Raw genomic sequence first — 57,671 nt, 5'->3', positions numbered from 1 at the left:
GGCCTAATGCATCCTTATCTTTTTCAGTTTTCGTGATGTTGGCAAAGAAACAACATCCTTATGTCGACTTTTCTGGTGCTTCTGATTGGGTCGCCGTCAACAAGGGCATCCCAGAAACATCTCGCTTCCCTACCTTGTAGGGACGAGGCTAATCTTACTATGATTCAGATTAAGCGGCAAGAGCGTAGTTATTTTCGCCAATTAAAAAGTGTGGAAAATGAGATTTACGAGCTGTAGCCCAGCGCTCGGCATGCTTACATTCCAATTGATCTCGCTGTCAAAACCAGTCGGCCCCTTCAATAAGTTAGGAAATCCAGGATTTCACTACTCAGTGATTTTTTTCAAAGATCTAATACCATTATACGTGGTAAAGGCGTTTGTTGTAAAGGTAGTAAGGTTTTTTTTAATCCCTTCCTTTCCCATTGCGATCGAGCAACGAATACGCCGCACTATCCTCAAACGCGACAGCAAAGGTAATGCAAAAAGTATTCCAAAAAAAGTTTTGCGTGTCTTCTTGCCAAATGTTACATTTACAACGATACCACTAAACAAAGTTATAAAAATACATTAAATATGAAGTTCGGAATCATCAGAGAACGAAAAAATCCACCAGACAGACGGGTAGTGTTGCGTCCGGAAGCATGTAAACAACTGTTGGAAACCTATGCAAGGGCACAAGTAATTGTAGAACCTTCGCCAATAAGGGTTTATAAGGATGCCGAATATGAAGAAAAAGGGATAAAGGTTGCCTCGGAAATGGATAGCTGCGATGTGCTTATCGGGGTCAAGGAAGTACCTATAACCGATTTGATTCCAAATAAACAATATTTCTTTTTCTCCCATACCATTAAAAAGCAGTCTTATAACCGCGAATTGTTAAAGGCTGTCTTGGACAAGAACATAGAGCTGTACGATCATGAAGTGATCACCAATACCAAGGGACAACGATTGGTCGCTTTTGGCAGGTATGCCGGTATTGTGGGGGCTTATAACGGATTTAGAGCCTACGGGCTGAAATTTAACCTATTTCAACTACCCAAGGCAGAAACCCTAAAAGATCAGTATGCCCTGATAAACGAACTTAACAATATAGCACTTCCTACCATAAAAATCTTGTTGACCGGTACTGGCAGGGTAGGGAACGGCGCCAAGGAAATGTTGGATGCCATGGATATCCGCGAAGTAAGCGTGGATGAATATTTGACAGCTCATTTTGATTACCCGGTATACTGTCAGATTGATCCCTTGGATTACAATAAACGCAAGGACAAGAAGCAAGGAGATATGGCCCATTTTTTAAATCAGCCCGAAGCCTACGAATCGGATTTTCTTCGTTTTGCCAAGGTGACCGATTTTTATATAGCGGGCCATTTTTATGGCGATGGGGCGCCTTATTTATTTACTAGGGACGATGCCAAGGCGGCAGATTTTAACATAAAGGTTGTTGCCGATGTCAGTTGCGATATTGACGGACCTGTAGCTACGACCATCAGGCCTAGTACCATTGCCGATCCTATTTATGGCTATGATCCGTTGTCGGAATCGGAGACAGATTTTATGGACCCCAAAGCCATAGCGGTGATGGCGGTAGACAACTTACCCTGTGAATTGCCACGGGATGCTAGTACCGGTTTCGGGGAGGCTTTCTTAAAACATGTGATCCCGGCCTTTTTTGATGGCGATAAAAACGGTGTGTTACAAAGGGCAAGGATGACTAAAAACGGAAAACTGACCCCTCGATTTGCCTATTTACAGGACTATGTAGACGGAAAAGAAAAATATTTGCCACATCTGGAAAGCTAGGAAAGGACGACGGATATAGAACAATTGTAGTGTGTCGCTAACCGCAAATACTAGGTAGAAATGAAAGTTTTTTTGCGTTAGGGATCGCAGCGGCATCCCCGCAGCATAGCAAGGGATATAGCGGAGAGCCCGACCGACGAAGGAGGGAACGCCCCAATTAGAGCGCTACAATTTATCTTACTAAAAATCTTAAGGGGTTATAAAAAAGAAGGCTGTCTAAAATGACAGCCTTCTTGCTTATGGTGCTATGTGGTTGGATCGGTTTTATTCCTTGATCCACCCTTTTTCCTTATACAGGTTGATATACCCGTTGCTCAAGGAATCTGAATCTTTATATTTTATCCGTACCGCCTTCATTTTTTCCTGCATTTCTGAAAGTACGTCTGCGTATGCCGGGTCGTTGATGACATTGTTCAATTCTTGCGGATCTTTTAGTCGATCGTACAATTCCCATTTGTCCACATCGTAATAAAAATGGATCAATTTATATTCTTTGGTTGCAATACCGTAATGACGTTTTACCGCGTGTTCTGCCGGATATTCATAGTAATGGTAGTACACGGCATCGCGATCCCATTGCTCTTTTTCTCCCTTTAAAAGAGGGACCAAACTTTCTCCTTGCATATCTTCGGGAGCTGTAGCCCCGGCAATTTCTAGAAATGTTTGGGCAAAATCCAAGTTTTGAACCATTTCTTCTTCGGTAGTTCCGGGGGTGATAACATTAGGCCATTTGATCAATAAAGGGGTTTTAAAAGATTCCTCGTACATAAAACGCTTGTCGAACCAGCCGTGTTCCCCTAAGTAGAACCCTTGGTCAGAGGTGTATATTACCATGGTATTTTCGGCCAGGCCTTCCTGGTCCAAATAATCTAAAACGCGCCCCACATTTTCGTCAACGGCAGCAATGGTACCCAAGTAATCTTGCATATAGCGTTGGTATTTCCACAACATTAAGGTAGAATCGTTCATTTGTGGGTACCGTTGTTTAAAATCGTCGTTGATAGGTTGGTATACCTTGTCCCAGCTTGCCCTTTGTTCTGGGGTCATACGTGCTAAAGGATTGTAGTAGTTAAGGTCTTTGATTCCCAATTCGGCAAGTACCTCCGGATACACCTTGGTGTCGTATTGAAGTCCCATATGTTTTAGGATATTCATTTCTGCACTCCCAGCGATATCTTCCCTGCCCTTGTAATCTTCGAATAAGGTAGCCGGAACCGGGAAGGTCTTATCCGTAAATTCGGTGTAATGGCGTTTTGCCGGTAGCCAAGACCTATGTGGGGCCTTGTGTAAATACATCAGCATAAAAGGTTTTTCGGTATCCCTTCTGTTTTTAAACCAGTCTAGGGTAAGGTCCGTAATAATATCGGTTACGTAGCCTGTAATGGTGGTATCTCCTTTTTGGGTGATGAATTTAGGGTTGTAGTAATCTCCTTGTCCCGGTAAGATTTTAAACTCGTCAAATCCTTTTGGGTTGTTCCCAAAATGTAATTTCCCGAACATGGCCGTTTGGTAGCCCGCTTTTTGAAGGATTTGTGGGAAGGTAATATTGGTAGTATCAAAGGGTGAGAGGTTGTCTATCTTTCCGTTAATATGACTGTGCTTCCCGGTAAGGATCACAGCACGTGAAGGGGCACAAATAGAATTGGTGACACTGGCATTGGTAAATAGCATTCCTTCCTTGGCAATCCTATCTATATTAGGGGTCTGAATTAGCTTATCATCATACGCACTGATGGCCTGATAGGCATGATCGTCTGACATGATAAAAATAATATTGGGCTTTTTCTTCCCAATTTCCTTTTTGTGGTTTGATTTACAGGCGGTAAATAGTAGGGAGATACACCCTAATAGGACCATAGAATTTCGGATAGTTTTCATACTACTTTTCTTTAATTTTATCTTACCAAATATAGACAATAAGAAAAATGAATTACAAGGAAACTAGCAGGGGGTATTAAAAAAAACAAATCCTAATTGCTTTGTTGTGAAAGGCAATTAGGATTTTGAATTTTTTCAGGGCTATACCTAAGGTTAACTTTTTAAGACCTCCACTAGCAGTTCTAGTTCTTGCAGCAGTTTGGCATTATTGCCATTGTACCCCACGGATTTGTACCTTATTTTTCCATTGGGACCAATAATAATTTTGGTAGGGATACCGCTGATATCGTAGTTTTTTGAGGTGATAAAGGTTCTACTTCCCTCGGCATCGGGCTGGTCGATAAGTACGTTAAAAGTGTAGTTGTTGTCTTTTATAAACTTGTCTGCCTTGTCCTTTCTTTGGTCAAAGGAGCCATTTTCCATGGTATTCACAAACAAAAAGACGACGTCCGAATTGTCTTTAAAGGTATCTACTGCTTGTTGCATTCCCGGGAAGGAAGCCTTACAGGGACCGCACCAAATGGCCCAAAAATCTAAGATGACTGTTTTTCCTTTCAGAGACGCCAAGGATACTTCTTTGCCGTCCAAATTTTGTAAACTAAAATTATACGCCTCTTCGCTGACCAAGTTGGCTTTTATTTCGGATAGGGTAGTGGCTCTTGCAGCAGCTTTCAAGTTAGTAAGAAGCGTTGCAAAGTTGGCCTTAGCGGCCTGGTCTTCCTTGTTGATGTGCATATAGGATTTCTGTAGAGCTTCTTTTGTTTTTTCCGTGGCCGCGTTATTTTTTATAAATTCGCTGGCCTTCTGCACCACAGTGCTGTACTGTTCGTCAGCCATAAGGAAATCGATATACCGCTCGTTTACATCGGCACTTTTGCCTTTGTCTATAGCTTTTGTTTGGTAGGCTATGGCCTCTTTTACCTTGCCCTGTTTAAATAGGATTAGGGCATAGGTGTCGGCATACATCTTATAATTGGCCTCTAAAGATTTTTTATACTGGTTTTTGCTGAAGTAAAAAGGTTTCTTTTCCAAATGGTGTAAATTTTCGGAAACCATATCCAGCGATCTTTTGGAGAGTTTTTCAGCAAAATCGAGCTTTTCCCCTTTTTCGGCCAATTTCCAGGCAACATTATTGAGGGTGCCCACAGCCTTGGAAGGATCGTTTAAATCGTTGAAATAGGCCAAAGCGGTCTTGTAGTCCTGTGCTTTTAAGGCTTCTTGCGCCATACCGATCATCATATAATCGCGTTCACTGGTTTCTTTGCCAAAAGAAGCTTCATAGGCCTTTAATATATCCTTTTTCTCGTCTAACTCCTTGGTTTTATAAAATGCCGCATAGGCTTCTTGTTTTGCCAAAGTACCCTTGGGAAATTTAGAAGCCACTACAGATGTTAGTGAGTCTTGGGTTGGCTTGTCCTTATTTAAGCGGTGTAAACCTACTAAGGAATTGTATTCTTTTTCGGAAGGGGTGGGTATACTGTTGTAATGGGCAATTCGGGCCTCCATATATTTTTCTGCCTTCTCCTTGTTGTGCGGCTCCAAGTACCTGATATAGGTTAGCTCCCATTCCTTGTTTAGCTCGGGATATAGCTCAAGATCTTTTTGTATTAAAGTCAAGGCCGAATCTTTTGTTACGGTGGCAATGCCGTGAGCTTTTGCTCTCTGTAAATAGAACAGTCCCATACTAGCCCCACTGCCGACCACCCTTTGTTGGTCTTCCGTATATAATGGCAAAACATAGCCCGCTTCCTTATTATCATCTATTTTTTGATCGTTCTTAAAGAGAAAAGTCAAGGCCGTGGCCGAATCTGGAATATGGATGGTGGCTTCCAAATTGCTTGTGTTGTCTTTAAAGTGAATGTCTTTTGGGTACGATTTATCCTGTACCATATAGTAAAATAACGCTTCTATATCGGCTATTTTGGTGTCGGAATTATACTTTATTCGCAGGGAATCTCCGGGTTTGGGATTGCCATTGGAAAGTTGCAGTAGCCCCATCGTTTTAAAGGTGTCAGCCTTGGAAGTATTGTTTTTGCAGGCGATAAGGCACATGGCTAAACCTACTGCTAAAACGGAAGCTGTTTTTTTCATAATAGTATAGAATATTGATTATTAGTCTTCTAAATATATGAAAAAATATGTAAGTTAAATACTACTGATATGCATTTATGATAAGCAGTCTTGTTTTTGGGGCCAAAAAGGGAAGCAGGAATTAATATTTTACTGCAAAGGAGTGTGCTATTTATGAAAAAATGCCATACAAAGAGTGCATGGCATTTTTTAATGTATTAAAGAAAACGCTTTAACGATTAATTGTAAATTATAAACTATTTACAGTTTTACGTATGGCTACTAGGTTGGTCAATAATTTTTCCAAATAATCTAAGTGAAGCATATTAGCACCGTCACTTTTGGCATTTGCCGGATCAAAATGGGTTTCTATAAAAATTCCGTCTGCTCCTGTTGCTATTCCTGCACGGGCAATAGTTTCTATCATCTCTGGTCTTCCTCCCGTAACTCCAGAAGACTGGTTAGGTTGCTGAAGGGAATGAGTAACATCTAGGACAACAGGGGCATATTGTTTCATGGTAGGGATACCTCTAAAGTCGACGATCATATCCTGATAGCCGAACATAGTACCTCTATCGGTAACCATGACTTGTTGGTTATTGGAATCGATTACTTTTTGTACCGCATGTTTCATGCTTTCGGGACTCATAAACTGTCCTTTTTTTAGGTTGACCACCTTTCCGGTCGAAGCGGCTGCAACGACCAGGTCCGTTTGTCTCACCAAAAATGCGGGAATCTGCAAAACGTCTACATATTCTGCTGCCTTATAAGCGTCGGCTATCTCATGGATATCGGTGACGGTAGGAACTTTAAACGTTTCTGAAACTTTTCTTAGGATCTTTAAGGCTTTTTCATCGCCAATCCCGGTAAAAGAATCTACACGGCTACGGTTAGCCTTCTTAAAACTTCCTTTAAATACATAAGGGATACCTAATTTATCGGTGATGCTAACGACTTTTTCGGCAATGCGCATGGCCATATCTTCGCCTTCGATGGCACAGGGGCCACAAAGTAAAAAAAAGTTATTGCTATCAGCGTGTTTTATTTGGGGTATAAGGTCTAGCTTCATTACTTGATATTTATCGTGCAAAGATAATGGTTTTACAAGAAGAATATAGTCTCCCTATAAATTATTAAGCCTGGGTAGGAAGACTGTTGGTTTTTATGACTTTACAACAAGATGTGAGTGCTGTAAATCAGTGTTTTATACGTTAAAATTTCGTACATTAAGGGGTAAATTTTTTAAAACAAAAAGTCATGGATATTCAAGCAATGTTAATACCCGAATTGGAGCATGAAGTAGCGCTCACCGAAAAGTTTTTAAAACGTATCCCCAAAGATAAATTAGATTGGCGTCCCCATCCTAGATCTATGTCCATAAAGCAGCTGGGAAGCCATTTGGCCGAAATACCAAGTTGGGTCACAGGCACCATGGTTCAGGACGAAATGAGCATGGACGAGTATAAGCCGCCCATTAACGAAAGTGTCCAAGAAATGGTCGACACCCTGAAAAAAAGTGCTGAAGAGGCCAAAAAATCGCTTCATGTAGCCAATACCGAATTCGACAAAAACTGGAAGATGCTCCAAGGAGGAAAAACTATTATGGAAATGCCTAAATATAGGGTTTTACGAGGGATGGTCCTGAATCAATTTCCACACCATAGAGCACAATTGGGGGTATATCTGCGCTTGTTGGGCGAATCGGTTCCTGCCACGTACGGACCTTCTGCAGATGAACAATAGTATTTTTGTTAAATAAACCTTAAGCTTTTAAATACCTGTTATACAGTATTTTATCTTTGTTGGTGAACAGTGGTTTTAGAGAGATACTGGCCGCTAAACCAGAATAAAGTGCCTTAAACATATTCAGTATCAAATAGATAAGAAAAATAAAGCTTTTCTAGTTGGCGTAAAAAAAATGAGTATCTTTGCGCCCGCGTTTAAGTTACTTAAGTGCAAATAAAAATCATTTATGGCAGCAACAAAAAATATAGCTATTATCGCCCACGTTGACCACGGTAAAACCACTTTGGTCGACAAAATTATGTACCATTGTCAGTTATTTAGAGAGAATCAAAACACAGGAGATTTAATCTTGGACAATAACGACCTAGAACGTGAAAGAGGTATTACCATTACTTCTAAAAACGTTTCCGTAATCTACAAGGACACAAAAATTAACATTATCGATACTCCTGGTCACGCCGATTTCGGTGGTGAAGTAGAGCGAGTATTGAACATGGCAGACGGCGTATTGTTATTGGTCGATGCTTTTGAAGGACCAATGCCGCAAACACGTTTTGTTTTGCAAAAAGCAATCGACCTTGGCCTAAAGCCTTGTGTGGTTGTGAATAAGGTTGATAAAGAAAACTGTACTCCAGAAGAAGTACACGAAAAAGTATTCGACCTAATGTTCGAATTGGGAGCCGAAGAATGGCAGTTAGATTTCCCAACCGTATACGGTTCCGCAAAGAACAATTGGATGAGTGATGATTGGAAAGTGCAAACCGAAAGCCTAGAGCCTTTATTGGATATGGTGATTGAGCATATTCCAACTTTTGAGGCTAAAGAAGGGAATACACAAATGTTGATTACTTCTTTGGATTATTCTTCTTTTACAGGAAGGATTGCTATTGGTAGACTTCAAAGAGGTGGCTTAAAAGAAGGACAACAGGTTTCTTTGGTAAAAAGAGATGGTTCTATCGTAAAATCTAAGATCAAGGAATTATATGTTTTTGAAGGTCTGGGACGATTAAAAGTTACGGAAGTCGCTGTTGGTGATATCTGTGCTATCGTTGGATTGGAAGGATTTGAAATTGGTGATACCGTTGCCGATATCGAAAATCCAGAGCAATTGAAAACGATTGCTATCGATGAGCCTACTATGAGTATGTTGTTTACCATTAACGATAGTCCTTTCTTTGGTAAGGATGGTAAATTTGTAACTTCTAGACATATCAATGACCGTTTAAAGCGTGAACTAGAGAAGAACTTGGCCCTTAGGGTTAACGAAACTGATAGTGCCGATAAGTTTTTAGTTTTTGGTCGTGGGGTATTGCACCTTTCGGTTTTAATAGAAACGATGCGTCGTGAAGGATATGAATTGCAAATTGGACAGCCACAGGTAATTATCAAGGAAATTGATGGTGTTAAATGTGAGCCAATTGAACATTTAACAATTGACCTTCCTGAAGAAGTTTCTGGTAGAGCTGTTGAAATGGTATCTATGAGAAAAGGAGAAATGACCACTATGGAAGCTAAAGGTGACCGTATGTTGTGTGAATTCTTGATTCCTTCTCGTGGGATTATCGGACTTAGAAACCAATTGTTGACCGCAACTGCAGGTGAAGCTATTATGGCTCACAGATTCTTGGAGTACCAACCGATGAAAGGTGATATTCCTCAAAGACAAAATGGTTCTTTGGTATCTATGGAAACAGGAAAAGCTATTCCTTACTCTATTGATAAATTACAGGATAGAGGTAAATTCTTTGTTGATCCGGGTGAGGATATTTACGAAGGACAGGTGATCGGTGAAAACTCTAGAGGAGACGATATGACCGTGAACATTACTAAAACGAAGAAACTTTCTAACGTACGTTCTTCAGGTGCTGATGATAAAGCGAAAATAGTTCCGGCTATTAAATTCTCTTTGGAAGAAGCTCTTGAATACATTCAGAAAGATGAATATGTAGAGGTTACGCCTAAGCATTTACGTCTAAGAAAGATTTACTTGACAGAAAATGAGCGTAAGCGTAATAAAATCGCTTAAGCATACTTATAAAAGTAAAAATCCCCAAACAGCAGTTTGGGGATTTTTTTTTTGGAGTAATTTATAGTTTGCATGCCGCGGCAGCACCAATGATACCGGCATTGTTTTGTAAGGTGGCCGGAATAACAGGGGTTTCGATAGTAATATATTCTTTAAACAAATCCCAGTCTTTAGAAGTGCCTCCTCCTAGGATAATTAAATCGGGAGACACAATTAGTTCTATGTATTCCAAAAACACATTAAAACGTTTGCCCCACTTTTTGTAGCTGAGGTTCTCCCTTTCTTTGGCAGAAGCGGCTGCCCACAATTCTATTTTATCGTATTTTTTGTACGGAATCTGTCCTAGTTCCATATTGGGAATTAGTTTGCCGTCCAAAAAGGCACCACTCCCCAAACCGGTTCCAATGGTAATCATGACTACAAAGCCATCTTTATCTTTTCCAACGCCAAATTTCATACTGGCATGGGTGGCAGCATCGGCATCGTTTACTACGGTTACCGGTAATCCGGTAGCTTCACTAAAGAGTTCGTCCACTTTTATGCCCTTCCATTTTTTGTGAAGATTTCCGGGAGTTTTGCAAACCCCGTTTTTTATGACCGTAGGAAAGCCACAACCGATAGGGCCTTTGTAGTTAAAGTGCGCTGCAATTTCCGCAACCACTTTTGCCATGGCCTTTGGTTTTCGCGATTTCGGAGTAGGTATTCTAAACCTTTCCGTAGTCATTTCACCTGTTTCCATATTAACCAAGGCTCCTTTAATACCCGATCCTCCAATATCAATTCCTAAAATTTCCATGTATAAGATTATAGTATTTGTAGACAAAGTAACAAAAAAAGATGTATTCTAAAATTAAACTCGGTTTTTAGCCCGGGAATTTATAAAGGTAATGGTCATTGTTTTGGGGAAGTTGTATTTTTTTACAGGTTTCCATAGTTTTTCTGCAAGCTGTTAGGTGTAATACTTTGGGCGTTCCCTCCTTTGTCGGGCGGGCCCTTGGCTGTATCCCTTGCGCTGCTGCGGGGATGCCGCCGCGGTCCCTAACGCAACCTATGTCATACGATACGCAAGAAAGCTGCTTTGGAAAGTTATATCGAATCTTTGGCAGATACCGGTGTAAAACAAAAATCCTTGACGGCAAAGGGAACAATAGTGCCCTCGTCAGCGCAAAAAGGAAATGTTATGGTAATCACAGCCTCCTATACCGATCAGGGAGAGAACAATGTAAAGCCATTAACGAGAACAGCCTGGGTAGTGTTAAACGGAAAAAAATCTGATTCTTCTAAATAAAATGTCAAGATAGAAGTCTTAGAAAAGAAGGAAGTAGTTGAGGTGAGTTTTGTTGAAGAAAAAAACGACCGATCCAAGATCTGTGATAGTTCATTGGGTCGGTCGTTTATATTAGGGATATGAAGCCTTTGGAAGTGGTACCAAGAATCTATTGGTTCATCCAATTTTTAAATTCAGGCGATTTTGCCCTGCTCACTACAATTTTTTCTGGGGACGGTGGAATAACGTTGACGATAAGCTTGCCGTTAAAATATTGCTTTATCCCGCTAATGACATCCCTTCTTACGATAAACTGACGGTTTAGCCTAAAGAATTCCGATGGGTCCAGATCGCTTTCCAAATCCTCCAGATTTTGTTCCATGATATAGGTCTGATTGTCATTGGTAACCGCTTTAACAATACCGGTATCAATGTACAGATAGGCCATGTTTTCTGTTTTTAACGGAATTAACTCATCCCTATGTGGTACCAAATACATGGATTTATAGGCCGTTTTTTTGGTATTCATCAAGTTTAAAAGTCCGGTTACCTGATCGCCGTATAGTCCCTTTCCTTTAAATTGGCCCTTGTATTGTTCCAAGCTGGATGCCAGTTCGTCCTCGTCTATAGGTTTTAATAGATAGTCGATACTATTAACCTTAAAGGCCTGTAAGGAGTATTGATCATAAGCAGTTGTAAAGATTATCGGCGCTTCTATTTTGATGGAATCGAAAATTTCAAATGAAAGACCATCGGCCAAATGAATATCCATAAAAACTAGTTCTGCCTCATTGTTTTTAGAAAAATAGGCAATCGAAGCTTTTACCGAATCCAAAACGGCCAATATCTCAATAGAACCTTCTAAGTTTTTTAGTAAAAAGGCAAGGTTTTCACTTGCCGCTAGTTCGTCTTCTACAATTACAACCTTCATAGCATTTTGTTCAATGGGAGTTTTACACGGAAAAATTCATTCTTTCTGTCTATTACTATTTGCTGCTTTCTAATCATGTAATAGCGTTTGTATAAATTTAAAAGACCGTTTCCAGTACCTTCGGCCAGAGTGGTCCTAATCCTGAGCTTGTTTTCTACATAGATAGATTCGTTCTCAGAGTAAATAATGACCTTTAAGGGATTGGTCTCCGAAATCTCGTTGTGTTTTACGGCGTTCTCTACCAATAACTGTAGTGCCAAGGGTGGAATTTTTCGCTCTAAATATTTTTCATCGATGTTTATCTCTGTTTGAAAACGGTCCCTATACCTTGTTTTTATTAAATAAATATAGCTTTCCAAAAACTTGAGCTCGTCTTTTAGTTGGACTAGGTCCCGATCTCCACTCTGTAATATATATCGGTACATGAAGGACAATTTTTTTACGAACATAGTCGCCTCCTTGTTGTCACGGATAAGGTAATTCAGAGAATTTAGAGAATTGAAAAGAAAGTGTGGATTTATCTGATTCTTTAAGGCCGTTAATTCGTTCTCTAGGTTTTGTTGTTTTAAATATTCGTTTTCTAGAATATTTTCCCGCTGTATGATTTGGAGGCGTAGGATTCTAGAAATAAACAAAATGATGATGTGGACCACGATAAAAATAAAAATGACAAATCCCGCTTCCCTATCAGAGATTGTCTTTTCTACAAAATAGGGATATATATAGCTAAAAATGGAGGTTGAGGTGAAGAGTATAATCAAATTGGCCAAAAACCGTATTCCCAAATCAATCCACTTCTTTTTACTGCGGATGTTATATATCCAATTAGTGTTAAATTGTAAGGTGGTCCATGAGAAAATAAAGAAAAACAACAGTTTTAAAACTAGATCGTTAAAGAGGTCTTTGGAGAAAAGTTCATCGGACAACCAAACAGACTTAAATAGGGTGAGGGTCAAGGGTAGGGTTATCAACACGGATATGAGAACCGCAATCTTGGAAATTTCCTGTAAATTAACCTGTTTTAATCGCTGCATATTGATGTTATAATTTTTAAAGATACCGTTTTAATGTAAAATTTGGGCGATTTGTGTCTTCCTTTACATTCTTACTAAATGGAATTATAAATTGGTAGGTTTTCTAGTTGTGCTAATCCAGAAATAGGCTTGTCCGCACCCAATGGTAATAGTAATGGAATTTGTCAATAGGGAATTTTAGTTCAATGATTTCTTAAGGTTTTGGGCTATTATAAACCTTCTATAGAGGGCTGAAAAAGAAAAGCCCCTGGCATATTGCCAAAGGCCTAACTACATTAACTAACCTATTAACTAATCGTTACTTGGTGTAAGGGTCAAATCCTACGGGAAGGTAGTGAAGGACGTCAAAACCAAGGTCAATTTCTTCTTCCAGCTCTTCAACTTTAATATCCTTAAGGTTAAGTTTCGGCTTCGCATGGGGATTAAAACCTATTGGAAGGTATTTTGTGGTATCAAAGTCCAGAACAATGTCCTCTTCCATTTCCACTAGCACTATATCGTTAAGATCAAGTTGCGGTTTTGCATGGGGATTAAAACCTATTGGAAGGTATTTTGTGGTATCAAAGTCCAGAACAATGTCCTCTTCCATTTCCACCAGCACTAAATCGTTAAGGTTAAGTTTCGGTTTCGCATAGGGATTAAAACCTATTGGAAGGTATTTCGTGGTATCAAAGTCCAGAACAATGTCCTCTTCCTCAATTACATTAATCTCATCAAGGGAAAGGTTTCTGATAGCCTCATCTTGTAATAAGGCATCTTCAAAAAGACTGTAGGTTTCTGTTGGAGTCAAAAAAGTAGGGCAAGGATTATCGGTATGTGCACAGTTATTTTTCACGTTAAAGGATAGTAATAGAAAAGAAACTATCCCAGCTCCGAGTGTTAGGTTTATTTTTTTCATGATCGTTATATTTTAATCTGATTCTTAGTATTTATTTCAGGTACAAAGATACTGTGGGATTCGGGTGTTTTGGGGAGTATTTGGGTGAACCGTGTATATACGCAAGTGAAACGTACTAGGAAAAAGTTGAACTGTAATTGGGGATAATTGGGAAAGGGAAAAAAGCGAGTTTTCGGTATAAAAAGGCTCAATACCTAAGAGGTTGTAGTCTTTTAGTTGTCTGATATGTAGTGTTAAGGGAGGGGCTTGGGTTTGCTGTGGAAAAATGTTCCGGGGAATGAAGTTGATGGTTTGGATTGCGGGCACAGACGAACCCGTTGGTTAGTTTTCCTGTTAATAACAGGGATCGCCCGCCAGGGTTATTGTATATAAACTTATAAATTGTTAAATGGCTCTTTGGACTACTTCAAAAACCTTATTGCCGTCGCATTTCAGTGTTTTGGACGGGTATTTTAAAATCAATGCATAGTCATGGGTGGCCATAAGAATGGTTCTTCCGTTTTGATTGATGTCTTGGAGTACCTTCATGATTTCTACACTGGTTTGTGGATCTAGGTTGCCGGTAGGTTCGTCGGCTAAAATTAAATCTGGATCGTTTAAAAGGGCCCGTGCTATAGCAATACGTTGTTGTTCGCCGCCAGAAAGTTCATGAGGGAATTTAAAGCCCTTGGTTTTCATGCCTACTTTGTCCAATACCTCTTCTATTTTAGAGGTCATCAGGCTAGTGTCTTTCCACCCGGTCGCTTTTAGTACAAAAAGCAGGTTGTTGTTCACATTACGGTCTGGAAGTAATTTGAAATCTTGGAAGACGACGCCTAGTTTTCTGCGTAAATATGGGATGTCTTTTTCCCTTAGGGTTTTAAGGTCAAAGTCTACAATATTTCCACTGCCTTCCCGTAATGGAAGGTCGCCATATAAGGTTTTCATTAAGCTGCTCTTTCCGCTACCAGTTTTCCCGATAAGATATACAAATTCACCCTTTTTTATCTCTAGGCTTATGTCGTTAAGTACTAAATTTTCTCCCTGAAATACGGCTACATCCGTGAGTTGCAAAATGTTTTCGCTCATAATTTTAAATGTTGATATAAATGTAATAAGTTCCTGCTGAAATAAAAGAATTCTACTGAATAATTCTTTTACTTTACACATACTTGAGAACCATTTTAATCGTTCTTGGGTTTATTAGGGGAATTCTTAACTATTAGAGAACATTATGCTAAGAAAAAAAACCGCTGTAATGCTGTGTGTTGTTGGGTCTATATTTTACGGTAGGGCTCAAGAATCGAAAATTTACACCCACGACCAAAAGGATTATCAAAAGGCAGTGGCGTTGTACAATAATCACCAGTATCAAGCAGCTCAGACTATTTTTGAAAAAGTAAAAAGCAACTCCAGGGATATGGAGATTCAAGCCAACAGTGCTTATTATGCTGCCAATGCCGCCATTAGGCTCAATCAGCTGGGGGCCGATAGGCTCATGGAAGATTTTGTGGAAGGGCATCCTACCTCTACCAAACGCAATACAGCCTTTATGGATGTGGCCGATTATTATTTTGAGACCGGGAAATATCCCAATGCCTTAAAATGGTATTCTAAGGTTGAAAAGGGCGCCTTATCAAGAAAGGAAACCGAGCGTTTTAATTTTAATATGGGATACTGCTTGTTTTCTACCAAGAAGCCAAAAAAAGCAGAGCAATATTTTAATCTAGTTACTACTTCGGTGGCCTATGGGGCACAAGCCAAATATTATTTGGGCTATATCGCATATGAACAAGACGATTTTGCCGGGGCTACACAACGGTTCGATCAAATAATCGATCAGGATATTTTAGAAGAAAAACTTTCTTACTATCAGGCCGATATGAATTTTAAACTGGGCAATTTCTATGAAGCTATTGCCTTGGCTAAAAAACAACTGGCCAAAGCAGACCGAACGGAACTTTCTGAACTCAATAAAATTATTGGAGAAAGCTATTTCAACCTAAAACAATATGGCAATGCCATCCCTTATTTGGAAGAGTACAAAGGGAAAAAGGGGAAATGGAACAATACCGATTATTATTTATTGGGATATAGCCATTACCAACAGGGCAATTATGCCAAGGCGGTACAGCATTTCAATAAAATAATTGATGGTAACAGTAGCGTTTCTCAAAATGCCTACTACCATTTGGCAGAATGCTATCTTAAATTGGATAAAAAGCAAGAAGCCTTAAATGCCTTTAGGAATGCTTCCCAAATGGATTTTAGTGCTGACATCCAAAAAGATGCCAACCTTAATTATGCCCGCCTTAGTTATGAAATCGGAAATGCTTACGAAAGTGTTCCAAAGGTGTTGACAGATTATTTGGATAAGTATCCCAACGATAAAAATAAGGAAGAAATGCAGGCGCTTTTGGTAGACTCCTATATTACGTCCAAAAATTTTGAGGGAGCCTTACAGCTTTTGGAAAGAAATAGAAATTATGCCAGCAAAGCTACCTATCAAAAGGTTGCTTATTACAGAGGGGTAGAACTTTATATAGACAACAATTTTGAAGCGGCTTCCGAGGTTTTTAAAAAATCGTTGGACAATGCCGAAAATGCTTCCTTTAAAGCAAGGGCCAGTTACTGGAAGGCCGAAGCGGACTATGCCAATAACCGCTATGAAGATGCCTTGGCGGCATATTTACAGTTTAAACAAAATGCTGCGGCCAAAACAACCCCGGAATATAAGGACCTCGATTATAATTTGGCCTATACCTATTTTAAATTGAGGGATTATAACAATGCCATTACTTATTTTAACCGGTATGGTGAGTCAACGACTGCCGATGCCGCAAAACTACAGGATTCTTATTTGCGTTTAGGGGATAGTTATTTTGTGAGCAGTAAATATTGGCCGGCCTTGGAAACCTATAACAAGGTCATTGCTGGGAACGGTCCGGAAAAAGATTACGCTGCCTTTCAGAAGGCTCTTTGTTATGGATTTATAGATAGGGGAGCAACAAAAATTGAAGAACTCGAAAAGTTTATTTCCAGATACCCCAATTCTAAGCTAAATGACGATGCCTTGTTTGAACTAGGTAATTCTTATGTGCGTGAAAACAATATAGAAAAGGGATTGCAAAGCTATGACAAACTAATCCAGAATTATAAGGGAAGCTCTTTGGTGCCCCAAGCGATGTTGCGTCAAGGCTTAGTACATTATAATGCCAATAGGAATGAACAGGCCTTGGCAAAATTTAAGACAGTAGTTCGCGATTATGCCAATACCCAAGAAGCACTACAGGCGGTGACTACTGCCAAACTTATTTATGTAGATCTTGGTAGGGTGAACGAATATGCCCAATGGGTACAAGGTTTAGATTTTGTCGCTGTAACGGATGTAGAATTGGATAACGCCACCTTTGAATCTGCAGAAAAGCAATTCATGGAAGGTAAAAACGACGCTGCTATTAAAGGTTATCAAAGTTATCTTAAGGAATTCCCCAATGGGTTGAATGCCTTGAAAGCGAATTTTAATTTAGCGCAATTGTATTTTGGTAAAAACGATAAAGACAGCGCTTTGCCTTACTTTAAGAATGTTGCCGATAATGCCGCCAATGAATATACAGAACAGGCACTGACAAGGATTTGCGAAATATATGTGGGCAAAGACGATTATTTAACGGCTATCCCATATTTAAAGCTTTTAGAAGCAAAAGCAGAAATACAACAGAACGTTACCTTTGCCCATTCAAACTTAATGAAAGGGTATTACGAGCAGTCGAATTACGATAAGACTCTTGAATATGCCGGAAAGGTTTTAGCGTCTTCCAAAATTGATGACCGAATTAAAAGCGACGCGCAAATTATGATTGCCAGATCGGCTATTAAAACCAACAACGAGCCAAAAGCCCAAAAGGCATATGGCGAGGTGTTAAAAATAGCAAAAGGGGCCTTGGCGGCAGAAGCATTGTATTACGATGGCTATTTTAAGAATAAAGCAGGGGATTACGAGGGGTCTAACCTCGCCGTACAGAAATTGGCCAAAGATTATGCTGGCTATAAGGAGTGGAGTGCCAAGGGATTAATACTGATGGCCAAAAACTTTTATGCCCTTGGTGACGCTTTTCAGGCAACCTATATTTTGGATAGTGTGATCTCTAATTTTTCAGAATTTCCTAAAATTGTAGAAGAGGCCAAACGAGAGTCGTCTGTTATGAAGGCCAAAGAAGCAAAACGCAATTCTTCCGTAAATCCTCAAGGAAATTAAAAACACCCAGTAAAAAGAACAGTATATGCACAAGCACATAAAAATAACCCTATTTTCTATTGTTGGTTTTCTGCAGGTCGGTTTGGCCCAAGAAGACGAAAAAAAAGGTATCGGTACAGAAACTGTAACCGTAGTAAAGGCCTATGCGCCTACTATTTCCGATGCTTTTAAGATAAAATCTGTTCCAAGTTTAAACGATTCCTTGGCACTACAGAAGAAACCGATTACCTATAGTATTTTTTCCTTACCCGTCGCGTCAACCTTTACACCTAGTAAAGGGAAGGCAACCGCAGTAAAAAGGACCCCAGCCCCAAAATTGTTTAACTCCTCGGCAACTATAGCCCTTGGGAATTATAACAATGCCTTGGCAGAGTTCTTTACTAGTAATGCCTTCAATAGGGACGAACGATTGGATGTAGGTCTGAACCACTTTTCGTCTCGCGGTAATATAAAAGGTACCGCCTTGGACAATGATTTTTACAACACCAAGTTAAACGCCGATTATTCTAAAGTTGGAAGGGATTTTAAATGGGGAGCCAATCTGGGGGCACAACATGAGTTGTACCATTGGTATGGCATTAAGAATGGCTATTATACCGAAGAGACGGTCAATAGTATGGATGTGAAACAAAACTACTTCAATGTGCAAGCAGGCGGATACCTGGCCATGGAAGATTCTTTCTTTAAACGCGCCGATGTATTGGTAAGACGTTTTTGGGATGCTACCAATTCTGGCGAAAACAGCGCCGTTTTGAAACCTGTTTTCGAAATACCGGTGTCCGAGGAATTGTTGACCTTTAAAGTAAAGGCCGATTATGTAGGGGGTAGCTTTAAAAATGAAGCCGTGAGTTCTGAAACCAATGATGGCCAAATCGATTATTCCTTTTTACAAGCTGGAATTAATCCGAGCCTTAAAATTTCGGACGATCAATTTAGTTTGAATTTAGGATTAAATGTGGTCTATGGCTTGGATATGGAGCTTAGTGAGAATAACTTTTATATTTATCCTACGGTGACGGCTTCCTATAAATTGATGGAAGAAATGGCCATTGCTTATGGAGGCATAGAGGGCGATCTGAAACAGAATTCTTTTCATGGCTTTGTAGCCGAAAACCCTTATGTTTCCCCAACCTTGTCAATTCAGCCTACCGATCAACAATACGATGCTTATATAGGTCTTAAAGGGCAGTTGTCGCCTAATTTTAGCTATAATATCAAGGGGTCTTATATGGCAGAGAATAGAAAACCATTGTTTATTCACAATGCAGAAAACACGGCTAGGAACGATGACAAGAGCTATTACTATGGGAATACCTTCCAGTTGTTCTATGACGATGTAAAGACCCTAGGTCTTTTTGGGGAAATGCATTTGGCGGTTAATAATAACTTTACCATGGGTGTCAATGCCGAGGTGTACGATTACGATACCGAAACCGATAACCCAGCATGGAACTTGCCTAGCCTTACCGCTTCCTTGTTTATGGATTACCAAATAGGTGAGCAATGGTTTATGGGAGCCAATATCTTTTATGTAGGCGAACGAGACGACTTGTATACGGTGGCTGCTGCTGGTGCAACCGTAGAAGAATTTGCCACTACGGCAGTAGCCTTGGACGGGTATGTTGATGTAAATGCCCATTTGGGATACCGTATCAACAAGCAACTGTCGGTTTTTGCAAAAGCCAATAATATTACCAATAACACTTATATGCGTTGGGATAATTACCAGGTGCAAGGATTTCAAGTGTTAGCTGGTGCTACTTTTAAATTCGATCTTTAACCCGATTATACTGCTTGCATCCCCGAAACCATGCTGAAGAAGCGGTTTCGGGGATTTTTTTTTGCCCACTGGAAGGCTTCCTTTTTTATGGCGCTAAAATTACTTGTACAATTGTATGATGCCCGGTTTTCTTAAGTGTCCTTTCTCCCTAGTGCGCCCCTTGATCGAAGCTTTAATGTGTTGAATTTTAGGAACATTAAAATAAAAGTTCGATGTGGATAATACGAATTATCAGAGGAAAACAGGCGCTAAGGCCTTATTTTATTATGATTTCATTATGATAAAAAGTGTTAAAAATTTGTAGGGTAATATGGTATTGTATTTCAAACTTTTGAGCTATCTTTGAGTAATAACGAGTAATTAATTTTAAATTTTAGTAATGGGTAAAGGAACAGTAAAATTTTTCAACGATGCCAAAGGGTTTGGTTTTATCGTAGAAGAAGGATCAAGTAAAGAGCATTTTGTGCACATCTCTGGTTTAATAGACGAAATTCGTGAAGGCGATATCGTTGAATTTGAACTACAGGACGGTAAAAAAGGATTAAATGCAGTTAACGTAAGAGTTATCTAAATATATGCCTTTTAAAAACTTAAGAATTAAGACCGTCTGCAAAGGCGGTCTTGTTTTTTAAATCTATTCTTAAAATCTACCAATATTTTACAAGCTTAGTGACTATCTCTTTTAAATACTGTTTTGAAGTATTTATAAACAATCCCGCCGATTCAAAACTAGGGAGGTCCCACGATGTCAAATTAAATGTCTATAGAAGTTTACCGTATTCATAATAACTAAACCCTTATTAAATGAAGGATCCCATAGTGTCTTCCCATTGGCTCAAAGAACAGTTAAACAATCCAGATCTGGTTATTTTAGACGCGAGTCAACCAACGAATATAGCAGGCATAACATCCGATTTCGATTCCTTACAAATTAAAGGAGCTCGGTATTTCGATTTAAAGAATAGTTTTAGCGATAAGAATAGTCCATATCCCAATATGTTGCCAAGCGAGGAACAGTTCCAGGCAGAAAGTAGAAAGTTAGGCATCAATTCGGATAGTCTTATAGTGGTATACGATAACCTTGGGGTGTATACCAGCCCTAGAGTTTGGTGGATGTTTAAAACTATGGGGCACGAGGCCGTTTTTGTGCTCGATGGAGGGCTTCCCCAATGGAGCAAGGATGGCTATGAGACGGAAGAAAAAGTAGATCACCCTTCTCTAGAAGGGAATTTTAAGGCCAGGCTGCGACCAGAAATGGTGAAGGACTTCCAGTATGTTAAAACCAATATAGTCGATAAAAATGCCCTAGTGATCGATGCGCGGTCCAGTGGTCGGTTTAATGGAACGGCACCTGAACCTAGAAAGGACTTAAGAAGTGGCAGTATTCCAAATTCCTTGAATATACCCTATGAGGAAGTTTTGGAAGAGGGGAAGTTTAAATCTAAAATAGCATTGAAGAAGTTGTTTCAGGAAAAAAACATCAACGATCAACCCTTGGTTTTTAGTTGTGGATCTGGAATAACAGCCTGTATAGTGCTTTTGGCAAGTGAACTGATTCAGGAAAATGAGAAATCGGTCTATGATGGTTCTTGGACAGAATGGGCCCAGTTAGAAAACTAAAAAGGGTTTATAAATATTGGTTGTAAGAGTGATATGATAGCTAAAATACGCCCTAAACCTGAAAAAATATTGAGATTCGAAAATATTTTATAACTTATAGAACATCTCTTTTTTACCCCACCTCCAGCGATAAAAAGTAGATTGTTAAAAAGTTAATGACATTTAGTATCATAAACTGAACTTAAATTCACAATTATGAAGAATGTTTTAAAAGTTATCGGGGTGTTTATATTGTTATCTCTCTTGGTGGTAGCCATCGTATTACTTTATCTTTATTCGGATATGGTTTTGATTTCTAACTAAGAACCCGGAGTGTTATAAGTAGTCTATATTTCCCTTTAAAGACAACTTTTTATATAACGCCATTGCTATTGATAAACAAGATGATAGATCAGGGCCAACCGGTACTAGTTGAAGAAATATACGAAGCTTTTATAGACAAGGTGTGGCAGGCTATAACAGCATTGAACAAAATGTCCTTATGGTTTTTTGAGAATATTCCCGCCTTTACACCGGAAGTTGGCTTTAAAACCCAGTTTGAGGTAGTATCAGATCAAAAGGTGCTTTTGCACCTGTGGGAAATACTCGAAGTAGTCCCTATGAAAAAGCCGGTCTGTAACTGGCAGTACGGGGGCTATCCGGGAGATTCCGTGGTTATATTCGAATTATTTTAAGAACAAGACAAAACCAAATTAAAACTTACTCATTACAGGATTGAAAGTTTTCCATCGGCGATTCCCCAATTTACCAGGGAGAGTGGGGTTGCTGGATGGGAATATTTTATAAAAGGCAGGCTCAAGGAATTCTTGGAAACAACGAATAGTGACTAGGTTTAACTTTTACACTTTCTCATCTTTTGATGTTTATCGATACTAAAAACAAATAGTTGGTAAGTTGTTGCTGTTCAGGAACTTTATTTTTCTATAAAGAGTAAAAAGACTTCCTTTTAAGATTAATAAATCCCTATTATTTCTTACCTTAGAGTACTTCCCTCTTCACTTTTTATGAATAACAGTCTGTTCGCCTATATTCCCTCATGGAATGGGAATGCGGGTTACATACTCTTTAAAAACTACGATATGAAAACAGTACATGCCTATGCGGCCAGAGAAGCTGGCGGAAAACTTAGTCCATTTACCTATGAGCTTCCCACAATAGGGGCTGACCAAGTAGATATAAAGGTTCATTATTGCGGAATCTGTCATTCAGATTTAAGTATGATCAATAATGATTGGGGCATGTCTCAGTACCCATTGGTTCCTGGCCACGAAGTTATCGGGGAGGTCGTGGCCATTGGTGGGGCCGTAAATAATTTAGCTGTCGGAGATTTAGTAGGGGTGGGCTGGAATGCTAATTCCTGCATGCATTGTAATCAATGTATGGGAGGTGACCACCATCTATGTACTACCGTCGAAGGGACCATAGTAGGGCGGCATGGCGGTTTTTCCGATTGTATTAGGACACATTGGTCCTGGGCGATACAATTGCCTAAGGACATTGATTTAAAAAAAGCGGGACCGCTTTTATGTGGGGGGATTACCGTTTTTAACCCTATTCTTTTGGCCGGAGTGAAGGCTACGGATCGGGTAGGGGTCATTGGGATAGGAGGCTTGGGACATATGGCCTTAAAATTCCTTAATAAATGGGGGTGCGAGGTGATCGCTTTCAGTTCTAATCCTAAAAAAAAGAAAGAGATACTAGCCATGGGGGCTACCCAAGTAATCGACTCTACAAATCCTAAGGAATTGGAGGGGATTGCAGGAAGTCTAGATTTTATATTAAATACCACCAATGTAAGTTTAGATTGGAATTCGTATTTGACAAGCTTGGCCCCCAAAGGGACCTTATATACGGTAGGGGCAGTATTGGAGCCCATGGCCATACCCGCTTTTTCCCTGATCATGGGCGAAAAATCGGTTACTGGGAGTCCCACAGGAAGTCCGGCAGCCATTCGGAAAATGTTAGAATTCTGTTCCCGACATGATATATACCCCATTGTAGAAGAATTTCCCTTGTCGCAGGTAAATGAAGCTATGGAACATTTGGAAAAGGGAAAGGCTAGGTTTCGGATTGTCTTAAAAGTAATATAAAATGATCATGGCCGAAACTGGTCGCAAATTTGAATGAAAATATGTGATTTACATGCTTGTACTGTGCGCAGCCGAAGTATGTCGGCTATAAAACAATAAAGGGCTACACTTTCAAATTGACTTTTTTAGATTGGTCAGTGGCTGGTAGTGTTCTTTTTAAATTTTTAAAAGAAGGCCTATAAGGTTGCTGTTGCAACCCTATCTCGTCATTTTTCATTCTGTTAAGTTTCTATCGCTTTGGGCAATACTTGATAAAAGTCCTTAAAACTTCATAAAAAATCGATAGTTATACGTATATTTTACCCTTGTTATTGAAGTATCTGTAACTATTGGTAAAAAAAAACTATTAGGCCTGACCCATTGTTTTTGTAAGTACCTTAAAATTTTTAACGATCGATGAAAAAAATCTTTACAATTTTGCTGCTTTCCACCCTTTTCTACGGGTGTAAATCCAGTTCTAAAACCGCAACGGACGACTGGACCTATTTGTTTGATGGACGTACTACCGAAGGTTGGCGTGCCTACAATGGAGATACCTTGCCTCCAGGATGGGTAGCCAAGGATGGGGTCTTAACCTTTGATACGGAATTAGGACTAGAGCAAAATTACAAGGGAGGAAAAGACATTATTTACGGCCTTGAAGAATTTGATAATTTTGAATTTTACGTAGAATGGAAACTGCCAAAGGGTGGAAATAGTGGGATTTTTTACCATTTAAAGGAGGGGATACCCAATACCCCACCGTCGAGGATTTCGCCAGAATACCAGCTTATTGATGACGCCAACTACGCCAAAATACACGATCTTACCGACTACAATCTAAGTCTTGGGAATACCGAAAATCCAGAAGAATTACAGCCTTTACAGCAAACGGCCTCCGATTATGCCATGCATGCGGCAGATCCTAAGGAAAAAGTTCTACATCCGGTAGGGGAGTGGAATACCACTAAAATTGTATTTACTCCAGAGCGGGTAGAGCATTGGTTAAACGGTAGAAAAGTATTGGAGTTCGTGCCATGGTCCAAGGATTGGTATGAGAAAAAGAATTTTGGGAAATGGAAAAATGCCCCCGACTATGGTCGCTTTAAAACAGGGTATATTGGCTTCCAAGACCACTCTAGCCCTATATGGTTTAGAAATATTAAAATAAGAAGAATAAAAAAATAAGCGAAGGCTAGATGTTAAGGGGTTCCGAATCTATTTAAAAAACACCTAGGTTTCTAAAACATACGAATATTAAATACCTAATAACCAGATGAAAAAAAGAGATTTTCTTAAAAGTACGGCCGCTTTGGCTACGGTGGCCTTATTACCAGGGTCCGTTTGGTCAATGACCAATAATAAACGCCTTAGGGTCGTACAAATAGGGGTCGCCAATATGGGGGCTGCCGATTTAGAGGCTATTTCCTCCCATGAGCTTGTAGATATTGTGGCACTTTGCGATGTAGATTCCAATGCATTGGCAGCCGCCAAAAAGTTGCATCCAAATGCAAAAACATATGCCGATTATAGGCTTCTTTTTAGTGAAATGGGCAGTGATATCGATGCTGTAGTGGTTTCTACCCCAGATCACACCCATGCCCCGGCCTCTATGATGGCTATGGATATGGGAAAAGCTGTTTACTGTCAAAAACCGCTGACCCATCATGTTTCCGAAGCTAGGGCCATGAGAAAATTGGCGGCAGAGAAAAACTTAGTGACCCAAATGGGGATTCAGGTACATTCTTTTTACGATTATAAATTGGCCACCTTACTGATACAATCGGGTATTATCGGCAAAGTAAAAACAGTAAGGGCATGGTCGCCAAAGAACTGGGGCTATGACGGGCCAGCACCTCAAGGATCGGACCCGGTTCCGGAACATCTAGACTGGAACCTGTGGTTGGGAACATCGGCAGAAAGACCTTATAAAGAAGGGGCGTACCATCCTGGAAATTGGCGAAAAGTACTCGACTATGGTTGTGGAACTTTGGGGGATATGGGAGTGCATATTTTTGATACCCCCTATAATGCACTAGCCTTGGATGTGCCTAGAACCATAAAAAATAGCTGTAGACAACCAACAGGCTTTGGATTTCCGGAAGAGAACGTAGTAACCTATGAGTTCCCTGGAACCAAGTATACCGCAGAAACTTTAAAATGGGTTTGGTACGACGGAAAGAATGCGCCTTTAAAGCATAAAGATTTAAAACTGCCCAACAATGAAAAGCTTCCAGAACAAGGAGCCATGTTCATAGGTGAAAAGGGACGGTTGTTACTGCCTCACTTTATGGAATTGCCAAGGCATATTGTTGATGGGAAATATCAAGAGCTCGATGTGTCCGAATTAGAACGAAGCGGAAAAATTGGGGCTCCTTTAAGGGATTACGATAAGGAAGGAAAAATGCACTACCATCAGTTTGTAGATAGCTGTTTGGGCAAGGATGAGTGCAGCGCGCCATTTTCTTATTCGGCCAGGCTGACAGAAACAATACTCTTAGGGGTAATTGCTGGTCGTTTCCCAAATAAAACATTGCACTGGGATAATAAAACCGCTCAGTTTTTAGAGCCGGAAGCCAATAAGTTTTTAGACGCCCCGTATAGGGATTTCTAAATAGCCATTGCTCGTTTCAGCAAATAACGATCAAGATAAATAGAAGCCCTTGCCTTCCACGGATAAAAACAGTGGAAGGCAAGGGCTTTTTTATGGAATCGGGGCCAGAGATGGTCTTTGATGGATCCATGCCCAGTGGCTCAACCACTGCCCCTGTGTTCCTTGTGTGTTTATTTTGCGTTAGGGACCGAGGCGGCATCCCCGCAGCATCGCAAGGGATATAGCAAAGGGCCCGACCGACGCAGGAGGGAACGCCCAAATTATTTTTTCCATAGCTATGAAAACCAAGAATAGACTTCACTGAATGCCTACTATGCAAACTTCATTTATGAAAGCAAGTGAGCTTAAAAATTCAGAAAAATCTCGTTTTATTTTTTTATATTGTAGTAGTCGAAGTAATGGTGAAAAAAGATATGTGGAGACGGTAGAATGAGAGGTTGTGCCGCCTTAATTGTTTTAAAATAAAAAGGTGTAAAATGGAAAAAGTAGCGTTGCGATCAAAAATAATAAGGACGGAAAATGTTCTTTCCGATTTAAATAATGAGTTGTCCAGAGAACAATGGGAAGAGGTTAGACTGCTGAAGAAAATGGATGAATTTAAGTGGAACACTGCTAAAGCGATCTCCACGAGCGCTGTCCATACGCAGGACAGACAAAAACAGTCCTGTGCTATCCAACTTCATAGGGTAGCGCGAAGTATTCGAGCGCTGTCCCATAAGATAATGGTGAAGGAAAAGGAACTTAGGAATTTTATACGCCACTTGGAAACGGCACAGAATCGGACAGTCATTCTCTAAAGACCGACTGCCATAAAAAGAACATGGGTTGTGCCGATCGAACCTTCGAGGCAAGCAGTCTTTACAGCTAAATTTGTTGTAAGTCTTTTGATAGCAATTTCTTGTAAGAATAAAAGAAGGAAACAAGAAAAACGTGATGTTCCCATAATTTGTTAAAATTAATTAAAAAAGCATATTTTTTTTTGACGTACCTTCGTAAAAAAATTAATGTCTATAGAACGTAAGGTTAAAGAAATAGAACGTTTATTTGGTCGCTTAGAGGAAGATATTGCGACCTTTCAATCAGAATCCTCCCTGTCTTGTAAAGCAGGTTGTGGCAAATGTTGCAACCATCCGGAAATAAATGCGTCCCCATTAGAATTTTTGCCTTGGGCATTTCATCTTTTTTTACACGGAGACCCCCTGGCGGTGTTGGAAGAACTAAAGGCAGGGAAATCTGCGGTCTGCCATCTTTATAAGCCTGTTTCTGTATTGGAAAAGGAAAATGGCAGTTGCAGTGAATATAAGTATCGTGGATTAATTTGTCGCCTTTTCGGGTATGGTGCCAGTAGGGATAAATTGGGAGAACTGCGATTGGTGACCTGTAAGATCATCAAAGAAAATCAAAAAGAGAACTTTGAAAAAACGGTTGAAGCGATGAAAAAAGGTCTTTATGTGCCTATTTTTACCGATTATTACATGCATCTCAATCAAATAGACTTTAGACTAGGGAATAGCATTGTGCCTATTAACAAAGCTATGAAAATAGCGATCGAAGAAGTATTGCATTATTATGCGTATCGACCTTTGCCAGAAGGCCATAAAACTACAGCTTAAGAAAAGTGAATTTTTTATAGGGGCATTTTGCCCCTATAAAAGTCTATAACCCCTTAGGATTTTAAATCGATTTCTTTTAAATTTTCGATTCTATTGCGCTTTAAGAAGGCGTCAATAGTTTCAAAATGCTCAATGACGCGTTTGTCCTTAAACTCAAAAACCTTTTCCGATAGTCCTTGTAAAAAGTCACGGTCGTGAGATACAAGGATCAGTGTGCCGTCAAAAGCTAACAAGGCTTCTTTAAGTACGTCTTTGGATTTAAGATCCAAATGGTTGGTAGGCTCATCGAGAATTAAAAGGTTTACAGGCTCTAACAACAATTTAACCATCGCAAGCCGGGTCTTTTCTCCTCCAGAAAGGACACTGACCTTTTTGTCCAACATATCGCCACTAAACATAAATCTGCCCAAAATATTTTTTATCTGGGTGCGTATATCGCCTTGTGCTACCTCGTCTACAGTTTGGAATATTGTGAGTTCCGGATCTAATAGGGAAGCTTGGTTCTGAGCAAAATAGCCCACCTTTACATTGTGCCCTAGTTCGCATTTACCCTCAAAATCCAATTCGCCCATAATCGCTTTGATCATAGTAGATTTTCCTTCTCCGTTCCGTCCTACGAAAGAAACCTTCTCGCCCCTAGAAATAGAAAGGTTGGCATCCTTAAAGACAATATGATCGCCGTAAGATTTGGACAAAGATTCTGCGGTTACCGGATAATCTCCAGAACGCACCGCTGGTGGAAAGCGCAGTTTTAAGGCGCTAGTATCTATTTCGTCGATCTCTATAATCTGTAACTTTTCCAACATTCGTTCCCGTGAGGTTACTTGGTTGGTTTTAGAATAGGTACCCTTAAAGCGATCGATAAAGGCTTGGTTGTCCGCAATAAATTTCTGTTGCTCTTGGAAGGCCTTTATCTGGTGGCTTCTTCTATCTTCACGCAATTGTAGGTAATGAGTATAATTGGCCTTGTAATCATAGATCTTGCCCATGGTTACTTCGATGGTACGGTTGGTGATATTGTCAATAAAAGTCTTGTCGTGTGAGATAACGACCACCGCTTTTGCTTTGTTCAATAAAAAGTCTTCCAACCATATTACAGACTCTATATCCACGTGGTTGGTAGGCTCATCTAAAAGAATAAGGTCTGGTTTTTGTAAAAGAATTTTAGCCAGTTCGATTCGCATTCTCCAACCTCCACTAAATTCGCTGGTAGGTCTATTAAAATCTTCTCGTTTAAAGCCAAGACCGCCAAGTGCCTTTTCTACCTCGGCCTCATAGTTGATATCGTCCAAGGCATAAAATTTCTCCCCTAAGTCAGATACTTTTTCTATGATTTTCATGTAGGCATCGGACTCGTAATCTGTCCGGGTTTCCAATTCCTTGTTTAAACGCGCTATTTCATCGCGCATCGTAAAAATTTCCTGAAAAGCCTTGGAGGCTTCCTCAAAGACAGTACAATTGTCATCGGTCAATAAATGTTGGGGTAAATAGGCGATGACCGCATCTTTAGGGAAACGGATGTGCCCTCGAGTAGGCTTTTGCTCTCCAGCGATGATCTTCATCATCGTAGATTTTCCTGCTCCATTTTTGCCCATGAGGGCAATTTTATCATTTTCATTGATGACAAAGGAAACATCGCTAAACAATGTATCGCCACTAAACTCTACTGCAATTGCATCTACTGAAATCATACCGCTTATATTTTAAAAATGCAAAACTAAATAAAAGGAACGTACCAAGCAGAAATAATATGGTTTAACCAAGACTTCCTCGTATTGTTATCAATGCCGGGGACAAGCAAACGAGCTATGCTTTTGTCCGTGTGCGCTTTCTTAATTTGGCAAGTCGATCTGTATAGTAAGCTTTTAATTCTTCCTTAAAGGTCATGGGATTGTCATAAGTGGTTAGGACCCTATAGGTATAACTATCTTTGACTTGGGCTAATTTCGATTTTAGTGCTTGTAATTCCATTTCTAAATAGGTATTGCCGTCTATGGCAGTAGGCTTCAAAAAAGGCTTGGAAGCAATAAGGGCATGACCGCTGAATATATGGGCGTGATAGGCCTGCAAGGTGGCCAAATCACCAGATTGGTAAATGTCGATAAGTTTAGCGGTAACCTCTGTAGCCAAGGCTGATTTTTCTTCTTCCATAGAAAATTTGTCCGGATGCACATACAGCATCGCTTCTCGATACAATCGTTTTTTTTCTTTTTGGTCTTCAGGGTTCTTATCGATAGGTTTCGTGAGGTTGGCTGGTTTCAGCCCCGTGGGTGCCGCAAAGTTTTTACCGCGTTTTTTTTGAGATAAACGTTTTTCTTTCTTCGCTTTCTTTTGTTGCTTATAAAGTAAGCTCAGCTCTTGTTCGGCTATGATCTCATCTGCTACATAGGCACGGAGGGTATTCTCAAAGGCAGAAAGCTTTTGTAACACCTCCTGCAGTTCTGCTGTAAGCTTATCAATCTTCGCTTGTAAAAGAGATTGATCGGAATCTGGAATACTGGGGAGCTCTTCTTTGTTCATGAGTTAAAAAACACTATGGGAAACAACAGTCTAAGGAGCGAAATTAGGGAGAGCTCTCTTAGGCTTTGTCAGTTGTTAAAAATGGTACGAACGGATCTGTTTAGATCCTTTAATATAAAATGATTGTATAAGATAAAAAAAAATACAGCTTTTAGAGCTGTATTTTTTGAAAGGGGGCGCGGTGTTGTATACAGCCCTAACTAGTATTGTAATAGGATACAGCCTTTTTTCTTGACTTTGGCCATCGGCAATCGATATGGTGAAACTTGGGACTTAAAAATCTAAATCTTCTTCCAATTCGTTTTCGATATCATCAAGTTCCTTAATTGCATCCTCTTTGGACGTCTCTATTCGGTTTTCAAAGTTGGCATCGTTTTCTACCTTATCCTTTATAACAAACAGCTTTGTAATTCCGGCAAGACATATTAAAGCCGTAACCATCAAAATAAATTTTGGAAATTTCTTTTTGGGTTCATCAGAGATTCTGTAGGCTAAGTAGCCAAATAATAAGGCTGCTATGGCTGGAATCATCAGGAGACTTCCCAAAGGGAGAATTAAAAAAACAATGGCTAAAATAGTAGCAAGACAAGCTACAGTAATAAAAATGCTTCTCATAATAAGTAATGGTTTTTAGATTCCTTTCGAAGAAATCAAGGTTAATTGTCCACTCCCCACGGGAATGCTGAATTTTATAAGGGCTGGCAGCTTTTTAGCATCGGCAGTTAGATAAATAATGTTCTCTCCTTTGCCTTGTAGTTTTGCTTCCTGGGTCAAGAGCTGAATTTTATAACACGTCGTTTTACCCAAATCCTTTAGTACAATATCTTCTTTGCCCACATATTTTACGGCCACGTTTTTTTCGGTATTATCGAATATTACTTTTAAAGATAATTTGTCTCCTGGTTTGGCCTTTGAAATGTCCATGTTTCGCAATTGGTACAGCGTAGAAATAACATCGTTGGTATTGTAATCTATAGGTACTATAGTTTCTTTTACAATGCCGTTTTTCTTAGAGACACTACTTTTTACGGTGCGTTTAGTGTAGTTGAAAATATATTTTTCTTTTTTAATATAGCCCCCTTCATAAACATCGCGCTTATACAATACGGGTTTTAAAGTTTTTGGGTTTACATAGGCCTCGTATAAATCGCGAATCTTAAAGAAACTATCCCATTTTTCAAAGGTCGCAGCAGTGCATTTTAAATGCAACATGGTACTTTTGGAAGTTTTTACTTCCTGAACCTCCATAGTTACTTGGGCCAGTTGGGTTAGTAAGCCGCTGATATTATAGGAAGCAGCATAGACTAGTTTTTCTCCGCTTTTAACAGTGGTGTTCTCTTGTGAAAACCCATAACTATAACAGAAGAATAAAAGTGTTGACAGTATTAATTTCATAGGTAGCTATTTATTGTTTTTTTAACGCTCCTATGTAATTCACATGGCTGAATACATATTTACGTCGAGTTATCGGTCATGCTCATTTCATATAACGGTATTAAGTATGAGCTGATTTTCGGCGACAAATGTATTATTAAAAAGGATTGGTTGTGAAATATTATTTTTCGATTTTAAAAGGAGTAGGAGTAAGGTGTAAAAAGGACAGTGATGGTGCTTTTGAATTTCTTGGGATACTAAGTATCAGTCCTAAAGCTAGGGGTGGATTTAATTTTAAATACACATAAAACTACTTGCCCTAAAATGAAAAACAACTAGTTAACCAATCTGCTATTCGGGAACATGGGAGCTATATTTATGGGTGGTGGATTTTAAGTTCTCTACCAAATTTTTTAACCATATTAGTTGATTGTAAATTAAATGTGCTTCCTGAAGATTTAGCAGCATTTCCTCCTTAATTGGGCTATGTCCTAAATTTAATTCTTTCTCGCGTTCTTCGACCAACAGTTCATAGGAGTTCTTTAATTTTTCTTGGGCAAGAATAAGTGCTTCTTGTTCGGTCGGACATAATTCCTTTTTTTGATCCAATAGTTTCAATGTTTCCAAAAGGGTGTTTTCAATGTGGTCAACCACCGTAATAAAATTATCGGAGGCTTCGGTGGTTTTATGGTGTTGAATAAAGGAACCAAGGGAGGCCAAGGTAGATAGGATGGTATTGTTCAGGGTTACCATCTCGTAGACCGGTTCCCAAGCCTTTCGTTTCGATGCAGGGTCTTGGGTCATACGTTGAAAAGCAGCATTTAAATTGCTGATGGCTAAAAATGCGTGTTTCCGGCTTACCTTATAGGAAACGTCCATCACCTCTTTGGTTCGGTAAAACTTCTTTATAGACAATAAATAGTCCGTGTTGCAACGGATGGCAGCCACCAAGAATCGATCTAAATTCATAAACTCCCAACTGGGCCACAACAAGTAATTGGCCACTACGGCCAGTAAGGCTCCAATGGCAGTATCTAATACTCTATATTGTATAATTTCAAAAGCATTTGGGGTAAGTAGGGAATATGAAAAAATGATGGTGGTAGTAAAAAATACAGCCGCCCAACGATAGTTCTGTTGTGTTAATGAAAGGGCAAAGGTTAAGGAAACGGCTGCCAATATGGAATAAACAGCCGTGCTTTGGGTCATAAATATAATGGCGGCAGCAATAACGGCACCAATTAAAGTTCCCGCTATTCTGTTGATAGAGCGCCCCTTGGTAAGCCCGTAATTTGGTCGCATTATCACCAATAAGGTCAGGATAATCCAGTAGGTGTTTTTAATTTCTAATAGGGTGCCAAAGAAATAGGTAATGGTTGCCGTTACCGCAAAGCGTAGGGAATGCCTGAAAATAGGTGAGTTAAAACTTAGGTTTTCCATAAAAATGCGAGAACTGTAATCTTGCGTGGTAATGAACTGCTGGGCCTCACTACTTTTTAAAGTTGTTCTCGAAGTGAGTTCAGAATTGGACAATACCTGCCGTATGGCCCTAATCTTTTGGAGCTGAAGCTCTAAATAGTCATAGAGGTTTTTTAAAATGATGGCACCTTCCCTTGCTTTGGGTAGGGTAACTACTGCTACATATTCTGCGATGGCACTATTGGCCTGATCCAAAGCCAGGAGTAAGCTGCCCTTGCTGGGGATTTTGTCATTCTTTAAAATGGTTTCTGCAAGTTCTTTTAAGTGGTTTCCAAAAACGAAATTGACATCGATGAATTTTTGTAGGTGTTGAGAGTGATCCTTAAACAGGGCATCAATTTTATGGTACTCCAAATTGTTTGCCAAGGACAATTCTAAAATATCTACTAAGGATATAAATATCAACAGGCGTTTTTCATCAAAATGTGTTCTTCCCGATTTTGTTCGCGCCATTAACAAAAGCTCTCGAAGGAGCTCGTGTTTTTCACTGATCTGGGTCTGTAGCTGAAATACATTTTTAAAGTTCTCTTCCCTAGTATTTTTTTGGGTGATCAGCTTCCCGCGGGCAATAAGGTAGTCGCCGGTTAAATCAAGGGTGTCGGCCAATAATTGATCCTCGTCCTTTTTAGGCAATATCCAATGAGAGAGAAGGGAAATGCAGAGATAGAATAATCCACCAATAGCAATACATAGAATATGTATCCATACAGGGGTGTCCGAAATTTTAGTGGTCAAACCTAACACCATGGCCATTAGTCCAGAAAAGGAAACTAAAGAGCCACGAAAGCCATAGACAGATAATAGCGATATGCTAAAGGAAAGCAAGGCTATTACAGCTAGTAATAACCAAAAATAGGGATGGCTTATTGCAACAATAAAGGTCACCACCATGGTGAGGGCAATGCTTATTAAAATACTATTGATCTTTCGTTTTAAACTCCCGGGAATATCGCTTGGTGCATTTAATAGGATTCCTATGGCAATAGAGATGGCGTAGTCCGAATGGCCCATCGGGATGAGTGTAGTCAAAGGAATTAAAATAGCTATGGTAACGATTAATCCTCGAAAAAAGTTGGAGCTTTTAAAAAACAGATAGAGTGAGTTGATTCGTTCCTTTAGCATGCTGCAAAAATACATTCATTATTGGTCCCTAAAATAATTATTAGACTAGAATTTATTACCGATCTGCCTTTAAAAGATAATTCATAGGTATTTAAGAATCTAGATAGATACCGAGCGAGATGTGACGGTGAAAAGAAAAGTTGAATAGACCTAATGACGGCTCTTGGAAGTTATGAAAGACGGCCGTGGGAAGTAGTAAAGGAGTAAAAAAAAGCCGAAATCTATGATTTCGGCTTTTTTAAAATTACGGAATTTTTTAAAAGGTAATTGGCAAGGACACTCTAGTGTTTCCCCAACCTATCACCATATGTGCTCCTTTTTCAATTTCCTTATACGCTATAGAAAAAGCGTCTAATGATTCCGGTGCTTGGCTTACCTTGGCAGGTACTCGCAATACATCGGCAGTATCATCATAGGAGTAAGCTCCCCACTGGTTTAAGTTTTTATTAAAAATAATAGTCCATTCTTTTTCTCCTGGGATACTAAAAAGAGCATAAGAACCCGCAGGGATTACTTTTCCTCCTATAGTAGCATCTTTGTAAAATACAATTTCAGGGGCTTCATTAGCTCCTGTTCTCCAAACCTTACCGGCAGGGGCAAGCTCAGAAATAGATCTTCCTTTTAATTGTGGTCTGCTGTATGTAACACGCATGGATTTTTGTGATACCTTATAGTCAGAAGGGTAGGAAGCAATGTCGGCCGGACTCTTATCTAGACCGCTGAATTTTTGGGCGTGTACCGTGCTTGTGAATGCCAAAGCAAAAATCATTAGAGTAATGGTAAATAAATTTTTCATGTTTTGTTTGTTTTTCTATAGGTCAAATTTAGATAGTATTTCTAGATTTCCTTATATAAAGCCACTATAAATTATTGTTACTTACATAATGACGGATTTGAAGGAGGATATTTAGTGTAAAAGTGTCAGTATATAGCAATATGTCTATATTAGGTTTTATATTGTAAGCAATAAACGTAAATGTGTTTTGTGATTGAAACATTAATCGCATCTTTGCTTTGTAATTGATATAAAAACGATGGTATGTGTGGAATAGTTTGTGCCTTTGACGTTAAGGAAAGTACGGAGGTTTTAAGGCCTCAGTTATTAGAAATGTCCAAAAAAATTAGACATAGAGGTCCGGATTGGAGTGGTATATTCGCTAATGATAAGGCCATAATGGCCCATGAGCGTTTGGCTATTGTAGATCCTGCATCTGGAAAGCAACCTTTATTTAGTGAAGATAACAAATTGGTCTTGGCCGCTAACGGTGAGATTTATAACCATAGAGAACTTAGAAAGCAGTTCGAAGGAAAATATAATTTCCAAACAGAGTCTGATTGTGAAGTGATTTTAGCGCTTTATAAAGAAAAGGGGGCCGACTTTTTAGATGAAATGAACGGTATTTTCGGATTTGCTATCTATGATACCGAGAAAGACGAGTATTTTATCGCGAGGGACCATATGGGGATTATTCCTTTATATATAGGATGGGATGTCAATGGTACTTTTTATGTGGCCTCCGAGTTAAAGGCCTTGGAAGGAACTTGTACAAAAATTCAACTGTTTCCTCCAGGACACTACTTAGAAAGCAAGGATGGCGAATTTAAGAAATGGTATTCCCGCGATTGGATGGAGTACGATGCCGTGAAAGAAAACGAAACGAGTATCCGGGAAATAAAAGAAGCGTTGGAGGCAGCGGTACACCGCCAGCTAATGTCCGATGTTCCTTACGGGGTATTGCTTTCTGGAGGATTGGATTCTTCGGTGACCTCGGCAATCGCCAAAAAATATGCACAAAAAAGAATTGAATCAGACGATACTACCGATGCATGGTGGCCACAATTGCACTCCTTCTCGGTAGGGTTGGAAGGGTCTCCTGATCTTGCTGCAGCCCAGAAAGTAGCAGATCATATCGGTACCATTCACCACGAAATAAAATTTACCATCCAAGAAGGATTGGATGCTATCAAGGATGTAATTTACAACTTGGAAACCTATGATATTACTACCGTAAGGGCTTCTACCCCTATGTATCTTATGGCAAGGGTAATTAAGTCTATGGGTATTAAAATGGTGTTGTCTGGCGAAGGTGCAGATGAATTGTTTGGAGGGTATTTATACTTCCATAAAGCGCCTAATGCCAAGGAGTTCCACGAGGAAACTGTACGTAAACTTAGTAAGCTTCATATGTACGACTGTTTAAGGGCCAACAAATCTTTGGCAGCTTGGGGTATTGAAGGAAGAGTGCCGTTTTTAGATAAGGAGTTTATGGACGTGGCCATGCGTATTAACCCTCAGGATAAGATGATCAATGGAGAACGTATGGAGAAATGGGTGGTGCGTAAGGCCTTCGAAGATATGTTGCCAGAAAGCGTTGCCTGGAGACAAAAAGAGCAATTTTCGGACGGTGTTGGGTATAGCTGGATCGATACCCTAAAAGAGGTGGTCGATAAGGAGGTGACAAGCGAGCAATTGGCAAATGCTAAATATAGATTTCCGTTGCAAACGCCAACTTCTAAAGAAGAGTTTTATTACCGTTCAATTTTTGAAGAACATTTCCCCTCAGATGCCGCTGCATTGTGCGTGCCTCAAGAGGCTTCTGTGGCCTGTAGTACCCAGATTGCGCTAGAATGGGATGAAGCTTTCAAAAATTTGAACGACCCATCCGGTAGAGCAGTGTCCAAAGTGCACTCGGATGCATACGTAAAATAAGGCCGCTAGTTTTCGGAAACAAAAAATGCTGTTTGTTCAGTTTTTATTTAAATTAGTCAGTAAGAAGCACCCACGGGTATCGAAGTAGTTTCGGTATTAGGGTGCTTCTTTTGGTTTATGGAAACCGTTGTTCGGGCCCTGGCCAATTTGGAAATCGATTATGTCGGTACGCTTGTGGGTATCAGGTGCCGTATTTTTTAGGTAGCAGATGGATTTGGGCGTTCCCTCCTGCGTCGGGCGGGCTCTTGACTATATCCCTCGCTTTGCTTCGGGGATGCCGCCGCCATCCCTAACGCAAAGTATACGTCCATTGCGGCTCCCAGCGGGTTTTGAAATGAAACTAAAAGAACTACGAGCTACCGAGGAAGATCATAGGAACTGTTTAGGGTATGGGTACGAAAGCTTCTTTTTAGCAGATCCAACGAAGGAAATCGTTCTTGTGGGGGTAAGTGTTCGTTTTTGTTTCTTCATCTCGTACGCGCTTCCTTTTGATGTTTTAAGACGGGGCAGCGATTGGTTAAAAGCTATCGTGGTGTGGTCTTTTTATGGAAAAAATGTTTTAAAAAAGGAAGGGTTTACAGAAAATATAAGAACTAATATTGGATTGTCTGAAGAAAATAACCTTTTGGAAATAAAGGGTTTCTGAGCCAATGGGGGCTTTTTAAGGTGGTTTGGCTATTTTTTACATTGGTTGTTGATAACTTAATAACTTTAGTCAACATCAATCCCTTATTTTATAGGGTATTGCTTATATTTGTAGGATGGCTAAAATTATAATGAAATAAGTATAAGTTTATGAGCGAAGAAGCAAAAAAAAATAATTATTCTGCCGATAGTATTCAGGCACTAGAGGGGATGGAGCATGTTCGCATGCGCCCATCCATGTATATTGGAGATGTTGGAATACGAGGATTGCACCATTTAGTTTATGAGGTGGTCGATAACTCTATCGATGAGGCAATGGGTGGTCATTGTGATGCAATTGAAGTAACTATCAATGAAGATAATTCTGTTACTACCAAGGATAACGGAAGGGGAATCCCGGTAGATATCCATAAGAAAGAAGGTGTTTCTGCCTTGCAAGTTGTAATGACCAAGATTGGTGCTGGAGGTAAGTTCGATAAAGATTCTTATAAGGTTTCTGGAGGGTTGCACGGTGTGGGGGTTTCTTGTGTGAATGCATTGTCTTCGCATCTAAGGGCTACCGTTCATAAAGATGGTAAAATTTGGGAACAAGAATACAGTAGGGGTAAGGCTCTTTATCCTGTAAAGCAAATCGGAGAAACAACGTATAGAGGTACGATCGTTACCTTTACGCCTGACGATACTATTTTTACACAATCTGTAGAATATAGTTACGAAACCTTGTCCAATAGAATGCGCGAACTTGCCTTTTTAAATAAAGGGCTAGAGATAGTGCTTACCGACAGAAGACAAAAAGACGAGAATAGTGAAAGTGGTTTCGTAAGTGAAAGGTTCTTTTCTCAAGAAGGATTAAAGGAATTTATAAAATTCCTGGACGGAAACAGAGAGCCGCTTATTCGAGAGGTCATTGCTATGGAAGGGGAGAAGAACGATATCCCCGTAGAAGTAGCCATGGTCTACAATACTTCGTATACCGAGAATTTACACTCCTATGTGAATAATATCAACACCCATGAAGGGGGGACGCATTTATCCGGATTTAGAAGGGGGTTAACCACTACCTTAAAGAAGTATGCCGATGCCTCCGGCATGTTGGATAAATTAAAGTTCGAGGTTCAAGGAGATGACTTTAGAGAAGGTTTGACTGCTATTATATCGGTAAAAGTAGGAGAGCCTCAATTTGAAGGACAGACAAAAACCAAATTAGGGAACAGGGAAGTTTCTGCCGCAGTAAGTCAGGCCGTTTCGGAAATGTTGACGAATTATTTGGAAGAGAACCCTGAGGATGCCAAAGTTATAGTGCAAAAAGTGATCCTAGCAGCGCAGGCCCGTCACGCCGCTACAAAGGCCCGTGAAATGGTACAGCGTAAAACCGTGATGAGCTTGGGGGGCTTGCCCGGGAAACTTTCCGATTGCTCTGAACAAGATCCGGCACTTTGTGAAGTGTTCCTAGTCGAGGGTGATTCGGCGGGTGGTACCGCAAAGCAAGGTAGAGATAGAGCCTTCCAGGCAATTCTACCTCTGCGAGGTAAGATTCTGAACGTGGAAAAAGCCATGCAACACAAGGTTTTTGAAAACGAAGAGATTAAAAATATATATACCGCACTAGGGGTAACCATTGGGACGGAAGAAGATAGCAAAGCGCTGAACCTAGATAAATTAAGGTACCATAAGGTGGTCATCATGTGTGATGCCGATGTTGACGGTAGTCACATCGAAACCTTAATATTGACCTTCTTCTTTAGATATATGCGAGAGCTTATCGAAGGAGGGCACGTCTATATTGCAACACCACCGCTTTACTTGGTTAAAAAAGGAACTAAAAAAAGATATGCTTGGTCCGATAAGGAACGAGATGAAATTGCTGCCAGTTTTAACGGTAGTGTATCTATCCAGCGATATAAAGGTCTTGGAGAAATGAACGCCGAGCAGCTATGGGATACAACAATGAACCCAGATTTTAGAACCTTAAGGCAAATTACCATAGATAATGCTACAGAAACCGATAGGGTTTTCTCCATGCTAATGGGAGATGAAGTGCCTCCTCGTAGAGAATTTATTGAGAAAAATGCAGTCTATGCCAATATTGATGCATAGGAAATAATAGTGAAAACAAAAAACCCGTACCCTTTGTACGGGTTTTTTGTTTTTAGATCAAATTGGGAATCCTTAAATTGCAGCGTTCCATTTCTACCTCTTGCTGATGCAATGCTGAGTAAAAAAGTAAAGGAGAATAAAAAAGATAACTACTAAATATAAATAACCATTCTATGAAATATGTAATTGCTTTTGTTTTTTTAGTTTGTGGATCTGTAATGTATTCCCAGTCCAATATCAATGAGGTGTTTGCTGCCGGGATAGAGGATACGGAGAAATTTTCAAACAGTTATTTTTCGCCGGTTTCCGAAGCGGCTATCTATGGTCTCTCTAATGGGTGGTATAATTCGGCCCGGACGAAACCTTTAGGTGGATTCGAAATTTCGCTGATAGGGAACATGACCTCTTTTAAGAATAAGAGAGATAAAATGGAATTCAACCTGAATACGGCCGACTATGAAAACCTGAAATTTCAAGATGGAAGCACCTCTAAATTCGTATCTACCGCGTTGGGAGATATAGAGGGAATCGGAGTCTATGTAGAAGGCGAAGTGGTGCCGGGAGTTACCACAAGGGAAGAATTTGATTTGCCGACCGGAATCGCCTCTGAAGGGATACATTTTATCCCGACGGCCTTTTTGCAACTAAGTTTTGGGCTTGTTAAGGGAATGGAGATAAAGGCCAGATTTTTACCAAAAATAGACACCGAAGAGGTAGGTTTAGGCTTGTATGGTGCTGGATTGCAGTATGATTTTACTTCCCTTTTGCCGGCAGAGGATCTTTTTCCAGTGGCTATTTCCGGAGTTGTCGGGTATACGCATTTAGATGCAACCTATGATTTTACCAATTCTAGTATTGTAGATGGAGATGATCAAAGGGTAGAAATAGATATGAGCGTGTGGTCTTTTCAGGCAGTGGCCTCCACAAAGTTGAAAATAATTAATTTTTATGGTGGGCTAGGGTATATTTCCGGGAAGTCTAATACCGATGTCTTGGGAACCTATAGAGTTAGAACAGGGCCTTTTCAACAAACCTATGTTGATCCGTTTTCTATGAAAAAGGACGCCGATGGGATGAATGCTACCATTGGGGCCAAGTTGAAACTAGGCTTTTTTAGGCTAAATGTCGACTATGCCATCGCAGCCTTTAACAACCTGACCGTTGGTGTTAATTTTGGGTTTAGATAAATCTAACCCTATGGTAGCTTCATAAGAATGTAGCTATTCTTAAAATGAACTACAAGGTTCCGTTTTGGATTCAACGACTTAAAATCTTTTCGTTCCTGAAAAGCTTGGGTTTTTGAGTGCAAGACGGAATTTTTAGTTAAAAGTATCTTCGTGAAATAGGTGTCTTTATTGATTTTAAAGGCAATATCCCCAATTCTGGAACAAATTAAAATGAAAGGAGTGTAGTATTGGAGGTTTTTTTGAAAAATGGGAAGTAAATAGCCTTATTTAGGCTGTTTTGTTGAGGCGACAAGCCTAATGATCTTAATTTTCTATGGGGCGTATTTTAAAATCGCAGTGGCAGAATTTGTATTTTTAAAATGCACTTCAGTAACGATGTCACGGCTTTCTGCTGTTCTGGTATATTTACTCCCCAATAGAATAATCATAATGACTAAGAAACAATACAGTCTTTTCATATTGAAGCTGTTTTATGAATGGGTATTATATGTTTAACGTTTTAAAGCCAATGATTATTGTAAAAAACCGGCCAAAAGAATCATATTTTTATGGGGTATTCGGAAAAATGTCAGGAATAGCATTATAAAGTAGGTTTTTAGACCCTTTATTTAGGTTTTTTTTGTTTTTACTTTATTTAAAGTCATTATTGTTCTATCAAAAATCTGTATTTTTGGGAGATTAAAAATAATTTTAAACTAACATTATAATGAAAGTTACCGTAGTTGGAGCAGGTGCTGTAGGTGCAAGTTGCGCAGAATACATCGCTATAAAGAATTTTGCATCGGAAGTAGTAATATTGGATATTAAGGAAGGTTTTGCTGAAGGGAAGGCCATGGACTTAATGCAAACGGCTTCCTTGAATGGTTTTGATACCAAAATAACTGGAATTACTAATGACTATAGTAAAACAGCAGGAAGCGATATTGCGGTTATCACCTCTGGTATTCCACGTAAACCAGGTATGACTCGTGAAGAATTGATAGGGATAAATGCTGGGATCGTAAAAACAGTTGCTGCTAATTTATTGGAGCATTCGCCAAATGTGACCCTGATAGTTGTAAGTAATCCTATGGATACTATGACCTATTTGGTACATAAAACTACAGGTTTGCCTAAAAATAGAATTATAGGAATGGGTGGAGCTTTGGATAGTGCCCGTTTTAAATACAGGTTGGCAGAGGCTCTGGAAGCCCCTATATCAGATGTAGACGGTATGGTTATCGGAGGTCACAGCGATACAGGGATGGTGCCTTTAACGGCTCATGCTACTAGAAATAGTATTAAGGTGTCCGAATTCTTGTCAGAAGAAAGATTGTCTCAAGTAGCAGAAGACACTAAAGTAGGAGGAGCTACTCTTACTAAGTTGTTGGGTACAAGTGCATGGTATGCGCCAGGTGCAGCCGTGTCTTCACTGGTACAAGCTATTGCTTGCGATCAGCAAAAAATGTTCCCTTGCTCTGTATTGTTGGAAGGAGAATACGGGTTGAATGATATTTGTATCGGTGTTCCTGTAATTTTGGGGAAAAATGGCATCGAGAAAATTGTCAAAATCGAATTGACCGAAGATGAGAAAAACAAAATGCAGCAGAGTGCAGAAGGAGTAAGAAAAACGAATGCTCTTTTGGAATTATAAGCTTTAAAGAGATTGAAATTTAAGGCATCCGTCACCATAGCCACTGATGAAAATCAGCTTGGGACGGGTGCCTTGGTTTTGAAAAAATATAATTGTTAGTTCCTTAGGGAAATAATATATTTGCACGCTATTCACGAAAACCATTTATAAATTAATATAACCAATGCAGAATAAAGGACTTATAAAGCTTTTTGCTTTCTTGTTTGGGTTAGTCAGTATTTATCAGCTATCCTACACTTTTATTACGAATAAGGTTGAAAAGGAAGCCACTGTCTTTGCTACCAACAATATTCCAGAATCAGAAGAAAATTATATCGAAAAAAGAGAGGCCTTGGAAGCCAGGTATTTGGATTCCATAGGAAATAACTCTATTCTAGGATATACCACTTATCACGAAGCTAAAAAGAAGGAACTTAATAAAGGACTCGATTTAAAAGGTGGTATCAACGTAACCCTACAGATATCTGTAAAGGATATTTTAAAAGGTTTGGCCGGAAATACCAAAAATGCTGTCTTCAATAAAGCTTTGGCCGATGCAGATATAGCTTCCAAAAGTAGTGATGCTACTTATATTGATCTATTTTTTGAAGCCTTTGATAAAATTAAAGGGGACACTAAATTAGCTTCTCCAGACATTTTCGCCAATAAAGGCTTAAGTGATGTTATTAACTTCCAAATGACCGATGAGCAGGTGAAGCCTATCTTGAAAACCAAGATAGACCAATCTATTGTTTCTGCTTTCGAAGTATTGCGTGAGCGTATCGATGGCTTTGGAGTTACACAGCCGAACATCCAGAGAGAAGGAAATTCTGGGCGTATCCTAGTAGAATTGCCAGGAGCCAGAGATATCGCAAGGGCACAAGACTTGTTATCGAGTACTGCACAATTAGAGTTTTGGGAAACTTATAAACAAAGCAACCCAAGTCTAGGTGCTTTTTTACAGGCGGCTAACGAGAAATTAAAAACGATCGTTCAAGTAGAGAAACCAGCGGTTAAGGCTAAACCAGAATCTGAATTGGATTCTTTATTATCGGATGTCTCTCAGGATTCATTGGATTTCTCACAAGAGGCTAACCCTTTGTTTAGCTTGCTTCTACCTACAAATCCTAACGGAAATGCATTGGTAAGCGCTGCTGTTAAAGATACTGCTAAAATTGGCGAGTACCTTAGAATGAAAGAAATTCGTCGTTTGATCCCTGCTGATATCCAATTTGTGAAATTCGTTTGGGAACGTCCAAGTGAAGGGGCAGAGATCGTAGACCTATATGCATTAAAATCTAATAGAGACAATACTCCTAGAATTAGTGGTGATGTTGTTTCTGATGCTACTGATACTTTTGACCAGTTTAATAAGCCTGCGGTTTCTATGACCATGAATACAAAAGGGGCCAAAGAATGGGAAAAATTAACAGGAGATGCTTTTAACAACCAAACTGGTATTGCTATTGTTTTAGATAATAAGGTGTATACCGCACCGGGAGTTTCTTCAGGGCCAATTTCAGGAGGACGTTCCGAGATAACCGGGAACTTTACTATTAACGAAACAAAAGATATCTCCAATGTTTTAAGAGCTGGTAAGTTACCTGCCTCAGCAGATATTATTCAATCAGAGATTGTAGGACCATCATTGGGACAAGAAGCCATCGATAGTGGTTTTAATTCCTTTATGATTGCTATGTTGATTGTTTTGGTATGGATGGTGTTTTATTACGGGAAGGCTGGTATTGCTGCTGATATTGCCTTGTTGTTGAATATCCTTTTAATATTCGGGGTATTGGTGAGCTTAAATGCTGTGTTGACATTGCCAGGAATTGCTGGTATTGTTTTAACTATTGGTATGTCGGTAGATGCTAACGTACTTATCTTTGAACGTATTAAAGAAGAATTGGCGAAAGGTAAAGGACAAAGCCAAGCGATAGCCGACGGTTTTGGAAACGCTCTTTCTTCAATTATGGATGCTAACATCACAACAGGTCTTACTGCATTAATATTATTTGTATTTGGATCTGGACCAATAAAAGGATTTGCTACTACCTTACTTATAGGTATTGTAACTTCGTTGTTTACCGCTATTTTCATTACTAGGCTGATCGTAGATTGGTATGTTTCTGGTAAGGGGAAAAGTTTGGACTTCTCTACAAACATCACTAAAAGTTTGTTTAAGAACATCAATATTAACTTCCTAGGAAAAAGAAAGATCGCTTATATCGTTTCTTCTATTTTTGTGACCATCGGTTTGTTCTCCTTGTTTTTTGGGCCAGGGTTACAGCAAGGGGTCGATTTTGTTGGGGGACGTTCTTACACGATTCGATTTGAAAAGGTGGTGAGTCCTTCTGAAATAGCTTCGGAATTGAATACTGTATTTGGTAGTGGTACCAATGTGAAAACATTTGGTGATGCAAATCAAATTAAAATTACGACACCTTATAAGGTAGATGTAGAAGGGATTGAAGTAGATAATGAAATTCAAGAGAAGTTATACACTTCCTTACAAAAGTATTTGCCAGACGGTACTACTTTTGACGAATTTACAGTTGGAAGCACTGGGAAATCTGTAGGTATCATGCAATCTATAAAAGTTGGTCCAACCATTGCAGATGATATTAAAAAGAATGCCTTCTTAGCGATTTTCGGTTCGCTAGCGGTAGTGTTCTTATATATCCTTCTTAGATTCCGTAAATGGCAGTTCTCTTTAGGAGCTGTGGTAGCTGTATTCCACGATATTTTGATCGTATTGGGGGTATTCTCTGTGTTAGGTAAGTTAATGCCTTTTAACATGGAGATAGATCAGGCATTTATTGCTGCAATATTGACGGTGATCGGTTATTCCCTGAACGATACAGTGGTAGTATTTGACCGTATTAGGGAAATCATTGCTGAGAAAGGTTGGAGTGCTGGTCAAAATACCAACTTGGCAATTAATAGTACTTTGAGTAGGACCTTAAACACCTCTATGACTACCTTGGTAGTATTATTGGCAATTTTCATCTTCGGAGGTGAATCGCTAAGAGGATTTATGTTTGCTATGATTATTGGTGTTATTGTAGGTACCTATTCTTCTATTTTCATCGCAACTCCTGTGATGTTCGATACCTTGAAAAAGAAGGTTCAAGAAGGAGAAAAAGTAGAATAATTAAGATTACATTATAATGTTATATGAAAAGAGCCGCTGATTAGCGGCTCTTTTTTTTTCTTACAGTATTTCTCCTATTGATCCCTGAGGGGTCATGCTGAGCTGGTAGAAGTGATGCGGTAATAGACCGGGTTCTTTTCTGTGCGATACAAAGATGATGGCTGTTTGGCTCTCTTGGGCAATCTTATTGACCAAGGAAACGAACAAGGCAGCACTGCGATCGTCCAATCCGGCTGTTGGTTCATCCAATATCAGTAAAGGAGGATGTTTAATCATGGCCCTTGCTGCCATGATCAGCCGTTGTTGTCCTAGGGTGAGTTCGCAAAAATTTACGTTCCTAAGCTCCCACATACCCAATAGTTGCAACCACTGTTTTGCTAGGTTTAACTGATTCTCCGTGGGGTGCAAATAAAGCCCTATAGAGTCGTTTAAACCAGAGATAAGCATATTCCGTGCAGCATGTAGGCCCGAAAACTTATCGGTCATTGCTGGGGTGTAATACCCTATATTTTCCTTTATTTCCCAGACGCTTTCTCCGCTGCCCTTTTTTCTGCCAAAGAGATAAAGCGCTTGTCCGTATCCTTTGTGGTTATCTCCTGTGATCATGGAAAGTAGTGTCGATTTTCCACTGCCGTTCTTTCCGATAAGTTGCCAAAACTCACCTTTCTTGATGGTCCAATTAATAGCGTTTAGTATAGGTTTGTTGCTATAGGTTACAGAAATATTTCTGCAGTCTATTAAGGTCTCTGTTGGGAAATCTTTACTGTGTAAAGGAGGTGGAATCTTAGCCGAAAAAAAGGAATCCGCCAAAACTTGTCCCTCGGCCGTATCCTTCTCGTTGTAGGGAATAATAGTCCTGTCCTTTAAGCGTACCGTAGAAGTAGTAAACGAAAATGCATCACTCCTACGGCTGACCAATTGTATGGTAGATATTTTATGCTGTTGCTGTGCTAGACCGTCTTTTAAGGCTATTAGGGAATCAGTATCGAGATTGTCAAAGGGGTTGTCGAGGATTAAAAAATCTGGAGTTTTATTGATCAGGTATTGTAGTAAGGCTTTTTTCTGTTCGCCACTTGACATGGTCTGTAGCGATTGTTTGCCTGTATGATCTATAAGAATAGTGTCGTGCCTATCTTCCTCGTCCATATACCGATCTATGACAGTTTTGGAGAATAAAAGACCCTTTTGATCGGCAAGAACTTCAAAGCCCACAGGTAAATTACCTGATAAAATACGATGTATAAAATGAGATTTTTTAGAGCAGTTATCCGTGAAAACAGCCCAATGTTTTTTTTGCTCCATATGCAGTTGTTTCAATAAGTATTCAATACTGAAAGAAAGCTAATTTACTAATCTTAGCCGAGGCTAAAAAAAAAAGTATGACGGCAAAAGTTGGGTTCTCTGGAGACTGTGTTTTTTAATGCGAATAAGCGCAATATTCTAGGTTGCAAAGCTGCTAAATAACAACTTTTTTTGTGTTAATTTCGTTGAAATTGCACAAGATCTCCAACCTCAAGATTAAGAGAATCTGCTATTCCAGCATTAATTTCAAAAACATATTTCGCAGGTACTGTAGAGGTCAAACCGGCTTCATCAAAGGGATTGGCGTTTTTTTGGAAACTTACGATATGCATGTTCTCATCTATGAAAATAATGTCCAATGGGATTTCGGTATTTTTCATATAAAAGGAGCGCATTGCAACATCTTCAAATATAAACAACATGCCTTGGGTATCTTCCATCGAACTGCGATACATGAGTCCAGTTTGTGTCTCGTATTCACTTTCGGAGATTTCTATATCGAACTTGATGTAGGCTGTTTCGGTACCTTTTTTTAGAATACTAAGTTCACCGTCCTTGGTAAAAGTTATGGGCGCCCGCTCAACGATATTTTTGGGTTGCTCCTTGCAAGAATGAAGAGAAAAGAATATGCAAAAAATAGCGGTAAAGAAACCAGCTTTTAATTTAAAAGTAGTCATCAGCGATTATTTTGTTTACGAGCAACAGCTTGTTTAAATTAAAAGGCAGTACAACAGCTTATCAAAAAAATAAATTGTTGTTCTACCTTATAGATATCGTAAAGGAAAATTATATGGTATTTCCTTCTCTTTTTCTAAACATAAAAAATAGGCCAATGAGAATAAAAGGAATGCTTAACCATTGGCCGGTTGCCAATAATCCCAAGGATTCCTCAAATCCGCCTTGGCTTTTCTTTACAAATTCTACAAAAAAGCGAACGGTCCAAAGCAATACTAGGAATAGGCCAAATAAATAGCCTGGCTTGTTTATTTTGTCGGTCTTCCAGTATAGGTAGTACAAAAGGGCGAATATAAATATATAGCATATTCCTTCATATAGTTGTGCAGGATGTCTGTATGGAATGGCTTCTAGGTATTCAGAAAACCGAGGGTCTTTTTCAATAAGGTCGTAGGCGGCATTCACCGTTTTTTGCTTTGTAACCGCCAAGGCTTGTGCAGGATGTAAATCATCGGAATCGCGTACAAATCGCGTAGCAAATAGAAATGATTTATCTACTATTTTTCCGTTGATTTCCGAATTGAAGAAGTTTCCTAAACGCACACAAAAGGCCCCTATGGAAACAGGAACAACAATTCGGTCCAAAATCCATAACATATTGAATTCAGGAAATTTTCTAGTGTAGAGGTACATGCCTATGATGATTCCTATAGCGGCACCATGGCTGGCCAATCCGGTAAAACCGGTGAATTCGTAGCCCGGAAAAAGGCCAAAGAGCCTGCTATCCGCACTTTCTCTAATAGGAAGTAATATTTCTGCTATGTGGTTTTGATAATAGGGCCAATCGTAAAAAAAGACATGTCCCAAACGTGCGCCCAACATGGTGGCTAAAACAGTGTATATGAATAAAGAATCTAACTGTTCGAGAGATTTTTTTTCCTTCAGGAAGATTTTCTTCATAATATACCAGCCAAGGGCAAAGGCAATGATCCAAAGAAGGTTGTAATATTTTATTTGTATAAACCCAATATTAAAAAGGGTATCGGCAGGGTTCCAGGTAAAGCCTAAAAAATACATTTGCAATTAATTTTAAGGGACTAAGATAAGTAATTAGTAACAAGAAATAAGGATTAGGAATTATGAATTAATGGATAATTCCTAAAGAGAATAAAGAAAATAGACTTTTGGGCCTTTCTAGTTAGGGTACCGGATCAAAACCGCTACCGCCCCATGGATGGCAGCTAAAGATTCTTTTGATGGCTAACCAGCCGCCTTTAAAAAGTCCGTGTTTTTTAAGCGCTTCCAAGGTGTAATGGGAGCATGTGGGCGAATAACGACAACTAGCGGGAGTTAGGGGCGAGATTAAGATTTGGTACAGTTTTACCAAAAGTAAAAATGGGGCAATAAGTATTTTCTTCATCAATATTTAGGTTGTTTTGGTAGCCTGCTATTAATGTCGGTATTCCGTGCTGCTATAGGCCATTGTTACAATGGATGTAAAAAAGTAGAAGCTTGGTTAAGAAAAACTAAAAGTAGTACCGTCTTTACCGTCCTTTAATTGGATACCCATAGTTTCTAGCTGTTCCCGTATTTTATCAGATGTGGCAAAATCTTTATTGGCCCGAGCATCGTTTCTTAATTGAATTAAAAGACCGATGACATCAGATAGTTTGTCGCTGTCCAAGGCAGTAGCATTTTTGTTTTCTAACCCTAGGATGTCAAAAATAAAATCGTGCATCGCCCCCTTTAATACTTCTAGATCCTTTTCGGTAATACTTTCCTTAGATTCTTTTATGAGGTTGATGTGCTTTACGGCTTCAAATAAATGGGCGATTAAAATCGGGGTGTTAAAATCGTCGTTCATGGCGTCATAACACTTTTGTTTCCATGCGGCAACATCAAAACTACTAACAGTAGCAGTAGGAAGTTTGGCTAAATTCTCCCATGCTTCCATTAATTTATGGAATCCTTTTTCTGAAGCTAATAGCGCTTCGTCACTTAAATCCAAAATGCTATTGTAATGGGCCTGCATCATAAAGAAGCGTACCGCGGATGGAGAATAGGCCTTGCTGAGAATTTCATTCTCACCAGTAAAAATCTCATGTGGCAATATATTGTTGCCCGTAGATTTAGCCATCTTTTTGCCGTTCAGGGTAAGCATATTGGCGTGCATCCAATAATTAACTGGGGCATGCCCGTTGCAAGCCTCTGCCTGGGCGATTTCACATTCGTGATGCGGGAATTTTAAGTCCATCCCGCCACCGTGAATATCAAAAGTTTCTCCCAGGTACTTGGTGCTCATGGCGGTGCACTCTAAGTGCCAGCCCGGAAAGCCATCGCCCCAAGGAGAAGGCCAACGCATAATGTGTTGGGGTTCGGCTTTTTTCCATAAAGCGAAATCCTGAGGATTTCTTTTCTCGTCCTGAGCAGCTAATTCGCGGGTGTTAGAGATCATATCTTCTAATTTCCTGCCGCTCAGCTTTCCGTATTCGTTGGTTTTATTGAACTTTTCAACGTCAAAATATACGGAACCATTGATTTCATACGCCAAGCCTTTGTTAAGGATGGTTTTTATGATTTCGATTTGCTCAATAATATGGCCGGTCGCCGTAGGCTCTATGCTTGGAGGTAAAAAATTAAATTTTTCTAAAATGGTATGAAAATCCAAGGTGTAGCGCTGTACTACTTCCATGGGTTCCAATTGCTCCAAGCGTGCTTTTTTAGCAATTTTATCCTCACCGGTTTCGGCATCGTTCTCCAAATGACCGGCATCGGTAATATTTCTTACATAACGTACCTTATAGCCCAAATGCTTAAAATACCGGAAAATCATATCGAATGACATAAAGGTACGGCAGTTGCCAAGGTGTACATTGCTGTAAACCGTTGGTCCGCAAACATACATGCCGATATGACCTTCGTTTAAAGGTTTAAAATCTTCTTTTTTTCCAGATAAGGAGTTATAAACTTTTAAATGTTGATTTTGGTACAAATGCATTTTAAGCTAAAAGAATTAAAATTTGGTGTCTATGTTTATGTAGTCTAAAAATTCGCGTCTTACCGCTTCATCTTTAAATTTCCCTCCGTATTCAGCCGTTACCGTGCTACTTTCGATATCTCTGATACCTCTAGAGTTCACACATAAATGCTTGGCGTCTATTACACAGGCAACATCTTCTGTTCCTAATACCTTTTGGAGCTCCCTTACAATCTGTATGTTAAGACGCTCTTGTACCTGTGGTCTTTTGGCGAAATAATCTACGATCCTGTTCATTTTCGATAAGCCTACAACAGTCCCTTTAGAGATATACGCAACGTGTGCCTTACCAACTATCGGTAACAGGTGATGTTCACAAGTAGAGTATAAGGTGATGTTTTTCTCTACCAACATTTCACCGTACTTATACTTATTACTAAAAGTAGATGATTTTGGTTTACGCCTAGGGTTTAATCCACCGAATATTTCGCTTACGAACATTTTAGCCACTCTATTCGGAGTGCCTTTTAAACTGTCGTCCTCTAAGTCGAGCCCTAGGGTAAGCATAATTTCGTTTACGTTCCCTTGTATTTTTGCAATTTTCTCTTCATCACTAAGGACAAATGCGTCCTTTCGTAAAGGAGTGTCTTCAGCGGCCGATACGTGATCGTCTCCTAATTCTTCAAATTGCTTTTCCAATGCGTTGTCGATTTTCATTAAAATATGGCTTTTTAAGGCTGCAAAGATATACATTATATGCCACTTTATAACACGATTAGGTGCTTACACAACATAAATTAGTGTTAAGTACAACAGCTGGCTATTTTTATAAGACACAAATTTTGCATGGGTTCATGAGGAAGCTAGTTTATCTATTTATATTGATGTGTATTGTGAGCACAGGCAATGCCTGGGCACAAGTTTCTTCCGATTGTGCCAACGCTGTGCCAATCTGTAATAATACCCCCGTAAATGGGGGAACTGATGGTTATGGGGCAGACGATTTTAAAGAGGTGCAAACTTCTGGTTGTTTAGAGAAAACCCTCTCTGGGGCTATTGAGTCTAATTCGGCTTGGTACAGATTTAAAACAGGGGCTCCTGGTCAGTTGGGGTTCAATATCGGTATAGATCCTGAAGAAGATTGGGATTTTGCCCTGTACAAGGCAAGTGATTGCGGTGAACTAGGGGATCCTATTCGTTGTAATTTTTACGACAATAAGGAGCAGAATACCTATATAGGGGTAGGGGAAGATCCTAGCGCGGTTACAAATAATGTGCAATATGAACAATGGTTAGAAGTAGAGGCTGGGGAAGACTATTACCTGATGGTAAATAATTTTAGTAATGTCAATTCTGGTTTTTCTATACAATTCTCTGGTAACGTATTTGTTACCAACCCATATGATGCCTTGGATTGTTCAATTATCAATAACCTTTTGGGGCCACCAATAGCATCCTGTGATACCGAAACAATAAGCTTGGACGCAGCAACGGACGATGCCCTAAAATATTCTTGGTATAAGGATATAGGTAATGGGTTTACGGTACTTCCGGGAGAAATTGAGGAAACTCTGAAAGTTGTCGAAGCCGCTATGTATAGGGTGGTGGTAGAGACTAAAAGCCAAAACGATATTATTAGTGATGTACAGGTAGCCTTTACAAAGGCACCAAAATCTTTTGGGGTAAGTGACGAGTATTTTTGCTTTGGTGAGATAGATGCCTATAACTTGTCGGAAAAGGATGCCCGAGTTTTGGGAGACCAATCTTCGGATGAGGTTGTCGTGACATATCACGGTACACCTTCAGACGCTTTTTATGGTACAAATCCATTGTCCAAAAGTTTTCCGCTGAGCGTTGGCGAACATCAAATTTTTATCAGGACTACCGCAGTAGAAAATTCTAAGTGCTTTGATGTGTCCGAAGAATTTTCTATAACAGTATATGAGCCATTGGTAAAAGATTTTCCTTTGATGGTCTATTTGTGCGAAGACAATACCAATGTGATCATTGGTGATGTGTCTCCGGATCCTAGGTATTACTATCAATGGGATTCTGGCGAAACATCCTCAAGTATCAGCGTGGCTCAAGGTGGTACGTATACGCTTTCTATTTTTGATGGGGAAAGTGATGGTGTTTGTGAAAACACCTTTGAAATACAAGTGGTCGCTTCTAAAACACCTCGTATAAAAAATATAAAGATAAGTGAACTACAAGATAATAATAGCATAACTATAGTGCCTATTGGGGAAGGGGAATTTGAATTTAAACTAAATAACGGGCCATACCAGGCAGAACAAGTATTTGATAATGTTTCACCAGGCTTGCATAGGGTAACCGTAAACGACCCTAGAGGCTGTGGGTCGGTTACAGAAACTATTGTGGTCGTTGGGTATTCTAAGTTTTTTACACCCAATGGAGATGGGGTAAATGATCTATGGCATATCAGTGGGGTCTCTAGTTTAAAAGATCCTGTGGTTTTTATATACGATCGGTATGGGAAATTAATCAAACAATTGACGAAAAATAGTATTGGGTGGAATGGCACTTTAGATGGGCATGTGTTGCCGGCTACAGATTATTGGTTTAAGTTAAGTTATCTAGATACCAATGGTCAGCGGTCATATGCTAAATATATCAATAGTCATTTCTCATTAAAACGATAGTCTTGGAATTAAAAGCTATTTGTTCAGGGCGTATGTATTAAATATAGGATATAAAAAAGACGGGCATATCCCCGTCTTTTTTAACTGTAAATAGTTTTTTTTAGAAGTTTAAGATGTAGCTTAAACCAAGAACAGTATTTTTGGAGCTAATAGTAGCCGGTTTTGTTAAGCCAACATCGTATAATTGTTTGTTTCTATCTTGGGTAGCATAACTGTAAGCTAGGTCTAGTTTGCTGCCGCCAAAATCATATCCTATCCCTAAAGAGTAGCCCTTTAAATCGCCTATGGCAGCTCCATTGTCGTAGGGGCTTTCTTCAAACCTGTATCCTGCCCTAAGACTAAAAGCTTCTATGCGGTACTCTCCACCTAATCTAACAGTAGATACGGCCCCTAGTTGGGTAGCCATAAAAGCATTTTCTGAAGCAAAGCTAGGATCCGAAGTGGGTCTTAATTCTGCTTTTGACATGTCTTGATACCCGTAATCAAAACTTAACAGCCCTTGTCTTCCAAAAATAACGGCCATGCTAGCGGTGAGTTTCTCGGGAGTTTTAATGGTGTATTTGTCAAAAACATTAACCACATTAAAATTGATAAAGCCTATATCGTCATCGGCCAGGTCAGAATTTATTCGCTGAGATGTCTCATCCGACAAACGATACCAGGTTGGGGACTGATAGCTTCCTCCGACCCTGATAAATTGGTTTAGTTTTGCTATGGCACCCATGCTAAAAGAAAAGCCCGTTCCTGTAGTCTTTAAGCGATTTTCAAAACTAGTGTTCTTTATAGGTGAATCTAAGTCGTATCCACTTTCAGTGAATTTGGTCAGTTTGTCATAGAGTACGTTATGTATATTTATAGCGGCCCCAATAGAAAGGTTGTCATTGTACTGTGATGCTAGGTTTGCTGTAAATTTTCCGTTGTGTCCTAGGGTGTTTTCTGAATACTTTTGGTTAACACTGCTGTATTTGGCGTTAGATACATAGCTTGTGTTATTGTCGTTTGTTTCGTCCATCGGGTCTATTAAACCGCCATAATACCCCAAAAAAGCTTGTTGGTCTATAAAGCCTAACTGAGCCCCGATATCTAAGTAAGCTTCTTCTATGAATTCATCATCTTGTATTAATAATGGGCCAAAAGGAACGCCATTAGCATTCGCTAAAAAATAGTTGTCAATACCTTGATTGCTGAGTCCTGCAATAAAAATTTCCCCATCAAAATTATTGGCCAGATCATAATTAAAGGCCAAGGATACTTTTTTCCAATTAGGATTTTTGGTGTTTTTAAAAACGAGCACTCCTCCAACCTGATTGATTTCAAAGGCATTATTGGAAGCAAAAGTATTTCCGTTAAAATAGGAGGCGTTAATTTTAGTATTGGCGTTAGAGGCTGTTAGGGAAAACTGGCTATTGTTAAAGACTGCGCTACCGGCCGGATTAACGTTTAGGGATGATAAATCTCCCCCGAGGGCTCCAAAGGCACCACTTAGGCCTTGATAACGCGCTGTACCTTGTAAATTTTCGCCGCTATAGCGAAGCACATCGTTAATGTTTTGTCCGCTTACTATAGTACATGCCAATAATATAAAGAAGGTTATATTTCTTTTCATCGGTTTAGTTTTAATATGTTTTACTGGGTTTATTTGGCCTGCTTTTATCTTCCTCCACCTCTTCTGCTTGAAGATCTAGAAGAAGAACTTCGTGTGTTTCCGCTAGAACTTCTAGAACTACTAGAACTTCTTACGGTTCCGCTAGAGGATCTTGAAGGGCTGCTTGAGCTTCTTATAGTGCTGCTCGAAGGTTTGGAAGTGCTACGAGAACTTCGGTATGTAGAACGGCTAGGGCTAGTGCTCCTAGAGCTACTTCTGTAGGTTCTATTTGCCGGAGCAGTACTTTTATAGGTGCTGTTGTTTCTGGAAGAGGAGTTGTATCTAGGGGTGGCCCTAGTACTTCTACTGGTTCTATAGGATTGATTTCTAACCTTTGCATCTACGCCAATGGCTCTTCTGGTTGTCGTTTGCGATCTATATCGGCTATTGTTGGTAGAGATATTGCTTCTGTTGTTCGAAGAGCGTGTGTTGCTCCTTAACCTGGTAGCATCGTTGGTTCTTGCGTTAGTAAGATTAGATCTTCCTCTTAGGTTGTTACTAGAGCTAATTGCGTTAGTTCTGTAGTAGCCTCTTCTGCTATTGTTATAGGAATAGGCGTTGTTGTAATATTTAGGATAGTATCTGTGCGAATAGTAAGGGTAGTGGTAGTATGGGCGATAGTAGTGGTGTCCCCATCCGTATCCGTAACCAGACCAGCCCCAATTATTGTAGCCATACCCATAATAGTTCCATGACCAAGGGCTGTAATAACCACCCCAGTACCCAGCATAAAATCCCCAAGGACGGCCCCAACTATTGTAGTAGCCTCCCCATCCGTAATTGTCGTAAATGTTGATGTTAACACTGGTAGGGTTGTCGCCCCAAGCACCATACCCGTTATAGGTATTGTTGGAATAGGTCGATTCCGAATTTTCATCCATACCCTCGTTCATGTTGTTTCCGTAATAACCATCGACATCGGTAAAGACTTCTTCGGCAAGAATGTTGTCGTATTCATTAGCTTTTTGACCAAAGTATTCACCAAAAGTATTCTCCTCTTGAGAAACTTGTTGCGGTCTAGATTCTCGTACGATGGTGACTTGCTGCTCCAAACCATCACCATAAATGCCGTCATTGTCATAATATGATGCCTGCTGGTAAGATCCACAAGAAGTCAATAATATACCAAGAACCATAACTGTGGCAGTTAAATATGTTCTTCCGGGAAGTAGAGAATGTGTCATCATCGTAAATTTTATTGTTGAACATGGTAAAAATAGTTAGTTTTACCAAACTATTTTCTAAAATATAAAGTCGCAAGTTTTGTGCCAAACTACAAGTAATGAGTAAAAAGTTAACGAAAAGGGCAGAGGATTATTCCAAATGGTATAATGAACTCGTGGTAAAGGCGGATTTAGCTGAGAATTCGGGAGTTAGGGGTTGTATGGTAATTAAACCTTATGGGTTTGCTATATGGGAAAAAATGCAAGCCGCCTTGGATAAAAGGTTCAAGGAAACCGGACATGAAAATGCGTATTTTCCCCTGTTTATCCCCAAGTCTTATTTAAGCAAAGAGGCAACCCATGTAGAGGGTTTTGCCAAAGAATGTGCCGTTGTAACGCATTATAGATTAAAAAATGCCGAGGATGGTAGCGGTATAATTGTAGATCCTGAAGCAAAATTGGAAGAGGAGCTTATTGTTAGGCCAACTTCTGAAACCATTATATGGGATACCTATAGAAGGTGGATACAGTCTTATAGGGATTTGCCATTGCTAATAAACCAATGGGCCAATGTAGTGCGATGGGAATTGCGTACGCGATTATTTTTAAGGACCGCAGAATTCTTATGGCAAGAAGGGCATACTGCCCATGCCACGGAAAAAGAGGCCATAGCAGAGGCGGAACAGATGGTAGATGTCTATGCCGAATTTGCAGAAACCCATATGGCTATGCCAGTAATAAAAGGGGTTAAAACGGCTAGTGAGCGTTTTGCAGGAGCTTTGGAAACCTATTGTATTGAAGCTTTGATGCAGGACGGAAAGGCATTGCAGGCCGGTACTTCGCATTTCTTGGGACAAAACTTTGCCAAGGCCTTTGATGTGAAATTTGCGAACAAAGAAGGAAAACAGGAACATGTCTGGGCAACCTCTTGGGGAGTGTCTACACGCTTAATGGGAGCCTTGATCATGACCCATAGTGATGATAATGGTCTGGTGTTGCCGCCTATGTTGGCGCCAATACAAGTGGTTATTGTTCCTATATATAAAGGAGACGATCAATTAGATGCTATTTCGGAGAAAGTAAATCCTTTGGTGAAAGAACTTCGTGCCAAGGGAATTTCTGTGAAATACGACAATAGGGATACTCATAAGCCCGGATTTAAGTTTAATGAATACGAACTTAAAGGGGTTCCTGTTCGTTTGGCTATTGGTCAGCGCGATCTGGAAAACGGAACTTATGAGGTGGCCAGAAGGGATACCTTGACTAAAGAAACGGTAAATGCCGATGAGGTGGTTGCCAAAATAGAGTTCTTATTAGAGGATATTCAAAAATCTATTTATAAGAAAGCATATGACTTTAGGGAAAACAATATTACTGAAGTAAATTCTTATGATGAGTTTAAAACGGTGCTCGAAACTAAGCCAGGTTTTATCTCGGCGCATTGGGATGGTACCGAAGAGACCGAAGAGCTTATAAAAGAGGAGACTAAAGCAACTATCCGTTGCATTCCTTTGGAGGCAAAAGAAGAGGCCGGAAGCTGTATGGTTACTGGAAAACCATCGGCAAAAAGGGTACTGTTTGCGAAGGCTTATTAATTTTTTTCAAAAAAATCGAATAAGACTTGCTGCAGTAAAAATTAGTTGTATATTTGCATCCGCAATTAAGCAATTAATGGTCCGTTCGTCTAGGGGTTAGGACGCCAGGTTTTCATCCTGGTAACAGGGGTTCGATTCCCCTACGGACTACAAAAGAAGTAATTT

General features: G+C 39.6%; 45 protein-coding genes, 1 tRNA gene and 1 other RNA gene (1 of these 47 running past the window's edge). 23 read left to right on the top strand and 24 right to left on the bottom strand.

Annotated features, from left to right (window positions below; genetic code table 11):
- Positions 1–295, bottom strand: a transfer-messenger RNA (tmRNA) gene (ssrA, locus tag BUA16_RS13305) (it extends 103 nt beyond the left edge of the window).
- 278 nt (positions 296–573) lie between these two features.
- Between ssrA and BUA16_RS13300 the strand changes: the two genes are divergently transcribed.
- Positions 574–1,803, top strand: a complete 1,230-nt coding sequence (locus tag BUA16_RS13300) for an NAD(P)-dependent oxidoreductase (RefSeq protein WP_072765248.1) — start codon at positions 574–576, stop codon at positions 1,801–1,803.
- A gap of 264 nt (positions 1,804–2,067) precedes the next feature.
- Here BUA16_RS13300 and BUA16_RS13295 read toward each other — a convergent pair whose 3' ends face one another.
- The 3 genes from BUA16_RS13295 to kdsA all read right to left on the bottom strand — a co-directional run bounded on the left by BUA16_RS13295 (position 2,068) and on the right by kdsA (position 6,820).
- Positions 2,068–3,681, bottom strand: a complete 1,614-nt coding sequence (locus tag BUA16_RS13295) for a sulfatase family protein (RefSeq protein WP_084668503.1) — start codon at positions 3,679–3,681, stop codon at positions 2,068–2,070.
- A gap of 153 nt (positions 3,682–3,834) precedes the next feature.
- Entirely contained in the window at positions 3,835–5,772 is a 1,938-nt protein-coding gene (locus tag BUA16_RS13290; protein ID WP_072765247.1) for a TlpA disulfide reductase family protein, read from the bottom strand.
- A gap of 229 nt (positions 5,773–6,001) precedes the next feature.
- Positions 6,002–6,820 carry a 3-deoxy-8-phosphooctulonate synthase gene (kdsA, locus tag BUA16_RS13285; protein ID WP_072765246.1) on the bottom strand — a complete coding sequence of 273 codons (819 nt, stop codon included), beginning with the start codon at positions 6,818–6,820 and terminating at the stop codon, positions 6,002–6,004.
- Positions 6,821–7,008: 188 nt separating this feature from the next.
- On the opposite strand from kdsA, the gene BUA16_RS13280 reads away from it, so the two are divergent.
- Both BUA16_RS13280 and typA read left to right on the top strand, forming a co-directional pair.
- Positions 7,009–7,494: a DinB family protein gene (locus BUA16_RS13280; protein ID WP_072765245.1), complete on the top strand. Its 486-nt coding sequence runs from the start codon at positions 7,009–7,011 to the stop codon at positions 7,492–7,494.
- A 229-nt stretch (positions 7,495–7,723) separates the two neighbouring features.
- Positions 7,724–9,523, top strand: coding sequence for a translational GTPase TypA (gene typA, locus BUA16_RS13275; RefSeq protein WP_072765244.1), 1,800 nt, complete (start codon positions 7,724–7,726; stop codon positions 9,521–9,523).
- Between the two features lie 61 nt (positions 9,524–9,584).
- Here the strand turns inward: typA and ppgK are convergent, their stop codons facing one another.
- The gene (ppgK, locus tag BUA16_RS13270) at positions 9,585–10,319 is read right to left on the bottom strand and encodes a polyphosphate--glucose phosphotransferase (protein ID WP_072765243.1); all 735 of its coding nucleotides are present in this window, start codon (positions 10,317–10,319) and stop codon (positions 9,585–9,587) included.
- Between the two features lie 282 nt (positions 10,320–10,601).
- Between ppgK and BUA16_RS13265 the strand changes: the two genes are divergently transcribed.
- Complete coding sequence (locus BUA16_RS13265; RefSeq protein ID WP_143150511.1) at positions 10,602–10,811, top strand: hypothetical protein; 210 nt, start codon at positions 10,602–10,604, stop codon at positions 10,809–10,811.
- Positions 10,812–10,959: 148 nt separating this feature from the next.
- On the opposite strand, the gene BUA16_RS13260 is transcribed toward BUA16_RS13265, so the two are convergent.
- The 4 genes from BUA16_RS13260 to BUA16_RS13245 all read right to left on the bottom strand — a co-directional run bounded on the left by BUA16_RS13260 (position 10,960) and on the right by BUA16_RS13245 (position 14,721).
- Positions 10,960–11,721, bottom strand: a complete 762-nt coding sequence (locus BUA16_RS13260; protein WP_072765241.1) for a LytR/AlgR family response regulator transcription factor — start codon at positions 11,719–11,721, stop codon at positions 10,960–10,962.
- Positions 11,718–12,755: a sensor histidine kinase gene (locus tag BUA16_RS13255; RefSeq protein ID WP_072765240.1), complete on the bottom strand. Its 1,038-nt coding sequence runs from the start codon at positions 12,753–12,755 to the stop codon at positions 11,718–11,720. The genes BUA16_RS13260 and BUA16_RS13255 overlap by 4 nt, the downstream gene beginning before the upstream one ends.
- Before the next feature lie 298 nt (positions 12,756–13,053).
- A complete protein-coding gene (locus BUA16_RS13250) occupies positions 13,054–13,653 on the bottom strand; it encodes a hypothetical protein (RefSeq protein ID WP_072765239.1) in 600 nt (199 codons plus the stop codon).
- A 384-nt stretch (positions 13,654–14,037) separates the two neighbouring features.
- The gene (locus BUA16_RS13245) at positions 14,038–14,721 is read right to left on the bottom strand and encodes a cell division ATP-binding protein FtsE (protein WP_072765238.1); all 684 of its coding nucleotides are present in this window, start codon (positions 14,719–14,721) and stop codon (positions 14,038–14,040) included.
- Positions 14,722–14,866: 145 nt separating this feature from the next.
- Here BUA16_RS13245 and BUA16_RS13240 point away from each other — a divergent pair, with 145 nt between their 5' ends.
- The 10 genes from BUA16_RS13240 to BUA16_RS13195 all read left to right on the top strand — a co-directional run bounded on the left by BUA16_RS13240 (position 14,867) and on the right by BUA16_RS13195 (position 27,586).
- Positions 14,867–17,890, top strand: a complete 3,024-nt coding sequence (locus BUA16_RS13240) for a tetratricopeptide repeat protein (RefSeq protein ID WP_072765237.1) — start codon at positions 14,867–14,869, stop codon at positions 17,888–17,890.
- 25 nt (positions 17,891–17,915) lie between these two features.
- Entirely contained in the window at positions 17,916–19,670 is a 1,755-nt protein-coding gene (locus BUA16_RS13235) for a TonB-dependent receptor (protein WP_072765236.1), read from the top strand.
- Positions 19,671–20,049: 379 nt separating this feature from the next.
- Complete coding sequence (locus tag BUA16_RS13230; RefSeq protein ID WP_072765235.1) at positions 20,050–20,241, top strand: cold-shock protein; 192 nt, start codon at positions 20,050–20,052, stop codon at positions 20,239–20,241.
- 233 nt (positions 20,242–20,474) lie between these two features.
- Positions 20,475–21,290: a sulfurtransferase gene (locus BUA16_RS13225; protein ID WP_072765234.1), complete on the top strand. Its 816-nt coding sequence runs from the start codon at positions 20,475–20,477 to the stop codon at positions 21,288–21,290.
- Positions 21,291–21,661: 371 nt separating this feature from the next.
- The gene (locus BUA16_RS13220; RefSeq protein ID WP_218616764.1) at positions 21,662–21,964 is read left to right on the top strand and encodes an SRPBCC family protein; all 303 of its coding nucleotides are present in this window, start codon (positions 21,662–21,664) and stop codon (positions 21,962–21,964) included.
- Between the two features lie 405 nt (positions 21,965–22,369).
- Positions 22,370–23,380 (top strand): NADPH-dependent aldehyde reductase Ahr, encoded by a 1,011-nt coding sequence (ahr, locus tag BUA16_RS13215; RefSeq protein ID WP_072765260.1) that lies wholly within the window; start codon positions 22,370–22,372, stop codon positions 23,378–23,380.
- A gap of 396 nt (positions 23,381–23,776) precedes the next feature.
- Positions 23,777–24,547, top strand: a complete 771-nt coding sequence (locus tag BUA16_RS13210; protein WP_072765233.1) for a 3-keto-disaccharide hydrolase — start codon at positions 23,777–23,779, stop codon at positions 24,545–24,547.
- A gap of 88 nt (positions 24,548–24,635) precedes the next feature.
- On the top strand, positions 24,636–25,973 hold the full coding sequence (locus BUA16_RS13205; RefSeq protein WP_072765232.1) for a Gfo/Idh/MocA family protein: 1,338 nt from the start codon (positions 24,636–24,638) through the stop codon (positions 25,971–25,973).
- Between the two features lie 476 nt (positions 25,974–26,449).
- A complete protein-coding gene (locus BUA16_RS13200) occupies positions 26,450–26,770 on the top strand; it encodes a hypothetical protein (protein ID WP_072765231.1) in 321 nt (106 codons plus the stop codon).
- A 207-nt stretch (positions 26,771–26,977) separates the two neighbouring features.
- Positions 26,978–27,586 carry a YkgJ family cysteine cluster protein gene (locus tag BUA16_RS13195; RefSeq protein ID WP_072765230.1) on the top strand — a complete coding sequence of 203 codons (609 nt, stop codon included), beginning with the start codon at positions 26,978–26,980 and terminating at the stop codon, positions 27,584–27,586.
- 53 nt (positions 27,587–27,639) lie between these two features.
- Here the strand turns inward: BUA16_RS13195 and BUA16_RS13190 are convergent, their stop codons facing one another.
- The 6 genes from BUA16_RS13190 to BUA16_RS13165 form a co-directional block, all read right to left on the bottom strand.
- Positions 27,640–29,277: an ABC-F family ATP-binding cassette domain-containing protein gene (locus BUA16_RS13190; RefSeq protein WP_072765229.1), complete on the bottom strand. Its 1,638-nt coding sequence runs from the start codon at positions 29,275–29,277 to the stop codon at positions 27,640–27,642.
- Between the two features lie 115 nt (positions 29,278–29,392).
- Positions 29,393–30,106: a hypothetical protein gene (locus BUA16_RS13185; protein WP_072765228.1), complete on the bottom strand. Its 714-nt coding sequence runs from the start codon at positions 30,104–30,106 to the stop codon at positions 29,393–29,395.
- Positions 30,107–30,379: 273 nt separating this feature from the next.
- A complete protein-coding gene (locus BUA16_RS13180; RefSeq protein WP_072765227.1) occupies positions 30,380–30,721 on the bottom strand; it encodes a hypothetical protein in 342 nt (113 codons plus the stop codon).
- Positions 30,722–30,736: 15 nt separating this feature from the next.
- Positions 30,737–31,501 (bottom strand): DUF3108 domain-containing protein, encoded by a 765-nt coding sequence (locus tag BUA16_RS13175; protein WP_072765226.1) that lies wholly within the window; start codon positions 31,499–31,501, stop codon positions 30,737–30,739.
- A 330-nt stretch (positions 31,502–31,831) separates the two neighbouring features.
- Positions 31,832–34,081 carry an FUSC family protein gene (locus BUA16_RS13170; RefSeq protein WP_072765225.1) on the bottom strand — a complete coding sequence of 750 codons (2,250 nt, stop codon included), beginning with the start codon at positions 34,079–34,081 and terminating at the stop codon, positions 31,832–31,834.
- Positions 34,082–34,337: 256 nt separating this feature from the next.
- Positions 34,338–34,877 (bottom strand): DUF2911 domain-containing protein, encoded by a 540-nt coding sequence (locus BUA16_RS13165; RefSeq protein ID WP_072765224.1) that lies wholly within the window; start codon positions 34,875–34,877, stop codon positions 34,338–34,340.
- Positions 34,878–35,120: 243 nt separating this feature from the next.
- Here BUA16_RS13165 and asnB point away from each other — a divergent pair, with 243 nt between their 5' ends.
- From asnB to BUA16_RS13145, 4 genes are all read left to right on the top strand, one after another.
- Complete coding sequence (asnB, locus tag BUA16_RS13160) at positions 35,121–36,791, top strand: asparagine synthase B (RefSeq protein ID WP_072765223.1); 1,671 nt, start codon at positions 35,121–35,123, stop codon at positions 36,789–36,791.
- A 334-nt stretch (positions 36,792–37,125) separates the two neighbouring features.
- On the top strand, positions 37,126–37,437 hold the full coding sequence (locus BUA16_RS13155) for a hypothetical protein (RefSeq protein WP_072765222.1): 312 nt from the start codon (positions 37,126–37,128) through the stop codon (positions 37,435–37,437).
- Between the two features lie 149 nt (positions 37,438–37,586).
- Positions 37,587–39,533, top strand: coding sequence for a DNA topoisomerase (ATP-hydrolyzing) subunit B (gene gyrB / locus BUA16_RS13150; RefSeq protein ID WP_072765221.1), 1,947 nt, complete (start codon positions 37,587–37,589; stop codon positions 39,531–39,533).
- Positions 39,534–39,706: 173 nt separating this feature from the next.
- The gene (locus BUA16_RS13145) at positions 39,707–40,720 is read left to right on the top strand and encodes a DUF6588 family protein (RefSeq protein ID WP_072765220.1); all 1,014 of its coding nucleotides are present in this window, start codon (positions 39,707–39,709) and stop codon (positions 40,718–40,720) included.
- Between the two features lie 311 nt (positions 40,721–41,031).
- On the opposite strand, the gene BUA16_RS18685 is transcribed toward BUA16_RS13145, so the two are convergent.
- On the bottom strand, positions 41,032–41,178 hold the full coding sequence (locus BUA16_RS18685) for a hypothetical protein (protein WP_178338882.1): 147 nt from the start codon (positions 41,176–41,178) through the stop codon (positions 41,032–41,034).
- A 248-nt stretch (positions 41,179–41,426) separates the two neighbouring features.
- Between BUA16_RS18685 and mdh the strand changes: the two genes are divergently transcribed.
- Together mdh and secDF are read left to right on the top strand one after the other, a co-directional pair.
- Positions 41,427–42,353 carry a malate dehydrogenase gene (gene mdh / locus BUA16_RS13140; RefSeq protein WP_072765219.1) on the top strand — a complete coding sequence of 309 codons (927 nt, stop codon included), beginning with the start codon at positions 41,427–41,429 and terminating at the stop codon, positions 42,351–42,353.
- A 163-nt stretch (positions 42,354–42,516) separates the two neighbouring features.
- On the top strand, positions 42,517–45,486 hold the full coding sequence (secDF, locus tag BUA16_RS13135) for a protein translocase subunit SecDF (RefSeq protein ID WP_072765218.1): 2,970 nt from the start codon (positions 42,517–42,519) through the stop codon (positions 45,484–45,486).
- A gap of 60 nt (positions 45,487–45,546) precedes the next feature.
- Here the strand turns inward: secDF and BUA16_RS13130 are convergent, their stop codons facing one another.
- From BUA16_RS13130 to folE, 6 genes are all read right to left on the bottom strand, one after another.
- Positions 45,547–46,788, bottom strand: coding sequence for an ATP-binding cassette domain-containing protein (locus BUA16_RS13130; protein ID WP_072765217.1), 1,242 nt, complete (start codon positions 46,786–46,788; stop codon positions 45,547–45,549).
- A gap of 176 nt (positions 46,789–46,964) precedes the next feature.
- Positions 46,965–47,465, bottom strand: a complete 501-nt coding sequence (locus BUA16_RS13125; protein ID WP_072765216.1) for a DUF192 domain-containing protein — start codon at positions 47,463–47,465, stop codon at positions 46,965–46,967.
- Between the two features lie 109 nt (positions 47,466–47,574).
- Entirely contained in the window at positions 47,575–48,540 is a 966-nt protein-coding gene (lgt, locus tag BUA16_RS13120; protein WP_072765215.1) for a prolipoprotein diacylglyceryl transferase, read from the bottom strand.
- A gap of 121 nt (positions 48,541–48,661) precedes the next feature.
- On the bottom strand, positions 48,662–48,883 hold the full coding sequence (gene yidD / locus BUA16_RS13115; protein WP_072765214.1) for a membrane protein insertion efficiency factor YidD: 222 nt from the start codon (positions 48,881–48,883) through the stop codon (positions 48,662–48,664).
- Between the two features lie 96 nt (positions 48,884–48,979).
- Entirely contained in the window at positions 48,980–50,461 is a 1,482-nt protein-coding gene (gene cysS / locus BUA16_RS13110; RefSeq protein WP_072765213.1) for a cysteine--tRNA ligase, read from the bottom strand.
- Positions 50,462–50,476: 15 nt separating this feature from the next.
- On the bottom strand, positions 50,477–51,157 hold the full coding sequence (folE, locus tag BUA16_RS13105) for a GTP cyclohydrolase I FolE (protein ID WP_072765259.1): 681 nt from the start codon (positions 51,155–51,157) through the stop codon (positions 50,477–50,479).
- A gap of 137 nt (positions 51,158–51,294) precedes the next feature.
- On the opposite strand from folE, the gene BUA16_RS13100 reads away from it, so the two are divergent.
- The gene (locus BUA16_RS13100; protein WP_072765212.1) at positions 51,295–53,103 is read left to right on the top strand and encodes a T9SS type B sorting domain-containing protein; all 1,809 of its coding nucleotides are present in this window, start codon (positions 51,295–51,297) and stop codon (positions 53,101–53,103) included.
- Between the two features lie 100 nt (positions 53,104–53,203).
- Here BUA16_RS13100 and BUA16_RS13095 read toward each other — a convergent pair whose 3' ends face one another.
- Positions 53,204–54,709, bottom strand: coding sequence for an OmpP1/FadL family transporter (locus tag BUA16_RS13095; protein WP_072765211.1), 1,506 nt, complete (start codon positions 54,707–54,709; stop codon positions 53,204–53,206).
- Between the two features lie 44 nt (positions 54,710–54,753).
- Entirely contained in the window at positions 54,754–55,935 is a 1,182-nt protein-coding gene (locus BUA16_RS18415) for a hypothetical protein (RefSeq protein ID WP_143150510.1), read from the bottom strand.
- 95 nt (positions 55,936–56,030) lie between these two features.
- On the opposite strand from BUA16_RS18415, the gene proS reads away from it, so the two are divergent.
- Together proS and BUA16_RS13075 are read left to right on the top strand one after the other, a co-directional pair.
- Positions 56,031–57,506 (top strand): proline--tRNA ligase, encoded by a 1,476-nt coding sequence (gene proS, locus BUA16_RS13080; protein ID WP_072765208.1) that lies wholly within the window; start codon positions 56,031–56,033, stop codon positions 57,504–57,506.
- Between the two features lie 78 nt (positions 57,507–57,584).
- Positions 57,585–57,656: transfer RNA gene (locus tag BUA16_RS13075), tRNA-Glu, on the top strand.
- The last annotated feature ends 15 nt before the right edge of the window (positions 57,657–57,671 follow it).

This window comes from Arenibacter nanhaiticus, assembly GCF_900141935.1.
Lineage (GTDB): Bacteria > Bacteroidota > Bacteroidia > Flavobacteriales > Flavobacteriaceae > Arenibacter > Arenibacter nanhaiticus.
This window is presented reverse-complemented; position numbering and strand designations above follow the sequence as displayed.

Bases quoted from the DNA above. Each gene is read 5' to 3' on its own strand.
- BUA16_RS13300 (WP_072765248.1), top strand. From the start codon at position 574: ATGAAGTTCGGAATCATCAGAGAACGAAAAAATCCACCAGACAGACGG.
- BUA16_RS13295 (WP_084668503.1), bottom strand. From the start codon at position 3,681: ATGAAAACTATCCGAAATTCTATGGTCCTATTAGGGTGTATCTCCCTA.
- BUA16_RS13290 (WP_072765247.1), bottom strand. From the start codon at position 5,772: ATGAAAAAAACAGCTTCCGTTTTAGCAGTAGGTTTAGCCATGTGCCTT.
- kdsA (WP_072765246.1), bottom strand. From the start codon at position 6,820: ATGAAGCTAGACCTTATACCCCAAATAAAACACGCTGATAGCAATAAC.
- BUA16_RS13280 (WP_072765245.1), top strand. From the start codon at position 7,009: ATGGATATTCAAGCAATGTTAATACCCGAATTGGAGCATGAAGTAGCG.
- typA (WP_072765244.1), top strand. From the start codon at position 7,724: ATGGCAGCAACAAAAAATATAGCTATTATCGCCCACGTTGACCACGGT.
- ppgK (WP_072765243.1), bottom strand. From the start codon at position 10,319: ATGGAAATTTTAGGAATTGATATTGGAGGATCGGGTATTAAAGGAGCC.
- BUA16_RS13260 (WP_072765241.1), bottom strand. From the start codon at position 11,721: ATGAAGGTTGTAATTGTAGAAGACGAACTAGCGGCAAGTGAAAACCTT.
- BUA16_RS13255 (WP_072765240.1), bottom strand. From the start codon at position 12,755: ATGCAGCGATTAAAACAGGTTAATTTACAGGAAATTTCCAAGATTGCG.
- BUA16_RS13250 (WP_072765239.1), bottom strand. From the start codon at position 13,653: ATGAAAAAAATAAACCTAACACTCGGAGCTGGGATAGTTTCTTTTCTA.
- BUA16_RS13245 (WP_072765238.1), bottom strand. From the start codon at position 14,721: ATGAGCGAAAACATTTTGCAACTCACGGATGTAGCCGTATTTCAGGGA.
- BUA16_RS13240 (WP_072765237.1), top strand. From the start codon at position 14,867: ATGCTAAGAAAAAAAACCGCTGTAATGCTGTGTGTTGTTGGGTCTATA.
- BUA16_RS13235 (WP_072765236.1), top strand. From the start codon at position 17,916: ATGCACAAGCACATAAAAATAACCCTATTTTCTATTGTTGGTTTTCTG.
- BUA16_RS13230 (WP_072765235.1), top strand. From the start codon at position 20,050: ATGGGTAAAGGAACAGTAAAATTTTTCAACGATGCCAAAGGGTTTGGT.
- BUA16_RS13225 (WP_072765234.1), top strand. From the start codon at position 20,475: ATGAAGGATCCCATAGTGTCTTCCCATTGGCTCAAAGAACAGTTAAAC.
- ahr (WP_072765260.1), top strand. From the start codon at position 22,370: ATGAAAACAGTACATGCCTATGCGGCCAGAGAAGCTGGCGGAAAACTT.
- BUA16_RS13210 (WP_072765233.1), top strand. From the start codon at position 23,777: ATGAAAAAAATCTTTACAATTTTGCTGCTTTCCACCCTTTTCTACGGG.
- BUA16_RS13205 (WP_072765232.1), top strand. From the start codon at position 24,636: ATGAAAAAAAGAGATTTTCTTAAAAGTACGGCCGCTTTGGCTACGGTG.
- BUA16_RS13200 (WP_072765231.1), top strand. From the start codon at position 26,450: ATGGAAAAAGTAGCGTTGCGATCAAAAATAATAAGGACGGAAAATGTT.
- BUA16_RS13195 (WP_072765230.1), top strand. From the start codon at position 26,978: ATGTCTATAGAACGTAAGGTTAAAGAAATAGAACGTTTATTTGGTCGC.
- BUA16_RS13190 (WP_072765229.1), bottom strand. From the start codon at position 29,277: ATGATTTCAGTAGATGCAATTGCAGTAGAGTTTAGTGGCGATACATTG.
- BUA16_RS13185 (WP_072765228.1), bottom strand. From the start codon at position 30,106: ATGAACAAAGAAGAGCTCCCCAGTATTCCAGATTCCGATCAATCTCTT.
- BUA16_RS13180 (WP_072765227.1), bottom strand. From the start codon at position 30,721: ATGAGAAGCATTTTTATTACTGTAGCTTGTCTTGCTACTATTTTAGCC.
- BUA16_RS13175 (WP_072765226.1), bottom strand. From the start codon at position 31,501: ATGAAATTAATACTGTCAACACTTTTATTCTTCTGTTATAGTTATGGG.
- BUA16_RS13170 (WP_072765225.1), bottom strand. From the start codon at position 34,081: ATGCTAAAGGAACGAATCAACTCACTCTATCTGTTTTTTAAAAGCTCC.
- BUA16_RS13165 (WP_072765224.1), bottom strand. From the start codon at position 34,877: ATGAAAAATTTATTTACCATTACTCTAATGATTTTTGCTTTGGCATTC.
- asnB (WP_072765223.1), top strand. From the start codon at position 35,121: ATGTGTGGAATAGTTTGTGCCTTTGACGTTAAGGAAAGTACGGAGGTT.
- BUA16_RS13155 (WP_072765222.1), top strand. From the start codon at position 37,126: ATGAAACTAAAAGAACTACGAGCTACCGAGGAAGATCATAGGAACTGT.
- gyrB (WP_072765221.1), top strand. From the start codon at position 37,587: ATGAGCGAAGAAGCAAAAAAAAATAATTATTCTGCCGATAGTATTCAG.
- BUA16_RS13145 (WP_072765220.1), top strand. From the start codon at position 39,707: ATGAAATATGTAATTGCTTTTGTTTTTTTAGTTTGTGGATCTGTAATG.
- BUA16_RS18685 (WP_178338882.1), bottom strand. From the start codon at position 41,178: ATGAAAAGACTGTATTGTTTCTTAGTCATTATGATTATTCTATTGGGG.
- mdh (WP_072765219.1), top strand. From the start codon at position 41,427: ATGAAAGTTACCGTAGTTGGAGCAGGTGCTGTAGGTGCAAGTTGCGCA.
- secDF (WP_072765218.1), top strand. From the start codon at position 42,517: ATGCAGAATAAAGGACTTATAAAGCTTTTTGCTTTCTTGTTTGGGTTA.
- BUA16_RS13130 (WP_072765217.1), bottom strand. From the start codon at position 46,788: ATGGAGCAAAAAAAACATTGGGCTGTTTTCACGGATAACTGCTCTAAA.
- BUA16_RS13125 (WP_072765216.1), bottom strand. From the start codon at position 47,465: ATGACTACTTTTAAATTAAAAGCTGGTTTCTTTACCGCTATTTTTTGC.
- lgt (WP_072765215.1), bottom strand. From the start codon at position 48,540: ATGTATTTTTTAGGCTTTACCTGGAACCCTGCCGATACCCTTTTTAAT.
- yidD (WP_072765214.1), bottom strand. From the start codon at position 48,883: ATGAAGAAAATACTTATTGCCCCATTTTTACTTTTGGTAAAACTGTAC.
- cysS (WP_072765213.1), bottom strand. From the start codon at position 50,461: ATGCATTTGTACCAAAATCAACATTTAAAAGTTTATAACTCCTTATCT.
- folE (WP_072765259.1), bottom strand. From the start codon at position 51,157: ATGAAAATCGACAACGCATTGGAAAAGCAATTTGAAGAATTAGGAGAC.
- BUA16_RS13100 (WP_072765212.1), top strand. From the start codon at position 51,295: ATGAGGAAGCTAGTTTATCTATTTATATTGATGTGTATTGTGAGCACA.
- BUA16_RS13095 (WP_072765211.1), bottom strand. From the start codon at position 54,709: ATGAAAAGAAATATAACCTTCTTTATATTATTGGCATGTACTATAGTA.
- BUA16_RS18415 (WP_143150510.1), bottom strand. From the start codon at position 55,935: ATGATGACACATTCTCTACTTCCCGGAAGAACATATTTAACTGCCACA.
- proS (WP_072765208.1), top strand. From the start codon at position 56,031: ATGAGTAAAAAGTTAACGAAAAGGGCAGAGGATTATTCCAAATGGTAT.